The sequence below is a fragment of the Pseudovibrio denitrificans JCM 12308 genome, assembly GCF_001310815.1.
GTDB classification, from domain to species: domain Bacteria; phylum Pseudomonadota; class Alphaproteobacteria; order Rhizobiales; family Stappiaceae; genus Pseudovibrio; species Pseudovibrio denitrificans.
The window spans coordinates 171,281-219,938 of the sequence record NZ_BAZK01000011.1; the positions used below are offsets into that span (position 1 = coordinate 171,281).

A 48,658-nucleotide genomic window follows, 5' to 3' on the forward strand; every position below is an offset into this window, starting at 1 on the left:
GGCGTAACCCACACATTCGGCCCGAATTACCTCATCCCATCTCCGTTCGATAACCGCCTGATCCTACGTATTGCACCAGCTGTTGCAAAAGCTGCCATGGACACTGGCGTCGCAACCCGTCCGATCGAAGATCTCGACGCCTACATGGACAAGCTGAACCGCTTCGTGTTCCGCTCCGGTATGGTGATGAAGCCAATCATCGCGCAGGCGAAAGCTGACAAACAGCGCGTTATCTACGCGGACGGTGAAGACGAGCGCGTACTCCGCGCCGCTCAGGTGGTGATCGAAGAAGGTCTGGCAACCCCGATCCTGATCGGTCGTCCTCAGGTTCTGGAAAACCGCTGTGAGCGCTTCGGCCTCCGCATCCGTCCGGGAACAGATTTTGAGTTCGTAAACCCGGAAGACGATCCACGCTACCGTTCCTACGTTGATACACTGGTGCAACTGGTTGGCCGTAAAGGCGTAACTCCTGAAGCAGCCAGAACCATCGTGCGTACCAACACCACCGTGATTGGTGCATTGGCGTTGCATAGGGAAGAAGCAGACGCGCTCATCACCGGTCTTGAAGGCCGCTTCGATAAGCACCTGCGCGACATCAACAACATCATCGGATGTTCTGATGGCATCAGAGATTTCTCCACGCTCTCCCTGCTGATCAACACCAGCGGTGCATACTTCCTGGCAGACACCTACGTTACAGAATGCCCATCTGCTGAAGAGATCGCTGAGATCACTCATCTGGCATCCGAGCAGATCAAGCGCTTTGGTATCACCCCACGCGTTGCGCTGCTCTCACACTCCAACTTCGGCTCCCGTCCGTCTGAGACTTCCAACAAAATGCGGGAAGCCCTGCAGATGGTCTGGAAGCAAATGCCTGATCTGGAAGCAGAAGGCGAGATGCACGGTGATGCCGCGCTGAAGCCGGAAATCCTGAAACGCTACATGCCAGATGCGCATATCTCTGGTCCTGCTAACCTGCTGGTGTTCCCAACATTGGACGCTTCAAACATTGCACTGAACCTGATCAAGGCAATGACAGACGCACTCCATGTTGGTCCGATTTTGCTGGGCGCTAAGAAAACAGCGCACATCATAACACCATCCGTGACATCACGCGGCATCGTGAATATGACAGCGCTTTCAGCAGTTGATGCGCAATGTCGTAAGGAAAATGCTGGGGTTTGCCTGGCACCGCATAGCTAAAACAACTCCTTCGGCGGGCAGTGGTTAATATGCCCGCCGAAGTTTTGTCAGCTTGATAATACCTTCCCTATACGGCATGCTATCTGCATTGATGCTGCTTGATATTACGGGGAGGGTAATATGAGCTTTTCAGAAGCGACTGGGCGTCGCATTGATCGCCTCTTGGGCGAGTATGGCGAAAGCCACCAAAATCATAAAAACAAAGCAATTCACTGGATCTGTGTGCCGATCATTTTCTGGACGGTCACAGCATTGTTGTGGTCTGTCCCGACACCAATCGGATTTTCAAACATCTCACCATGGCTGAACTGGTGCACGATCGGCTTGGGGCTGTCGATTATCTACTACCTGTCATTGTCCATCACACTGGCCATCGGAATGGCTGTGTTCTCAGCGTTGATGGTCTGGATCAACATGACCTATCAGCAGTTTGGGCTTGGGATCCCACTCTGGCAGACGGCATTGGCAGTGTTTGTGATTGCTTGGATCGGCCAGTTTATCGGCCACCATATTGAGGGGAAAAAGCCATCCTTCTTCAAGGACTTGCAGTTCCTGCTGGTCGGACCTGCCTGGCTAATGCATTTCATTTATAAAAAAGTTGGCATCCCATACTGAGGGACAAAATAAAAAACGCTGCTTTTAAGGCAGCGTTTTTTCTGGATTGATGTAAACATCACCAATTTCGCGGGTATCCATCCGCTGAAGAGCAGGGTGTGCAAGCGGATCAGCACAGTATGGTTTGGAGCCAGCTGAGGCTTTGGATTTACGCTGGGACTTTCCGCGCAACAGATCTTTTAAAAGATTTTTCATTGTCATTTCCTTTGTGACTTTATGGAGCGACAATGCGTCAATTGCGTTGCAAGTGCTATCTGGAATAACTAAACCCCGGTTTAGATTTACTGCTCGGAACTGTTCTCGATGAAAAATCTCAATCAGGTCAGCCTCACCGGCCTCCGTGTCGTGGAAGCCGTTGGACGCCTGGGATCCCTTAAAAATGCTGCAGAAGAGCTGGGTATCACGTCCGGTGCTGTCAGCCAGCAACTGCACAAAACCGAGCACCAGCTAGGCCGTCCGCTGTTTACACGAGAGCCTGGCGGTCTGAAGCTCACCAGCCTTGGTACAGAAATCTGCCGCGAACTCACATTAGCCTGAAGCAGATCTCAGAGGCAGTCGCTCTGGCAGACCGGGATAGGGAAGAAAGCCTGTTCCTGTCAGTTGCACCGCTTCTCGCCGAAAAATGGCTTGTCTGGCGCCTGAGCAGTTTCATGAAGGCTAATCCGGACATCAATCTTCGGCTGGATGCCAACGATCAGCTCGTCAATCTCAACCATTCCGACGTTGATGCCTGCGTCCGCGTTCATAAACGCGCACCAGATGATGTCTATTCCGAACGCCTCTGCGAACACTTTATCTATCCAGTCTGCTCTCCTGAGGTCGCTGAGCGTCTCAAAGAGCCCAAAGACTTACTGAATGAAGTGATCATTCGCGACTACAACTCCTATTATCGCTGGAGCGATTGGCTCGCCCCCTTCGGCCTGAAGGAAAGCCAACTGCCCAAAGGCCATGGTTTCTCTAACGCCTCCTTGTGCATGGACGCTGCCATCGCCGGTCACGGTGTCTTCTTGGGTTGGGATACTCTGGTCGCCAATGCCGTGAAGCAAGGCCAGCTCAGGATCCCGTTCGACCACCGCTGCTCTACCGGCAGATCCTACTGGTTCATTTGCAGGGAAGGGGCGCTTCGCAGCCCAAGCGTTCGGAAACTGCGGGACTGGCTTAAAGAAGAGATCGCGCAAACGGCCGTTGAGTACGATAAAGCCGTCAAAACATAGCCCACAAAAAAGCCCGGTAACTCAACTGAGTTCCGGGCTTTTGAATGTCTTATGAAGTATGCTTAGCCAGCGATCTTAGAGAAATCTGCAACCTGATGAACGGCGGCACGGATCTCTGAAAGGATCTTCAGGCGGTTTTCACGAACCTCTTGCTTCTCAGCATTCACGTGGATGTTGTCGAAGAAGCCGTCAACTGGACCACGCAGCTTGGCAAGAGCCGCCATTGCGCCGGAGAAGTCAGCTGCATCGAGCAGAGGCTTAATCTCAACCAGAACGCTATCCAGTGCTGCAGCAAGGTCTTTTTCTGCCTGCTCTTCCAGCAGAGCAGCGTCAGGCTTGCCTTCAAAGGTCTTGCCGTCTTTCTTCTCTTCCGCACGCAGAATGTTAGCCGCACGCTTGTAACCAGCCAGAAGGTTCGCACCATCTTCGCTGCCCAGCAGCCCAGCCAGAGCTTCAGCCTGCTTCACAATCAATGCAATATCGTCTTGACCACCACGTGCCAGCACAGCGTCGATCAGATCGTGACGCACACCCTTGTCCTTCAGAACCACTTTCATGCGATCCGCGAAGAAGCCAAGCAGATCATCAATCAGGCCGGTTTCCAGAGAAGTCTCAGGGATCTTGTCGGAAACGTTCGCCAACACAACATCAGCAGCTTTGGAAACCATGGAGAAGATGTCTTTGACAACGCCTTCACCGGTTTTGCCTTTGCCGATAAATGGAAGATCGGAAAGCGCGCTCTCACCACGAGCAGCAGCAATATCAGCCAGATTACGACGCAGGCTCTGAACCAGCACATCACGCAGTGGCAGACGAAGATCGTTTTCCAGCACAAGGCGGATAACACCCAGAGCAGCACGACGCAGGGCAAACGGATCCTTGGAGCCTGTTGGCTTCTCATCGATCGCCCAGAAACCAGCCAGAATGTCCAGCTTGTCAGCCAGTGCAACAGCGATGGAAACTGGTGATGTTGGGACATCATCAGAAGCGCCTGCTGGCTTGTAGTGGTCTTCAATCGCCTGTGCAACAGCAGCATCTTCGCCCTGTGCTTCAGCGTAATAACGGCCCATCAGACCCTGCAGTTCAGGGAACTCGAAGACCATCGCGGAAACAAGGTCAGCCTTTGCAAGACGTGCGGCACGCTTGGTCTGCTCAATGTCAGCACCAACCAGCGGAGCGATCTCAGCAGCAAGGCGCTCAAGACGATCAACGCGAGCTGCAACACTACCCAGCTTCTCGTGGAACACGATGTCCTGAAGCTTGGAAACGTTGCTTTCCAGCTTGGTCTTCAGATCTGTTTCCCAGAAGAACTTAGCATCAGACAAACGAGCGGAAACAACCTTCTCGTTACCCGCAATGATCTTGGTACCACCGTCTTTCGCAACAATGTTTGCAGTCAGCGCAAACTTGTTGGAGAGATTGGAAGTTGCCGGATCACGCAGAACGAAGTTCTTCTGGTTCACCTTGATGGTGAGCTGGATCACTTCGTCAGGCAGCTGAAGGAAGCTCTCGTCGTAAGAGCCGATGAGAACAGTTGGCCACTCGTTGAGGCCAGCCACTTCGTCAAGAAGGCCAGCATCTTCAACCAGTTCAAGGCCAAGTGCCATCGCAGCGTTTTTCGCGTCTGTATCGATGATGTCTTTACGGCGGTCCGCATCCAGCACAACTTTGGCGGCTTCCAGCTTGGACATATAGTCTTCCAGGCGGCGCACTTCGATTGCCTCAGGTGCCATAAAGCGGTGACCGTAAGTGGTCTGACTGGATTTAATGCCATCAACTTCAAACGGAATGACTTCCGGCTCTTCGGTCTCAGGACCAAAGGTGCAGACGATGGAATGCAGCGGACGCACCCAGCGCAAGTTGCCGGAGCCCCAACGCTGAGACTTAGGCCAAGGGAAGTTGCGAATGATGTCAGGCATCACGTCAGCAACAATGTCCTCGGTCTTGCGGCCAGGCTTTTCGATAACAGCGACGTAAAAATCACCCTTCTTAGGGTCATTGTGAACTTCAGCTTCTTCGATAGAAGTAAGACCTGCGCCGCGCAGGAAACCAGCCAGTGCTTTTTCAGGCGCGCCAACGCGCGGGCCTTTACGCTCTTCACGGGTTGCTTTGGAGCCAGCAGGCAAGCCGGCAATGTGCAGGGCCAGGCGGCGAGGAGTGGCATAAGCTTCGCGCTTCATAGGTCACACCTGCTTCAACAAGAGCATTGGTCAGGAGGGATTTCAAATCCTCAGCCGCACGACGCTGCATGCGGGCAGGAATTTCCTCGCTAAAGAGTTCGAGGAGAAGATCTGGCATTGGTGAACGACGCCTTTAACTGGTCAATCAATCGCAAATTTCTAGAGTGCGTAGTGCCTAGCAATACTAAAGGGCATTGTCACCCCCAATAGGCAGCGCACCACGGGAATTGAGCAAAAAACTGCAGAGGAGGACCACCCATCAACAGGGGTGTGTACAGCTCCCTGCTGCCAAAGGCGAGTTAAGTTGGAAAGAGCGTATGGGTATACGTTGAGTTTTCAATGAGTTGAAAACAGATAGTACTTATGTATGTGGAGTTAATAGTGGAATGATGCCGAAGAAAATAGGGATGCTTTGAAGGAAATTGCGTTGTAACCTTGATGAACTTTGAGAGAAAACTAATGGGTGTGGGTATGAGTGAAATGTTGATTAAGGAGATACGTTTCAGAAATAGTGAAGATCTGACTTGTCGAGTTCTCCCACCTGATGTGGTCAACGCAGAAGGAATGCTGTCACGAGAAGAGCGTAGTCTTCTCTACTTGTTAGCGCGAGATCACTATCGTGGAGATGGAGTACTGATTGACGGCGGGAGTTTTTTGGGCTCTTCAACAGTTTCACTGGCTCATGGTATTCGGGACAATACACATTCTCAAAATGATATGAGCGTGTTCCGTTGCAAACCCATTCAAGCTTTCGAAATTGGTTTTCTTCCCCGTCTTAAGAACGGTAAGGAGAAGTTTAAAGAATGGGGCGCCTTCAAGTATCGGTTTGGCGACTCTTTCATACCAAGGCTCGAGCAAAACATCGAAAACTACTCAGATCTAATTGATCTTCATGTTGGTGACCTGGTTGACTTCAAGTTCCCTGCAACTCCCATTGAAATCTGCTTCATTGACGTTGGTAAGTCGGTGAAACTAGATGACTATGTGAATAAGAATTTCTTGGCTAATCTAATTCCAAGTAAGTCAATTTTAGTCAATCAGGATTTTTATTTCGACCGGTTGCCTTGGATAAAAGTAACGATGGGGTATCTGAAAGATTACTTTGAGTGGATCGGGCAGGTTAGAACGTCTGTAGTCTATAAGAATACAAAAAAAATACCACAAGAAGTACTGTCATATAATCCCTTCCGTGATGGTACACTAGATGAGTGTATAGCGTATCATGACAGCCATGTGTTTCCCGATGATCAAAGCCCTATAACCTTGTCGCGTTTAGCTTTATCTAGAGCACTTCTGATTGCGTTGAAATCTACAAAAGAGTTGGCTCTTGCAGACCTCAAGGATTTTGAGAGGATACATGCAAATGTGCTCTCAGACGGGAAGCATGGAGACGACGCAAGAATGCGCTATGAAAGAACTGTACGGCAGATCTCCAATGGAATGATCCTCAAACAGTGGGGGTATTATCCGTCTTCAGAGTTCCAACCCGCTTAGTAACCAAGGCCTATTCAACTAGTTCAGCAACTTCATCAAGTTCGCCAAACAATTTCAGTTCTTGTCTCAGGCTATTGGGGTCCTGACTAGAGCCACCCACAATCACGTCATAAAGGATGCGCTCAACCACCATCTGGTTCCGGTCACCATCAAAGATAGCCAGCTCCTCAATGGGGACTGTGATCGTCACGCGTCGGCTCTCACCCGCTGGAATAGGAACCCGCTGAAACCCTTTCAGTTCCTGCTTGGCTCGTTCCACCGCTGAGCCCTTGGGCGCAATGTAGACCTGCACAACCTCCTCAGCATTCACCTGACCGATATTGGCAACAGAGACCTGCACCTGAATGTTTCCGCCCATAAGCTCTTCAGGCCGGGAGACCTCAAGCTCAGAATAGTGGAACTGGGAGTAGCTCAAACCAAAACCAAATGGATACGCCGGTGTTACATCATCCTTGTCCAGCTTTCTGTAGCCATGCCAGAGATCATAGATCACCTTGCGCGCATTGCGGTCAAAGTCGGGGAGGTCGCTTTCGCGGCGCGGGACCACAAAGGGCACACGTCCGCTCGGTGAGATTTCGCCGGACAGAATGCGAGCAAGAGCGGTTCCCCCCTCCATGCCGGGATACCAATGCAACAGGATGGCAGCAGGTTTGTCTTCCCATTCATTCATCAAAATCGTGCCGCCGCCCATAACAACAACAACGCAGTTTGGATTGACGGCGCACACCTGTTTGATCAGCTCTACATCATGCGGTGGCAAGCGTAAGCTGGAGCGGTCACCGGCGCCGTAACCGTCCTTAACCCCATTGGAACCCTCAGATTTCCCAGTTGATCCTCCACCACCGAACGATCTGAGAAACTGCGAGGCTACCTGCGCTTCTTCGCGATTACGTGGCTGCGGCAAAACCCCATGGAACTGAGCGGCAAGACCCGCTGAAACCCATTCTCCCTCACTGCTGTGATCGTTGCCGACAACCAGCACCACTGCATCAGCACGCTTGGCAATTTGCAAAGCACGATTGATGTTCTGGCCCCGGTCCTGCCAGATGTCTACTTTGTGTTTGTAATAGGCCCGCAGACCGGCGAGTGGGGTGATGACATGTGTCGGTTGTGTATCACTGGTCCCTTTGTCTCCTGTGTTCGCCACACTTGCCAAACGGCCAATAACACCAATGCTTTCAATGTCTTTCAAAGGCAGGAAGCCGCCTTCATTTTTCAATAGAACAATCGACTTTTCTGCCGCCTCTTGAGCAACAGCCCGGAACTCAGCACATCCAACGCGCTTCTTCTCGTAGTTCCCTTTTCGCAATACGCGCAGCTGCTGCAAGATGAGCCGATAGCAGGCATCATCCAGCGTGGCTTCACTCACCTCGCCAGTCTCAATCAACTCTGGCAGGCTCTGGTGGTAATGAAGCTGGAAGGGCATCTCCAGATCAATACCAGCGTTTGCTGCTTCTTTGGCACTGCGAATACCGAAGATGAAGTCACTCAGCACAAAACCTTTAAAACCCCAGTCGGATTTCAAGAGCTGTATCAGCAGCTCCTTGTTATGGCCGCACAGTTCGCCATTGATAGAACTGTAAGAGGTCATCATGGCCGCTGCGCCAGCCTCTACAGCCTTTCGGAAATGAGGAAGGTACATTTCATAGAGGGCACGCTGCCCAATTGTCACGTTCAGTGAAAGTTTGGACTGCTCCATGGAGGCCAAGGCAAAGTTCTTCACGCATGCCATGCCATGCTGCTGAACACCGCGGACAAGCGCCGTTCCCATCGCCCCAATAAGGAAGCTGTCTTCTCCATAAGACTCCTGTGCACGCCCCCAAGCCGGATGGCGCATCAGGTTCAGAGGGACACCACCAAACAACGTTCCACCAAATGCGCGCATCTCATAGCCAATGACTGCACCAATCCGCTGCTCCAGCTCAGGATCAAAGGTTGCCGCGCGGGCGATCGCTGCTGGAAAGGTGGTTGCTCCTTTCATGACAATCCCGCGTGAACCCTCCGTGTAATGGATACCTGGTAAATGATGCTCTGGCAGAACACCTGCAGCCCACGGACCAGATTGAGAACCGCTCTTCATCATCTCGCGAATGCCTGGCCAGAAAGCTTTGTCGCCATCACGCATAGCCAGTTTATCGTTTCTGCTCAGCCGAGACACGATTGCTCTGGCAATCTGCTCATCAGAAAGGTTCTGCGTAGAAGACGGTTGCTCTACCGGCTTGAGGGGAGATTGAGAGGGAACAGCAGTGTCGCCGTCTTGAAGCACCTCGGTACTTTCAACAGTCATGGAAGTCAGAACTCCGCGAATGCACCCCATTTTAGGTCAGCGGCTAAAGATACGCGGTGAAACAAAAATCGAGCAGCTTGATACGTCAGAACTTTAACGAGCAACTCTGGAACTCAGGCCTCTGGCAACAGGGGAGTCGATTTGCAAATCAAACAGGATATCATTTTGAAAATATCCAATTGGCAGCCATTCTGAAAACCTACCGATTTTCAGCAGTCATCTTTCAAGGAGTCATAGGTGAAAGAGGGCTGACAACGAAAAATGCCGAGGCATTTCTGCCCCGGCATTTGAAAATTCATCAGGTTGACTAGGATCAGCCTGTGTAGCCAACACCGCCAGCTTCGGTCTGCAGGAACGCAGCACCACACGCTTTGGAAAGCTCACGAACACGTAGAATGTAGCTCTGACGCTCGGTCACGGAAATCACACCGCGTGCGTCAAGCAGGTTGAACACGTGAGAGCACTTGAGAGCTTGGTCATAAGCAGGCAGAACAACCTTCTGCAGGCCATCGCCAGCTTTCTCCATGGCTTCAGCACTTGCTGCCAGCAGACGCTTACATTCGCGCTCATGGTCCGCAAAGTGACGAAACAGCATTTCAGTGTCGGAATGCTCAAAGTTGTGACGGGAATATTCTTGCTCAGCCTGAAGGAACACGTCGCCGTAAGTGACTTTCTCGTCGCCTTCCAGACCGTTGAAGTTCAGGTCATAAACGTTGTCGACGCCCTGAACGTACATTGCGATACGCTCTAGACCGTAGGTCAGCTCACCGGAAACCGGCTTACACTCAAAACCTGCAACCTGCTGGAAGTAAGTGAACTGAGAAACTTCCATGCCGTCACACCAGCATTCCCAACCAAGGCCCCATGCGCCCAGTGTTGGGTTTTCCCAGTCGTCCTCAACAAAGCGAACATCATGGATGTCTGTGTCGATGCCGATCGCACGCAAGGAAGCCAGATACAGTTCCTGAAGGTTTTCAGGAGATGGCTTCAGTAGAACCTGAAACTGGTAGTAGTGCTGCAGACGGTTTGGGTTTTCACCATAACGACCATCGGTAGGACGGCGGGATGGCTGAACATAAGCAGCTTTCCATGGACGTGGACCAAGAGAACGCAGTGTCGTCGCTGGGTGAGAAGTACCCGCGCCAACTTCCATGTCGTAAGGCTGCAAGATAACGCAGCCCTGATCGGCCCAGAATCTCTGGAGGGTCATCAAAAGACCCTGAAAGGACTTGGTTGGCTGCATATGTGCCGGAACGGCTTCACTAGACATGGGAGTGTTTCCTGAAAATCCAAAATGTACTGCGCTAAAACCACGCAAAATCCAAGTTGGGGCACAGGTGCCACGTCGAACAGGGAAGGTCAAGCATTCCAGAGGGATGTTTCTCTGTTTACCGCGTATTTAACAGGCTGAACGCCAGTTGTGCCCAATGATGTCGCAGCAGCGACAAATCTCGCGGTGGCAGCGCTAAGAGAAAGGGGAGTGGTCGAGAACGACCGCTAGCCCGCAGACCAGATGTCATGCGGGCGCAAGGGGTGCAACTACAGAGCTGGTGCTCTTAGTAGTTGCTTGTAGGGCGGTATTTGCCTGTGACCGGATCCTGAACCAGACGTGTGTAAGCTGGGTCAACCGGACGCTTGCGAGCAGTTGCATAGGCAGGCTGTTTCTTGAATGCCATGTTGGAAATTTCCTTCTTTACGGCTTTGTAAAGAGCATATCCACCTGCAATCAAAGCAACAGTTCCCAATACCTCAGTCATCTGCATTTTCCTTCCATCACTTATGTGAAGCATTGTTATTTATGGCAATTTTGGCAATCCTATGGAGATTGCTCAAAGACCAAACTTTGCCCAAAGGCTTTTTTCTTCCAGGGTAGCAAGTGCGGCGGCTGGTAGCGTACCTGCTGCTTCATTCAAACCACCCTTAAGGCTTGCGCCCGGGATAAAGCGGCCAAGAAAACGCTTCTTGGTGCCAACAACTTTCACTTTCGTTTCCTTGCCGTACCGCTCATGGATTGTGGAGTGAAGATCACCCAGCCCATCTACCAGGCCAAGGTCTCGTGCCTTCGCTCCAGTCCAGAACAGACCGGAAAACAGGTTGTCATCATCGCTCAATACGTCACCGCGGCGGCTTTTCACCATGTCGATGAACATCTCGTGGATCTCGTGCTGCAAGGTCTTGAGGTGCTCAATGTCCTCTTTGACCTCTGGTGCAAACGGATCCAACGTCACTTTCTTCTCGCCGCTGGTGTAAACGCGGCGCTGAACGCCAGCTTTTTCCAGAAGCTCGGTGAAACCGAAACCGGCGGAAACAACGCCGATTGAGCCGATGATAGAGGCTGGATCAACGATGATATCATCACCAGCCAAAGCAATCATATAGCCACCAGAGGCGGCAACATCTTCAACGAATACAAGAACCTGCTTGTTGTTCTCATCCGCCAGCTGGCGAATGCGCTTGAAGATGAGGTGTGACTGTACAGGAGAACCACCAGGTGAGTTGATGGACAAAGCAACAGCCGGAGCTTCTTTAAAGCTAAAGGCCGTTTCCAGCGCGTCTTCGACACTGCTCAGGTTCAAACCTGATTTCAATGGAGACGCAGCTCCGATTGCACCACTCATACGGACGACAGGAACAACAGGTCTTACTTTTCCCCACTTGCCCGGAAGGTAGCTGCGCAGCTTCTTCAACAACTCAAAATTCTCCTTTGCGTCGATAACTTGTCTGTCGCTGGGTGACCCAACTCCATCCAATATAGGCAGCAATCGTCAGGAGAGAAGAGCAATAGCCAAAAGAAATGGCAATTTACGCAATAAAACGCAACTGTGTGATCTCTATAACAAAACTACACCTCAAGAACTCAGAGAGTTCATGTGCAGCAGTGGGGATTATTCGGTTGTTTCAAGCTCAGCACGAATCTGAAGCATGTCCCGCCATGCATAGCGTTTTTCCGCTGGGCTGCGCAGCAAATAGGCAGGATGGTAGGTCGCAATAGCCTTCCGCTGAGTACCTTCACCGTTATAAGTCAGCCACTTACCGCGCAACTTGCGAATACCATCACGGGCACCGCTTAGCGTCTTGGCAGAGGCAGCTCCAAGGAACACCACGACCTCAGGATCAACTAGTTCAATCTGTCGCTGAATGAATGGGCGGCAGATCTCGGTTTCATGCGGAGTAGGGGTGCGGTTCCCCGGAGGGCGCCATGGAACAACGTTGGCAATGTAAACGTTGGAACGATCAAGCCCGACAGCCTTAAGCATACGGTCCAGCAGATGGCCGGAACGCCCAACAAACGGAACGCCTTGAATATCCTCTTCACGCCCCGGTGCTTCGCCAACAAACATGACACGGGCTTTGGAACTGCCGTCACCAAACACGAGGTTCTTGGCGGTCAGGCGCAGATTGCAGCCCTCAAAATCGGCAAGGATCTTGCGAAGTTCATCCAGAGACTGAGCTGAGCTGGCTGCACTTCTGGCAGAGCCAACAGTTTCAGCATTGGGTACAACAGCATTGTCAGCAGCGTTTGGCATGACAGTCTGTACGGCAGACTCTTTGGCCGCCCGCTGGCGTTCTAAAATCTGCCTCGCTTTCATCTTGTCATCAGCCGAAACGCCATTCTCACGCAGATTGCGCGCCATCTCAGCAGGAGAAACGCTAAGGTTCTTCGGCTGGGATTGTGTTGGCTCCGGTGAAGCAAAGGAGTTGGCTGGTGCAAAGTTCTGCTGAGGAGTAGGGCGTGCCTGTGCCTGTTTCTCCATCTGAGCCTGCGTTTGTGCAAAGCGATCAATCGGAGCATCTTCCATCGCACAGTCGATACCGACAGCACTCAAGAACTCCAGATAAGCCTCCAGCTCGGCGGCATTTGCGAAAGGAACTTCAGACATAGCCATTTTCTAGTTGTGGCACACAGATGGGTGCAGACGAAAGGGAGTAACTCTTTTGCAATGCACCATAGTTGGGCAGCAGCCCGTTTAGCCCTATATTCTATATGAGAGCGCACGTGTCCAATAGAAAAACGTAAATGCGCTAACTCAATTGGGAACAGTGTAAAGTCATGCACGTAGATTTGGGGAAATCACAATAAATCCTTGCGGTGTAGGAAGCTTTTTTTATTGGGGTACGCCACGTAATGCACCTTAAAACGCATTGCGCTATAGTATCCGCTCAATTACACAGAGATTAAATAAAGTTTTGGCACTTGAGGTGCGTGGAATTAATGCGCTGCCACATCATTTGACGCGAAATGAAGTGGATAAAGTGTAGAGGGAGAATAATATGTCTGAAGGGGAAACTCTGGCAGAACGCGAATCCATGGAGTTCGACGTTGTAATTGTGGGTGGCGGTCCTGCAGGTCTGTCAGCAGCAATTCGGATCAAACAGCAGGCTGCGGAAAAGGGAGAGGACGTCTCCGTTGTTGTGCTGGAAAAGGGATCTGAGATTGGTGCGCACATCCTGTCTGGTGCTGTGATCGATCCAATCGGTATTGATCGCCTGATCCCGGATTGGCGCGAAGACGACAGCGCTCCAATCAAGACGCCGGTAACCGCAGACCACTTCAACCTGCTTGGCCCTGCTGGTTCCCTTCGCCTGCCAAACTTCCTGATGCCAAAGCTCATGAACAACCATGGCAACTACATTGTGTCTCTGGGCAATGTATGTCGCTGGTTGGCAGAAAAAGCAGAAGCGCTCGGCGTGGAAATCTATCCAGGCTTCGCAGCAGCTGAAGTGCTTTACGATGATGCGGGCAAGGTGATCGGTGTTGCAACGGGTGATATGGGCGTTGCTCGTGATGGCTCTCACAAAGATGGCTATATGCGTGGCATGGCGCTGCTCGGCAAGTACACGCTGATCTCTGAAGGTGTTCGTGGCTCTCTGGCAAAGACCCTGATTGACAAGTTCGATCTGGACCGCGACAGCGATCATCCGAAATACGGTATTGGTATCAAGGAACTGTGGGAAGTTGACCCGGCCAAGCACAAAGCTGGTCTGGTGCAGCACTCCATGGGCTGGCCGTTGGATGGCAAAACCCAGGGCGGTTCTTTCCTTTACCATCTGGAAGACAATCAGGTAGCCGTTGGGTTCGTTGTGAACCTCAACTACCAGAACCCGTACATGTCTCCGTTTGACGAGTTCCAGCGCTTCAAAACCCACCCTGCAGTGAAGGACGTTTTTGAAGGCGGCAAGCGCATCTCATACGGCGCACGTGCGATCTCCGAAGGGGGATATCAGTCCGTACCGAAGCTGTCCTTCCCGGGCGGTCTCATCCTCGGATGTTCCGCTGGCTTCGTGAACGTGCCACGCATCAAAGGCTCTCACAACGCAGTGCTCTCCGGCATTCTGGCTGCTGACATCGTCGTGGAATCTCTGGGCCGTGGTGAAGCAAACGAAGAGCTGGACCAGTACGATATCGCATGGCGCAATTCCGAAATCGGTAAGGATCTCTGGAAGGTACGCAATGTTAAGCCGCTGCAGACCAAGTTCGGCAGCTTGATGGGCATGGTCTTCGGTGGTCTGGATATGTGGACCAACGAGCTGTTCGGTTTCTCCTTCTTCGGCACCGTAAAACACGGCAAGACCGACGCTGCGAGCCTGAAGCCAGCCAAAGACTGCAAGAAGATCAACTACCCGAAACCAGACGGGAAGATCTCCTTCGACAAGCTGTCTTCTGTCTTCCTCTCCAACACCAACCACGAGGAAGATCAACCGATCCATCTGAAGCTGCGCGACGAAACCTTGCAGAAGCTTTCAGAGCACGATGTTTATGATGGACCGTCGAACCGTTATTGTCCCGCTGGTGTGTATGAGTGGGTGGAAGAAAACGGTGAGCCACCACGCTTCCAGATCAACGCGCAGAACTGCGTGCATTGTAAGACCTGTGACATCAAAGACCCGAACGGCAACATCACCTGGACCGTTCCGGAAGGCACAGGCGGACCGAACTATCCAAACATGTAAGCTGTTGGATAACATCAGAACAAGAAAAAGGCCCGGTCATCAGATCGGGCCTTTTCAATTCAACTTATCAAACGCTCTGGCGCTCTAACCAATCTCGATATCGAGACCCAGATCCAAAATTGGCGCAGAGTGCGTAATCCAGCCGGAAGAGATGATATCAACACCAGCCTCGGCGATCTCCTGAACGGTAGAAAGCGTAACTGTTCCAGAGGCTTCCAGCACAGCCTGACCATTGTTGATCCCAACGGCCTGTTTCAGCAGGTCAGGGCCCATATTGTCCAGCATCACCACATCTGGCTTGGCGGTCAGGGCCTCTTTCAGCTGGTCCAGCGTGTCCACCTCGACCTCGATGCGCACAAGGTGGCCAGCAAAGGCACGTGCGCTCTCAATTGCGGGAATAACACCGCCGGCAACAGCGATGTGGTTGTCCTTGATCAGGATCGCGTCATCCAGACCGAAACGGTGGTTCATACCGCCGCCACACCGCACCGCATACTTCTCGAAACTACGCAGACCCGGAGTGGTTTTTCGGGTGCACACAATCGTTGCGTTGGTATGTGAAATTTTGCGTTGAAATGCGTTTGTGGCCGTTGCTATGCCGGAAAGGTGGCTCAAAAAGTTCAGCGCCACACGCTCCGCAGTCAAAAGCGCACGAGCAGGACCATGAATGCGGGCGATGATGGTGCCTGGTGCCAACTTATCCCCGTCCTGCGCCAACACAGTAACATTGAGGTTCGGGTCCACCTGACGAAATGCGGAAAGAGCCAGATCAATGCCAGCCAGCACGCCGTCCTTGCGAGCCGCAATAACGCCCGTCGCCATTGCCTCAGCTGGAATGGTTGCCTGCGAGGTGATGTCACCTGCGCGGCCAAAATCTTCCAGCAAGGCGGCCTTAACAGCGTCATCGACCATGATCAGCGAGAGTTCAGGTAGGGAAGAAACACTCATAGCATGTCTTCCTCTGCAACGGCCTTCTTGCCAAGGTCGCTGGCCACAGCATCAGCGGCAAGCTTCTCGATCTGAGCAAGCTTCACATAAGAGCGCTTGGCAGCCTCTGCCTTCTGCGGGAAGTCGGAACGAAAGTGACCGCCACGGCTTTCTTCGCGAAGCAGAGCAGAACCGGTGATCAGCTTGGCCGCAATCACCATGTTGAGGATGGAGTCACGACGACACAGCTTCTCAGCATTGTGCAGGCGGGCTAGCGTCGTGGTCAGGCCTTCCGCATCACGCACAACACCAACATTGCGGGACATGAGAGAGCGAACCAGAGACACCACTGCACGCTCCTGAGGATTGCGCTTGGAAGCCTGATCTTCGCTGTCATCAATCTCCGCCCAGGCATGGACGCGGTGATGTGGCATGAGCGCCTGAATATCTTCTGCAATGCGCGCCGCAAATACAACAGCTTCCAGCAGAGAGTTGGAGGCAAGACGGTTTGCACCATGCGCGCCTGTTGCAGCTACTTCACCGGCAGCCCACAGGTTGTCGACGGAGGTACGGCCAGACGCATCAGTGAGCACGCCGCCCATATGATAGTGCGCAGCCGGAGCAACTGGGATCAGACCGTTGATCGGATCAATGCCTGCTTTTTGACAAGCTGCATAAACACGGGTGAAATGCTCAGGGAAGCTCGCGCCAATAGCTTCGCGGCAATCAAGGAACGCACCGCGACCAGCAGCAATCTCTGTGTGGATCGCACGAGCCACAATATCACGTGGTGCCAGTTCCAGATCCGGATGAAGGCCTTCCATAAAGCGGCGGCCGTCGTTGTTGACGAGGATCGCGCCATCACCGCGGATTGCCTCACTGGCAAGCGGGGCAGGGTCCAGATCAACATCCAGAGCGGTTGGGTGGAACTGAACAAACTCAGCGTCAGAAACCAGCGCACCGGCACGGGCCGCCATGGCAAGACCATGACCGTTTGCTTCACCCGGGTTGGTGGTGGTGGAATAAAGATGGCCAACACCGCCGGATGCCAGGACAACAGCCTTTGCCGGAATGGTGATGCGCTGTGTACCGCCACGACGACGCGCGGTGATGCCGGTTACATAACGGCCTTCGGTGATCAGCTGACAGCCAATGTAACCTTCAATGATGCGGATTGACGGTGTCTTATAAGCCGCATCAACAAGCGCCTGCATGATCGCTTCACCAGCCATGTCGCCGCGTACACGTACAACGCGGTGGCTGGAGTGAGCTGCTTCACGGGAAAGCGCCAGCTTGCCTGCAAGGTCTTTGTCAAACGGAACGCCATAATCCAGCAGATCGTGAATACGGTCAGACGCTTCACGGGTCATGCCTTCAACAACAGCTTCTTCGCAGATGCCGTCACCGGCAGTCAGCGTGTCCTGTGTGTGGGCAGAGTGGTGGTCACCCTCAGCCACAGCAGCAGCAATGCCACCTTGTGCCCACGCAGAAGATGTGCCGCCGCCGATTGGGGCGTTGGTCACAATGGTCACTGGCCGCGGCGCAAGTTTAAGCGCACAAAACAGGCCAGCAAGGCCGCCACCTAAGATAACAACATCATCCACGCCGTTCAGAGCAACAGCAGGGGCGAGAGAAGAACCGAACTGAGACATTTCAGAGATTATTCCAGACTATGGGGACCTGATCTAAAAGGCCCGCTGCCTTTTTTGCAGGCAGCAGGGTGCACTGAAGACTTTTCAATAAGCCAGCTACACGAAAGCCTCTAGTTCTTCAAGTTGATCATGCGTTCTACGGAGGCGCGGGCGCGATCGGCCACACTTTCATCAACAATCACCTCACCGGACATGTCGAGCAGACAATCCAGAATCTTGGTCAGGGTGATGCGCTTCATGTGAGGGCACAGGTTACACGGACGGATGTAGTTTACGCCCGGAGTAGAGGCCGCAACATTGTCTGCCATAGAGCACTCGGTTATCATCATCACCTTCTCAGGGCTGTTGTCCTTCACCCAGTCGATCATGTGAGAGGTAGAGCCAGCAAAATCAGCCTCTGCCACCACTTCCGGCGGACATTCTGGGTGTGCGATAATCTTCACATCAGGGTCAATCGCGCGGTAATCGCGCAGCTCTTCAGCTGTAAAGCGCTCATGTACCTCGCAGGACCCTGCATAGGTCAGCACGTCCACATCAGTCTGATTGTTCACGTTCGCAGCAAGGTACTGATCCGGGATCAGCAGAACCTTGTCAGTGCCCATGGCCTCAACAACCTGAACAGCGTTGGAGGAGGTGCAGCAGATATCGCACTCAGCTTTCACATCAGCAGATGTGTTCACATAGGTGATGATCGGAACACCCGGATTGGCTTCGCGCAGCTTGCGCACATCTTCACCAGTGATGGATTCAGCAAGAGAACAACCGGCATCCATATCCGGGATCAAAACGGTTTTCTCAGGGGAGAGGATCTTGGATGTCTCTGCCATGAAGTGCACGCCGCACTGTACGATGACCTGAGCTTCTGTCTTCGCAGCTTCTTTCGCCAGCTGCAGGCTGTCGCCAACAATGTCAGCCACACCGTGGAAGATGTCCGGTGTCATGTAGTTGTGCGCCAGAATGACAGCGTTGCGCTCTTTCTTCACCTTGTTGATCGCAAAGATCAGCGGTGCAAGCGCAGCCCATTCAATGGCTGGAATAAAGTCCTTCACCTTCTCATAGGCTTCAGCGGTCGCTTCAGCCACTTCAGGTGTGTAGGCAAGGTCTGGTCGCTCCAGAGGCGCATAGCGCTCGTTTGCTGGCACGCCAGCCTGAACAGCAGCACCATCAATGCCGGCAGCAATGTCTTTGACAGCCGGGCTGTCTGTTTCAGCGAATGTAGTCGTGGCGGACATGCGCTATCCCTTGTTCTGCCGGTCTTTAGCCGGATTATACTCAGTGTGAGTATAAGGGGTCTATAAAAAAACACGGCTAGAAAGCCGATGCCAACCCTTATGCTCATTTTGAGTTTTTATAGACCTCTTACCCGCCAACGACAACCTATTCTTTTGCCGAATGCATATAACCCCTGCGTTTAAGCTGGAAATAAGCTTACAAAATAGCCACTTAATTTGTTAAATTTGCAGGGTACAAACAACAAAAGCCCGGTGGTTCTGCTCTTTTGCAAGAACCGCCGGGCTTTAAAACGCATGTCAGAGCAGGGGAATGCTCTTACTTGGCAGGGACATAGCTGGATGGATTGCCATCAGCGCCCTGATTGACCATGTAGTACTGGTTTTCGCCGGTGTCGAACACGAGGAAACCATCCTGATCAGCAGGCTTGGTCTGAGTGCCCCATGGAGACTGAATGGTCACTTCAGCAGCTGGCTCATAACCAATCGCGGACATACGAACCATCTCAACAGGAACAGTCTTCAGCGCACCGGTCAGGCCAGCGTCTTTTGCGTTAAACAGCGCCAGCACTTCCGGAGCCATGTCCAGACGCTTCACAAGGCGGGTGTTCTTCGCAGCAACTTCTTCCAGACCTACCATCTCATACTTGGAATCGAAGGTCTCTTTGCCGATCACGTAAAAATCAGGGCCGGTCTTGCTCATCTGCAGCGCAACAACAGAGCCAACATTCTTCGCGATGTAAGCATCGTCGTAGCTGGTGGAATCAACAGAGCCCAAAGGGCCGCGGATCGCTTCTGGCAGGTCAGCCAGCTTGTCACCAGTGATCTTCCAGCCAAGGATCGGACGGTCCTTGATGTAAAGCTCTTTGGATGGTGCGTGCTTTTCAACGCGTGCGGTCAGCTCTTCCTGGCTCTGGACATCGTCCTGAGCAGATGCAGCCAGAGGTGCGCTTACAGCAAAAGCAAGCAGGCCCGCTGCGAGTGTTTTTCCGAAAGAAAATGAGTAGGTCATGGTCGGCCCCTAAATGTAGATGGGGGAATTAGGTCAGGAGCCAAATCAAAGTCAAGCGTCTCTGCGCGTTTCGCTAGGAAATTGAAATATATTAGTATTCTCACATATGCGCTAATTTACACCTGTGGTTGAAACTCGCTAAAATACCTTAGGGTCAAAAACTCATTCCAATTACTGATGGATGACCTAAGTAATTTCAATTATTGCAGAGTGTGATTTTGGATTACACCTGATTACTCCCCCGCTGCTCAGCGAAAAATACCGACCTCATTGATCCGGCAACCAGTCGTACACCCGTCTGGAGGCAGGAAAGGAAGCTGCAATGTCCCAAGCGACCCAAGCTGGCACCAACGCCTCTGTCCGGCGTGGACCAAACGTCCCGCTTATCATCATCAGTGGATGTATCATCGGGATTCTGTCCTTCGGACCACGCGCGACATTGGGTCTGTTTCTGACACCCATGTCCTCTGAGTTCGGCTGGGGCAGGGATGTCTTCGCCTTTGCTTTGGCGCTTCAAAACCTGATTTGGGGAGCAGCGCAGCCTTTCGCTGGTATGATGGCAGACAAGTTCGGCACTGGCAGAACACTGGTGCTCGGCGCGATCATTTACGCCATTGGCCTCTACCTCATGAGTCTGTCAGACACACCGCTGCTGCTGCAGGTGTCAGCCGGTGTCCTTATCGGCCTTGGCGTTGCCTTCACCTCATTCTCTCTGGTGCTGGCAGCCTTTGCCCGCTCTGTTCAGCCCAAATACCATGGCATCGCCTTTGGCATGGGTACAGCAGCAAGCTCCTTTGGTCAGTTCCTCTTTGCGCCACTTGGCCTTGGCCTGATTGAAAACTTCGGATGGTCAAGTGCGCTGGTCTACATGGCAGCTCTCATCGCCATTGTGCCGCTCTTTGCCTACATCCTGCGCGGACGCTCCGCAGCTCCTGCTGCTGGCAGCTCTGCAAACCCGCAGGACAACCTGACCCTGTCTCAGACATTGGGTCTGGCCTTCAAAACCAGAGACTACATCCTGCTGGTCTTCGGCTTCTTTGTCTGTGGCTTCCACGTGGCCTTCATCACCGTGCATATGCCGACCTTCATCGTGGATCAGGGCTTTGATGTTTCTGTCGGCGCATGGGCGCTGGCACTGATCGGCCTGTTCAACATCGTTGGCTCCATGTCCTCAGGCATTCTGGGTGCACGCTTCCCGAAGCAATATCTGCTCTCCTTCATCTATCTGGCCCGTGCCATCGCCATCACGCTCTACATCACCCTGCCGATCTCGGAGATGTCGACGCTGATCTTCGCGGCCACCATGGGCATCCTGTGGCTCTCCACCGTGCCACCAACATCCGGCCTTGTTGCGGTGATGTTTGGCCCACGCTACATGGCAACCCTGTTCGGCATCGTGTTCTTCTCCCACCAGATCGGTTCCTTCCTGGGCGTCTATCTGGGCGGCGTGCTCTATGAGCAAAGCGGCAACTACGATGCCATCTGGTGGCTGGGAATTGCGCTGGGCATTTTCGCAGCAATCGTGCACTGGCCAATCCGCGAACAATCCGCCACCGCAGGACGTTTGGTCGCCAAGCCTGCGTAAGGCCCCTATTAGTGGAAGTAGCTAGGTTTCTCAGCGTGTTACACCGCAATATTGCCTAGCGTTATTTTCTTGCCTTATGGCCCTCCTTCTGCCAGCTTTCATGCAACATGATTTGGCGAGAAGGATTGGCCATGAGCGAGTTTGATGCCCTCTGGATTGAAGCAGACGAAAGCGGTCGTAAACCGCTGCCTGCCAAGTGGAACAAGGTCACCGTTGACCAGCTCTCTGAAGGCGACGTGACAGTCAAAGTCACGCACACCACCATCAACTACAAGGATGGGCTGGCATTGGCAGGCGCACCGGGCATCACCCGCAAGTTCCCGATGGTGCCAGGCATCGATGTGGTTGGCGAAGTGCTCACCAGCGAAAGCGACCGCTTCAAACCGGGCGATCAGGTCATCCTCAATGGCTATGGCGTTGGCGAAGTCCACACTGGTGCCTATGCGCAGGTCGCCCGTCTGAAGTCTGAATGGCTGCTCCATCGTCCGGAAGAACTCTCTGCTGCCCGTGCAGCTGCAATTGGCACCGCTGGTTACACAGCCATGCTCTGCGTGATGGCGCTGGAGAAGTACGGCCTCACGCCTGAACACGGCCCTATTGCCGTCTCTGGTGCATCCGGCGGCGTTGGCTCTGTTGCCATCAGCCTGCTGTCCAAGCTCGGCTTTGAAACCATCGCCTTCACCGGCCGCACAGAAGAAGCCGACTTCCTCAAAGGCCTCGGCGCAACAGAAGTGCTCGACCGTGCAGAACTGGTGGAGAAGGGCAAGCCATTCGGCAAAGAACGCTGGGCAGGCGCTGTTGATGTAGCAGGCAGCCACACACTGGCAAACCTGCTCGCGCAGACCAATTACGGCGGCGCTGTTGCAGCCTGCGGACTGGCACAAGGCATGGACCTGCCAGCATCCGTAATGCCATTCATCCTGCGCGGTGTCGCGCTGCTGGGCGTGGATTCAGTGATGGCGCCAATGGCTCTGCGTGAGCAAGCTTACCGCCGCCTGGTGCAGGATCTCGACCTGACCAAGCTGGACACCCTCTCTGAGACAATCAAGCTGGCAGACGTTGAAGAACGTGCCGCCAAGCTGCTCAAAGGGCAAGTCCGCGGTCGCACCATTGTGGAAGTCGAATAGCGTTCAACCGCTGCGTATCGCCGAAAAGTGGGAACAGGTTTTCGGATAAAGATACGCAAATACAATAGCTCTATACAAAGAGAAACCCCGCTTCAGTGGTCACTGAGGCGGGGTTCTTTATTGGAGCGGTCAGGCTACCAAACTTATCCAGACCAGGAGGAGGGGATTAGCTCCACCCGCCTTTGTAGGTCTTGTAGAAGATGTGCTTACCGATGCGCTTTTTACGCTGCATAGTTGGGGCCCAGTTCGGACGAACATAAGTCGCATGATAGTGAGTGGAAGCGTCCACGGCTGGGATGCTCACTTCACCATTCACGATCTGCTGTGCGATCTTTTTCGCTTTTGCCCATGGGCCAGCTTCCGTCACGCGCTCAGGAATGCCATCACAGGCAAAGGAGAACTGACAAGCGTTCTTCATGCTCTTGTTCTGATAAACCACACCACAAACCGTGTTCGGGTAAGCAGGGTTCTTCAGACGGTTGAGAACAACCTGTGCCACCGCAATCTGGCCGTCACGCGGCTCACTGCGGGCTTCAAAGTAAATCGCTTCCGCCAGGCAGCGCATTTCGGTCTTGGAGTTCTTCACCGAGCTTGGCAGCTGGCGCATGTACCACCAGTGCGGATTGGTCTCGGAGTAAGATGCCAGCTCTTTGTCTGAAAGCTGCGGCTTGCCGGAAGGCGTAATGGACACCTGCGGCTTGTTCAGCAGCGCATCAAACGGAGCTTTGTCTGTCTGTGGTGTTGCTGGCGCATAAGCGGTTGCCAGCGCAATTTCATTTTGCTTGGCAATGGAAAGCGTCTCAGGCTGCTTTGGAGCGGCCTTGGCCATCGCAATCTGCTTGCGCGCTGCCAGAGCAGCTCGGCGCGCGGCTTTGCCAAGTGGAGAGTTGTCGGTCTGATCCTGTTCAGGAAGACCAGCCAGCGCATCCCCACCGTAATGCCCGTTGAAGGCCATCTGAGGAAGCTGGGAAACAAATCGATCCGTGCTCTTTGGTTTGCCTGCGTTCTGGATGAAGGCAACAACGCGGCTCGGCAGGTTGGTGATTTGCATATCACCCTTGCCGGTGCGGTTCACCGCATAACGTTGTGGTGCTTTCTCCTCAGCAGGCACAAAGTACTTCGCGAACTTCTGGCTGTCTCCTGCAGAAACAGACTGAAGCCACCGCGGTGTATCTTCGTCGAGGGTTCCGGTGAGTGCCGGAATATCCTGCAACGCAACTGGAGATGCAGCAAAGGTTCCAACTGCAAGCCCTGCAGCTAGAATAGGGTACTTAAAGTACATGAGGACAGCACGGCGTCCTTCATTCTTCTTCATCCCATGGCCCGACATACGCAATCTACTCCAAATCAACGCCCAAAACTCAGCGCTTCTCAGTCCCTAAAAAGGGAACCCCTAACTCTGAGATCGACAGGATGAAGAAGCCCGATAAAATCACTCCCACCCGTCAATTTTCCGGATGAGCGTATTTTTCGCTTTTAACCTTGATATAAAGTTAAGCCCGCCAAAACCCCAGTTATTCTGCCACAGTTCACGCCGCTGACAGTCAGCATATGGTTAATATGCAGGGGCAGTACTCACCAAAAAACTAGGGCTATTTCATGTCTGGGTGGATTTTTCAGCGGGCCAAAAATCATAGGAAATAAAAGGCGTCATGCAGAAAATGACACCTGTGATATCTTGGAGTGCCTGTAGGATATCAACACAATCAAAATCTTAACAAGATTAACCATAAGGCCTCTCGTTGAATCCACAACTCCGTTTTTCCTATGAAATTCTGCCGAGAAAAAATTCAAAAAAATTGTAGATAACGTAACGTCATTTAAGGCGAAAATGTGAATCAGAGCAGGCTGACCCGCAAACCCGGAGCAGGGCGCTCCTTCAAAATGTCTCGCCGGAACCGGTAAAGCGCTGCTGGACGCCCGCCCGTAGCAGTTGAAGTTCCCCCAGTTTGCTCAACCAGTTGTCCTGTTTCGACAAGACGGCGGAAGTTCTGTTTATGCAAATGCCGACCGGAAATCGCCTCCACGGTCTGCTGCAAATCAGTCAGTGTGAACTCCGGTGGCATCAGTTCGAAAACAACCGGCCGATACTTCAGCTTCGCACGCAAACGGGAAAGGGCCGTTGCCAGAATGCGCCGATGGTCATGAGCAAGGCCTTCGCCAAGGTCGGGCAGGGTGCCACGCTCAAGGGCTGTCGGTTGCTTGTCACGCAGGGCTTCATAGATCAGCCCGGAGCCATAAAGCAGCTCATAGCGATCCAGAACACGCTCCTCATCCCATTTCAGCGAACCAACGCCAAACGCCAGCTGATAGCGATCTTTCCGGCTGAGTTCCTGATAGGTGCGGGCATCATCATCCGGCCTCTTGCTGAAGGCTCCATGCTGGGGTGGATGATCTCCTCCAGCATCTTCGGCTGCCCACCGCGCCAGTCCTCCCATGGAAAGAAATCATACCATGGCCGCCATCGCGCGCCTTGTTTGGCCAGAAGCTTCTCTGACTCAGGCGTCTGGCGCGTCAAAGCCAGATAGCAACGGAGACCATATGTGGCTCACCCGCTTTCGCCAGCGAGTAACGCCCCCGGTCCCCAAATGTATAAAGCTGCTCCACGTGACCAATATGAAGAGCCGTCTGCTCCTCAACAAAAGCCCGCAGGCCCAATTCAAAGGTGCGGTGAACACGCGGATCAAACGGGCCCGATGGCAAACCGGAACGTTCGTCCTGCACTTTCTGCGGCACCGTCAAAACAAACGGCACTTTGTCTTTCACGGAAACGATGACAGCATTCAGACCAATGCCGAGCTGAACAGGCTCCATGCCAGCACCTGGGCGGGCTGCATCTCCTGTTTCCATCGCATTGCTCATCAAAGTCTGCTCCGTGTTCATTAGGCAAGTTCAGCAAGGGCAGCAGGTTCAAGGGAGAACTGGTTGCCCTCAAAGGTCTCCGCTCCGCGGCCAATCTCTTTGATAGATTGTATCATGCGCCCATTTCGCTGCAAAAGAGTGTCTGCCAAAGAGATAAGCAGCGGATTTGGTGTCGCTACAGGAGAAACCTTGCGCAAATGCTGCGCCAATGCGCGTTCATCAGCCTCCGGCAAAGCTGCACAGGTGATGATGTAAGCGGCAGCTGTCGACCGGCTCACCCCAGCCCAGCAATGCACCAGTAAGGAACCGTTTGCTTGAGCCTGCTCTGCAAAGGCCAGCAAGCGCTCCACATGCTCCACCTGAGGAGCAATCAGCCCGTCACGTTCCTCTGCAATGTCATTGAACTCCAAAACCAGATGATGTGCTGGCTTTGGCTCAACCGGCAAAACCACATCTGTGCCCGGGGAAACGAGAGAAAGCACATGGGTCGGTGCTGCAACATGCAATGTGTCTTCCAGCTTGGAAAGGGGACACACATGCAGCATCAGCGACCTCCGACAGCTTTGCGAGCTTCATTCAGCTCAGTAAACCGTGCAAGGAAAGCTTCCTGCGCATCCTTGGTCGGCAAAGGTGTGATGCTCTCCGCCAGGGCGTCCAGCTGCGCGGCACTCACTTTGGCAGGCTTTCCGAAAATCTTGTCAGCCTCTTCTTGGCTGAAACCAGCCAGATGGATCGCCTCCAGATAAGCACTGATGATATCAGCCTTCTTGGCGAGTTTGGCAATGCTGGCTGGTAGATCAGCAGGCAAATCAAAGGCCTGGTGAATGGCATGATGCAGGCGTTCTTCAACGGCCTTATAGGTGCCACCCATCACGTTCTTGAAGGGCGAGATCATATCGCCGATCACATACTCCGGCGCATCATGCAGCAGGATCGCCATGCGCCACTGAATGTCCAGATCAGGCTTCAGCATTAGTGCAATCTCTTCCACCACCACACAGTGCTGTGCAACGGAGAAGGCATGGTCGCCGATCGTCTGTCCATTCCACCGCGCCACACGCGCGAGCCCATGAGCGATGTCAGAGAGTTCCACATCCAGCGGAGAAGGATCGAGGAGATTCAGTCTCCGGCCAGAAAGCATCCGTTGCCAGGCACGAGGAGAAGATGAGGAAAGCTCTGCACACATATGTCAATCAAGCCAGTCGTCGGAGGTATCTAGGTTTCTAGCAATATCTCTTAGTCAGATGAAGGCCAGTTGAAGGTTGCCCACGCCTGAATGGAAGTGGAAAGCGTAACGCCCTCACACATCAGCGGCACACCCGCGTCCACCGCTGCCTTCGCACGGTCCAGACGCAACATCGCCAGCCCAGCACCGCCTGCGGAAGATCCTAAAGCACCAACGCTCTTTTCGCCTGCCAGAACATCACTACCAGCAGCCGGAAGATCACTATCGGCGGAAACCTTGATGATGCGCTTACGGGCAGTGCCGCGGTGCTTCATGCGGGAAACAACTTCCTGCCCGATAAAACAGCCCTTGGAGAAGGCGATACCATTCAGGCTGTCCATGTCCGTATCATGCGGGAACACATCAGCAGCTGGAAATCCTGCCCACTTTGTGGAACGCCAAAACCAATCCGATGCGCATGATAATCAGCCTCAGATGCAGTCTCTTCGACTGCACCAGTCGCGATATAACGCAGGCCCATCTCTGCAAGGCGTGGATCCTGCGGCTTGTCTGCTGATAGGTCATCGCCCCACTCAGCAACCACATGAACCGCTTCATCAGCTGGCTCAACAGTCACTTTGGCGCGCAGCTTGTAGAAGGCGAGGCGCTTGGCAAACGCATCCAGCTCTTCAGCACTCACGTCAATCAGAAAACCATCCGTGCTCTCATCCGCAAATACAAAGAAGTCCCAGAGGATCTTGCCTTGCGGTGTCAGCAAAGCACCAAATGCGCTGGAGGTCGCGCTGAGTTCGCTCACATCACAGCTGACGAGATTTTGGAGGAACTCCTTGGCATCATCGCCAAAAACCTTCACGAGCCGACGCGAAGTGAGAATGGTGCGTTCAGATGCCATGGGCCTGTCCTTCCAACGAATAAAACAACAAGAGTGTTTCATAACCCATCCGCCAGCCTCACACCACGGAAAAAGAATTGTTTCTGTGGGTGAATCTGCTCCTGAAGTGACCACTCTTCCACGTGCGTTTGCAGCGATGTTTTCTGAAAAGATGAGGCTGGTAAAGAGAAAACCAAGGGCCTTGAGATGTTTATCCGAACAATCCAGTAATCCCATGTTTCTGGCAGTTTTCTGCAAATATCTGTGATGTTTTGACGTCGCAAAACTGTCGTCTGCGTGAACTAACTCTTGCTGCACATTGATTTCAGTTCTTGATTCTGGAGATGCACGTGACATCAACTATCAGGCAGTCAAAGAAACGTTTGGATCGTGCAGTACATCGCTCAAAGCTGATCTCCATGGAAGGCGTGCTGGAACGCCTGTTCACTTTTGCTTTTAAAGGACTGGTCTACCCGCAAATCTGGGAGGATCCGGAGGTGGACATGCAGGCCCTGCAGTTAAAGCCCGACTCCAGAATGGTCACCATCGCCTCGGGTGGCTGCAACGTCATGTCCTATCTCACTGCCAACCCGCAGCAGATCACCGCAGTCGACCTTAACCGCGCCCATGTCGCCCTCAATCGCCTGAAGCTCACCGCTCTTCAGGAGTTTCCCGACTATGCCACCTTCTACCGCTTCTTCGGCGAAGCAGATGAGAAGACAAACATCGCGGCCTATGAGAAGTACCTCAAACCCGCCATCGATCCCGAAACCATGGCCTACTGGGAGGGCAGAGACATGACCGCGTGGGGCCGCAAGCGGATTACCCTCTTTTCGCGGGATCTCTACCACCACGGCATGCTCGGCTACTTCATCGGCCTCGGCCATCTCATTGCGAAGGTCTATGGCGTCGATCTGACCAAGATGGCAGAGACGCAGAATGTAAAAGAGCAGCGGACGTATTTTGACAAAACGCTGGCGCCGCTCTTCGACAAGCGCCTGATCCGCTGGGCAACCTCCAAAAAGATGTCGCTCTACGGCCTCGGCATCCCACCTGCACAGTACGAAAGCCTTGCAGCAGAGGGCGGAGGGAACATGGCTGGAGTGCTCAAGCAGCGTCTGGAAAAGCTGGCCTGCGACTTTCCCATGGAAGAGAATTACTTCGCCTGGCAAGCCTTCACCCGCGGCTACGCCCCGTCAGAAAGCAGGGGTGGAACCGGTCCATCAGGTCCTCTGCCGCCCTATCTGAAGCCGCAGCACTTCCCGGAAATCCGTAAAAGAGCCTCCCGCGTGCGCGTTGTTAATCGGTCTTTCACAGAGCATCTGGATAATCAGTATGCAAACAGCCTTGATGCCTACGTCCTGCTGGATGCGCAGGACTGGATGACAGACAGGCAGCTGAACGATCTATGGGCAGGAATATCCCGAACGGCAAGAACAGGCGCACGCGTCATCTTCAGGACAGCTGGCGAGCCAAGCATTCTGCCGGGCCGGGTGCAAGACGGAATACTGGGGCAGTGGACCTATGAGGCAGCGGAAAGCGCACGCCTCAACAAGCTGGATCGCTCCTCCATCTACGGTGGTTTCCACCTCTACATCTATAACTGACAAGAATAAGCATGTGAGGGAAGTGAAATGGCGAATGAAAAGTCCTCAGCCTCACTGATGGATAAAATCTATAAGAACCAACGGCATTTTTATGATCTGACCAGAAAGCATTACCTTCTTGGCCGCGATCATCTCATCAAACACCTCTCAGCGCCGCGGGGTAGCACGGTGTTGGAGCTGGGCTGTGGCACTGGTCGCAACCTCATTGAAGCCGCACGGGCCTATCCAACCTGCCAGTTCTTCGGCGTCGACATCTCCTCGCAAATGCTGAAGACGGCAGAGGCAAACATTCACAAAGCTGACCTGTCCCACCGCATCCACTTGGCTCAAGGGGATGCAACCAGCTTTGATCCCTTTGAGAAGTTCGGCATCGACACGTTCGACCGCGTGTTCCTCTCCTATTGCGTCTCCATGATCCCGCCATGGGAAGACGCCCTGCGCAACGGCACCAAGCTTCTTGCAAAAGGCGGTCAGCTCTCAGTGGTGGACTTCGGTCAGCAGGAACGTCTGCCTAGCCTGTTCAAATTGATGCTGGAGAAGTGGCTCGGCAAGTTCCACGTGCTGCCGCGCGAAAACCTGCAGGATGTGCTGCACGATATCGCACAGGACCAACGCGCCAAGCTGCGCTTCCTGCCGCTCTATCGTGGATATGCCTACTATGCGGAACTCGACAGCAGCTTCTACACGCGCTTCATGGAAAAGCCGGAGCAGATGGACCTGTTGGAAGCAGAAAACGAAAGCCACCGCGAAATCCGCAAGGCCGGATAATCAACCGCGCAAGCAAAAAGCCCACCAGAACCTCTGATGGGCTTTCATCAAACAGTCATCGCAACAGCATTAGTCTCCGGCAATGAAGCTGCGGACGTCGCCATTCTTGGAGATGCCAAGGCGATAGAAGGTCCATGCGCCATAATCCAGCATCTCGTAGTAATCAGCTGCAGTAACGATTTGGTACATTTCAACCTTTTGAGAAGGGGTCAGGTCGTGCAAAGGATACCGGGCAAAATAGGGCCAGACATAGGTTTCTTCCTCTGTTCCCTCATTCAGCCGCAAGTATCCAGCGGTGACGATATCCAGAAGGATAGCAAGGATCTCGTGCCCCTCACCATCACCAGAGCTGTCCTTCAGAAAGCCGACCGGATCACGAACCGGTGTAAACGACAGTTCCGGCGGTTGCTCTTGCTTGGCAAACAGCGGTGCCAGCGCAGAAACGTCACCACTACGGGCGATCTCGATCAGCGCCGCGCGCGTCACCTTCACAGCTTCTGGCAATCCTGTATCATCATAAAAGACTTCCAGTTTTGGCAGAGGAGGTTCTTCAGCAAACTCGTTGTCCAACGCATCTTCAAGACTGGTATCTCTGTTGAAATCTTCGTCCAACAGCGGAAATTGCTCAGCCTTGGGGCGCTGAATGCGAATCGTTTCGGTTTTGATTGCCTGTGTTGCAGCCATAGCCGGGGCTGAGGCGCAAAGTAACCCTATGATGAGTAGGCGAAAATACATGAAGTGCTCCGAAACGGACGAGGGGCTTGTGTTTTGCCCCCTAGTTTAAGGGCTTGTAGGGAATCAAGGAAGAAACGACAGAATGCCTATGCACAAGCTAGAGGGCCTTTAGAGAATTTATAGGAAGATCTGACAGGTCTTCTGCGCAGTTTGGAAGTTTGGATTAAAGCGTTGAATATAGAACTCTTCATTACGGGTATGATCATCGGGCTCATCACGTCCGCGCCGATTGGGCCTGTAAACGTGCTGGCGATCAGAAGGGCAGTGCACTACGGCTTTCTGCCAGGCTTTATTGCTGGCTTTGGTGCCGTGCTTGCTGATGGCGTGTTCGCCACCGCTGCGGCCTTCGGTGTGACAGCCATTTCAGAGTTTGTCGAAAGACACGAGTTCTACATCCAGACCATTGGCGGCCTCTTGCTGATCATCTTCGGTGTTGTCGTGTTCCGCTCTCATCCGCACCTGAAAGGCGGCAGTGATGGCGGCCCAACAGTATGGCGCGGTATGATTGTCTCGTTTGCCATGACGGTCACCAATCCCGGCGCCATCCTCGGCTTCATTGCGATCTTTGGCTCATTGGGCGAACACGCCCCAGAGAAGGGCGACTACATCGGCGCGCTTGCGCTCGTCCTTGGTGTGCTGAGTGGTGCGCTCTTGTGGTGGGCGTGCCTGTCCGCTCTGGTCTCAAAGCTGCGCAACCGCATGAATGACAACTGGCTCTCCGCCATCAACCACGGCGCGGGCGTTGTTCTTCTCGTCTTCGCCGCGATCATTCTGGCAAAGGTCGGCTACGAGCTGTTCTGCTAAACGCAGTCCTTTGAGTCAAAAAAGCCCCGATCAATCGGGGCTCTTTGAAAATCAGCTAAGCTGGATTAGTGCAGTCGGCGCTCTAGAGAATAGTCACCGCGCTCAACGCGCTGTGGCAATTCCTGCGCGAATTTGGAAACGGCTTCTTCTCCGTAAAGAGAAACCAGATCCATCATGGCAGAGAACAGCGCTGCATGCGCAAGAGCTGTACTGTCGATGCCGTGAGATAGACCATCCTCCCAAGCTTCCTGAATGAAGCTCAGAGCCAGTCGGCGGATGTCTGCATCAGATGCATCGATCTCTTCTGTGAATTCGCCGGCGATAGCGTCGTCCTTGATCATGCTGGCTCTCATGTCCCTCTATGTGCTGCTTCTTGTTATTTGCCGTTACATGTAACGGGCAAACGAAAACAAATGAAGCGTCGCATGCCTTATCTGTTAAACGGACGTTAACACGCGAAACGGCAGGAACAACCGACTCACTGATGTTTTGGTAAACTCGTCCAGAGCTTCTGTAAGTTATGGTTAATATTTGTGGCAAAGCCGAGTTATCCAAAAAACGCGCAATAATTGTCTGTGGAAAATGGTTGCAACCGGCTTTTTTATCAATCGCGGCTGTACTTACCCGTGACTTCTTGGGTGATAATTACACCTTCGTCCGCGAATCTGCGAGAGGCCTCAATCGCCGCTGGAGTGCAGGTTTGATAGACCGAGGCGAATCCCCGATAGCTCTGGTTAAACCGCTCAACAAGCCGTCTGCGGCGCAGCTCGTTTTGCACCTCTGCACCCAGTAAAGAGTACATGCGCTGGCGCCATTCATCAGCTTCGTCATGGCCGCAAAGCGGGCGCAGATAATGAAGCGCACCCAGAATTTCTGAAAGGCGGATGAGCTGCTGCTCATAAGGTGGCTCTTTCAACTCTGGCTGAGCGGGCTTGCCCGGAGATTGTGGTGAACTTTGCGCAAACGCGCTGGGCGCAGCGGCAACACTTAAAAGCATCAGGCCAGCACAAACCCCACGGCGAAGAGACCGAGCAGGGGCCGCACAGGACCAAATCCAGGCTTTACGTTTTGCAAGTTCAGTCAAGCCACATCTCACAGCATGCTGGTTGCTTCAGATTCTGTAAGGATGGCGGTCTCCCCGCGCTCTGTCCACTATGGAACCTTGGGGATTTCCTGTTTTCCCTTGTTGCAACTAGCGCTGGTAGGAAGATGTGACAGCGTATTCCCGAAAAGTGGTTCCGGTTTTCGGACAAGAATACGCGCGAGCTCTAACTACATCTTAGAAGGTTTAGAATGTGCTGCTGCATTCCCGGAGCTAAAGGCAGGTTCATGGAATCTTCCCAAGTGTACCAGCCCAGCTCGGACGCATCAGAACTCGCCTTCTCTTCACCTTCCACCTGACTGCAGGTGAAAACATGAATGCGATACTGCACCTTGCTGTCTTCGGGAGAGGGGTAGGACACCGTCCATGTTTTCAGGTCAGTTGCAGCCAGAGAGGTCTCTTCTGTGAACTCGCGCTGTGCAGCCTCTTCGAGGCTTTCGCTGGCCATAACTTTGCCGCCTGGAAAGCTCCAGAGGCCTTTGGACGGGGATTGAGCTCGCTTAACGAGCAACACTTTATTGTTCTGGACACAGGCAACGCTGGTTGCCTCGATGTATTCCGGAGATATTTTCTTGCTCATGAAAACAGGGCGTCGACATCCGCTTGAGTGCTTTCCTCAGTGCTGATTGTCTCATCCGGCAAGTGGCCATGGATGATAGACCCTGCCTGCGAAAGCAGCGGTCTGATGACGGTAACGGCCTTATCCTGAACGATTTGCAGCAGTTCACCCGTGACTTCAGCTGAGCCAAGCATCTTTTGAAGTGAGATCACCTCCTGATCAATCTCGGCAATACACTTCTCAAGCGCGTTGCGCAGCCGTTCTTCAACAGCTCCATAAGCGCGAATAGCCAGTTCTTTCGCTGAGAACTTAGAGGCACTGAAATGTGTGATATAGTCTGCCGGTTCCCATGCCAGAACATCTTCTGCGCAATCGGGAATGTCAGGAAGCATTTCAAGAAGCATGACCACTTCGTTGAAATGGTTGAGATAGTCAGTTGCAAGGCCCGTGGATGGATTGATGTTTGCATGCGTCAAAAGCTCAGGAGAAAGATCTCCTATGCCAATTTTATCGCAGTACATATCCATTGCAGCCTCCCAGCTTCCTATCTGTCGCGCGGAACCTATCTCTCGATTGGTTGCAATTTTACTAAAATGTGAACAGAGTAATCTGCATGTGTGGTAGATATAGCCTGTCAGCGTCTCCGGAAGAAGTCAAAGCGTTGTTTGAATACATCGAACAGCCCAACTTTCCACCGAGATACAACATAGCACCGACTCAGCCAATTGCACTCGTAAAACACGAAAATGGTGGGCGCCACTTTGGGTTAGCGCGTTGGGGCCTCGTGCTTCATGGGTCAAAGACCCTGCAAGTTTCACGCTTTTACTCAACGCCAGAGCAGAGACTTTGGAAGAGAAACCCTCGTTTCGTGCCGCCGTTCGCCACCGCAGATGTCTGATCCCTGCAAACGGTTTTTACGAGTGGCAACGCAAAGGTGCGGCAAAGCAGCCCTATTGGATCGCGCCTGCAGATGGCCGCCTTTTAGCCTTCGCTGGCCTGTGGGAAACCTACTCCCACCCGGACGGCGGAGACATTGATACCGCTGCTGTAATCACGGTTGAGGCCAACAATACGGTAAAGCCAATCCATCATCGTATGCCTGCAATCATCCCTCAAGAGCACTTTAATGACTGGTTGAGTAACGGAACTGTGATGTCCAGAGACGCAGTTAAATTGCTGCAACCTGTGGATGAAGGTCTCCTGATTGCCACTCCGGTGTCCACGCGCGTCAACAGCGTGGCAAATGATGATCCGTCTTTGTGGGATCGTGAGGTCATCGCTGCCCCACCTCAGCCACCCAAACCAGCGGCAAAACCCAAACCTCGGAAAAAGGCTGCCGGTGGCTCTTCAGGAAACAGCGGTCAGTTAGATTTGTTTTAGGCTCTGCTCAACATACTCAGTCTCACATGAATGATCTGGAGGGACTGAGGATGCTCGCATCGCTAAAAGGTAAGTCTGTCATCGTCACCGGCGGTTCCAAAGGGATCGGCCTCGGCATCTCTCTGGCCTTCGCCCGCGCCGGTGCCTTTGTCACCATCGCCGCCCGCGGAGAGGAAGCCGGTGCCAATGCGGTGAAGGAACTCGCCTTAATCGGCGGAGCTGGGCAGTTTCTGCAATGTGATGTGACGGACTGGGATGCGGTCAAAAGCACCGTGGACGAAACAACCAAACAAGCTGGCTAGATATCATCTGCGCCAACGCTGGCATCTTCCCGAAGCAAAGCATAGAGGAAATGGAGCCCGATCAATGGGAGCTGGTGCAAAACACCAACCTGCGCTCCGCATTCTACTGCACCAAAGCAGCGCTTCCGTATATGAAGGAGACAGGGCAGGGACGCATCATCCTGACCTCATCCATCACCGGCCCCGTAACCGGTGATCCCGGCTGGTCTCATTATGCAGCATCAAAAGCAGGCCAACTCGGCTTCATGCGCACCGCCGCGTTGGAACTGGCACCGCACAACATCACCATCAACGCAGTGCTGCCCGGCAATGTGAAGACAGAAGCACTCGATGATCTGGGAGATGGCTATTTAAAGAAGATGGGCCAGATGGTCCCACTCGGACGACTGGGCGCCCCGCGCGAAGTGGCCAGCGCAGTTCTGTTCCTCGCCAGCGATGAAGCCTCTTACATCACTGGCCAGCAGATCGTCGTCGATGGAGGTCAGGTGCTCCCGGAAGGACTGGAAGCACCTGACTAATCTTGTTAGAGCACGCGCCCCGGATTGAACATGTTGGTTGGGTCAAGCGCCGCTTTAATAGAGCGCATCATGTTCATCTCAGTTTCGCTCTTCACTTCAGCCAGCAGATCCCGCTTCAAGATGCCGATGCCATGCTCCGCAGAGATGGAGCCGTTGTAGCTGGCGACAATGCCATGCACCACGCGGTTCACATCATCCCACTTGGCAAGGTACTCAGCCTTATCGGCACCCTTTGGCTGGGTGATGTTAAAGTGGATGTTGCCATCGCCCATATGCCCGAATGGTACAGGACGACATCCCGGCACGGCCTCTTTAACAGCCGCAATCGCTTCTTCCAGAAACTCCGGCACCTTCGCGACAGGAACGGAGACGTCATGCTTGATGGATCCGCCCTCAAACTTCTGCGCTTCTGACAGACCATGCCGCAGTCGCCAGAAGTCAGCCGCCTGCGCCTTGCTTTGCGCCAGCAGCCCATCCCGCAACAAGTCAGCTTCAAACGCTTCAGTGAAGATGGTCTCCGTCAGGCTGGCAATGTCGATGTCTTTGGTGCCCGCAGAGATCTCGATGAGTACATACCACGGATGCTGCTCCTCGAACGGATAGCGGGACTGCTCCATATGCTCACATACAAACTGCATGCCCGATTGCGGCATCAGTTCAAAGCCGGTGAGCATGTTCCCCGCGTGGCTTTTTGCCAATGAAAACAGGGAGAGGGCCTTCGCAGGCGAATCTAGCGCGACCAGAGCAACCTCGACTGACGCCGGGGCTGGGTATAATTTGAGGCTGGCACCCGTAATGATCCCCAAAGTGCCCTCTGAGCCGATAAATATTTGTTTCAAATCGTAACCAGTATTGTCTTTGCGAAGGGTCCGAAGTCCCTCCCAGACCTCACCATTTGCAAGCACAACTTCCAGCCCGAGAACAAGGTCACGGGTGTTCCCGTAAGACAGCACAGCGGTGCCACCGGCGTTGGTTGCAATGTTGCCGCCGATCTCACAGGAGCCCTGCGAAGCGAGCGTCAAAGGAAACAAACGATCATGTTTTTCAGCCGCATCATGGATGGCTTGTAATGTGATCCCTGCATCTACAACCATCGTATACCCTTCAGGGTCGATGTGGCGAATTTTATTTAATCTAGAAAGGGATAGCACGATTTCACTGCCATCTGGGTTGGGGATTTGGCCCCCTACCAAACCGGTATTTCCTCCCTGCGGAACCACCTTCAGGCCATGCTGTGCCGCAAGCTTCACACACTCTGCAACCTCGGCAGTGGAACCGGGCCGCAATACCATGGGTGTGGCCCCTTTGAACTTGTCTCTCCACTCAACGAGAAAAGGGGCTTTGTCGCTGTCGCTGACAAGCACATGTGCGGTCCCGATAATGCTCTCAAACGCGTTCACCAAATTTGGAATAGTCATTTTTCTGTCGCAGTGTTGGAAGTTGATCTGGCTTTCACTATCAGATAATGGGAGCGCAAGAACACGTCCATGTCTGATTGGACTTTTTTCGATGGCTTGAAGCCAAATGAACAGTGTGCCATAGCATTTTTAATCTGTTCGCCAGATAAAGTGATATTCACTCAGGAGAAAAACATGGCAGAAGCGCAAGGATTGATGGCCGGCAAACGTGGTCTCATCATGGGACTGGCCAACAATCGGTCCATCGCTTGGGGTATTGCGACAGCACTACACGATGCCGGAGCTGAAATCGCACTCACCTATCAGGGTGAAGCGCTGAAGAAGCGCGTTGAACCATTAGCAGAGAAGCTCGACGCACTTGTTGTAGGTGATTGCGACGTTACGAACGAAGCAAGCATTGATGCAGCATTTGAAGTTCTGGAGCAAAAATGGGGCAAGATTGACTTCGTCATTCATGCGATCGCTTTCTCTGACAAAGAAGAGCTGACTGGTCGTTATCTGGACACCAGCGCTGACAACTTTGCAAAGACAATGCAGATCTCCTGCTACTCGCTGGCATCCGTTGCCCGCCGTGCAGAGAAGTTGATGACCGAAGGCGGTTCCATTGTAACTCTCACCTACTACGGTGCTGAGAAGGTTATGCCAAACTACAACGTCATGGGCGTTGCAAAGGCTGCATTGGAAGCAAGCGTGAAGTACCTCGCAGTTGATCTTGGTCCAAAGAAGATCCGCGTCAACGCGATCTCTGCTGGCCCAATCAAAACACTGGCAGCAGCTGGTATCGGCGACTTCCGCTACATCCTCAAATGGAACGAGTACAACGCACCACTGCGTGAAACCGTCTCCATTGATGATGTCGGAAACTCTGCGCTCTACCTCACATCCGATCTGTCCCGCTCCGTCACTGGTGAAACCCACCACGTTGACAGCGGCTACCACGTGATCGGCATGAAGGCAGTTGACGCTCCGGACATCTCCGTCGTCTAAGCGATCAAAGCTTATCAGTTTGAGAAAAGGCGCTCTTCGGGGCGCCTTTTTTGCGTTTGAGGTGCCGGTAAAGCCACGTATGACTTAAATCAAGAATGTGTGCATAACTGTTGTCTCCCAATGAGGAATGACACATCTACCTCGTAAGAAGCCGTTACAAATCGGTTGCCGACTAAACTATTGCCAAAGGCCCATGGAATGACAGGTTCGTTGATGCCCCTCGCGAAGATCACACCAACTCCGCTGCTTTATGTGCGTCACGGACAAACCGACTGGAACCTGGAAGGGCGCATGCAGGGCGGTCAGGACATCCCGCTCAACGACACTGGCCGCAAACAGGCCCGTCGCAATGGCATGGTGATGAAAGACTTCCTCGTCGATCTCGGCAAAACCCCAGATGATTTCATCTTTGTCTGCTCCCCGATGATCCGCGCCCGCGAGACCATGGAGATCCTGCGCAAGGAAATGGGCTTGGATCCCAACGACTACAAAGTTGACGAGCGACTGCGTGAAATCACGTTTGGCAACGTAGAGGGAATGACAGTTCCTGAAATGATGGTTGAACGTCCCGAAGTCATCCGCATGCGCCGTGAAGACAAATGGGGTTACGTTCACCCGGAGGGGGAGAGCTACAAAATGGTCTCTGACCGCATCGCCGAGTGGATGTCCGAGCAGAAAGACCCCATGATCATCGTCGCCCACGGCGTGGTCATGCGCGTCCTGCGTGGTCTGCTCTGCGGTTACGCTCCAGCCGAAATCCCAGATCTGGACACCCCACAGGACCAGTTCCTGCTTTGGCGCGATGGATCAGAAGCTTGGATCTGAAGAACAAGCCCAAAATCTGCCTGTTCTTTTGGGAAATTGACGCAAGTGCTGCAAGGCTCTCAATTGACCTCTTGCGAGAACCCTCCTAAAACCACTTTAATTTCCAGAGTACGTTCCGTTCGATTGAAGAGAGTCGACGAATGTGGGCGTGCTCATGCTCTAAAAGTGAACCACTAGAACATGTCCCACAACACCTTTGGTCATCTGTTTCGCGTAACGACTTGGGGCGAGAGCCATGGACCAGCGCTTGGTTGCGTTGTCGATGGTTGTCCGCCTCTGCTACCAATTACAGCAGAAGAGATTCAGGTGTATCTGGACCAGCGCAAGCCGGGACAAAACAAGTTTACGACCCAGCGCCGTGAGCCGGATCAGGTGAAAATTCTCTCTGGTGTGATGGTGGATGAAGACGGCGTGCAGCGCACGACCGGCACGCCCATCTCCCTGATGATCGAAAACACCGACCAGCGTTCCAAAGATTACTCTGAGATCAAAGAACGCTACCGTCCGGGCCATGCTGATTATGCTTATGATGCAAAGTACGGCATCCGTGATTACCGCGGTGGTGGCCGTTCTTCCGCTCGCGAAACCGCAGCGCGCGTAGCTGCTGGTGGTCTGGCACGCAAAGTCATTCCAAACATTCTGATCCGCGGCGCTCTGGTGCAGATGGGTCCGCACAAGATCAATCGCGACAACTGGGATTGGAATGAGGTTCACAACAACCCGTTCTTCTGTCCGGATGCAGAAGCAGCAAAGTTCTTTGAAGAGTACCTCGATGGTATCCGCAAAGACGGCTCTTCCATTGGCGCGGTGATCGAAGTGGTCGCAGAACACGTTCCAGTCGGTCTGGGCGCACCACTTTACGGTAAACTCGATCAGGACTTGGCATCCGCCATGATGTCCATCAACGCTGTGAAGGGTGTTGAGATTGGCAACGGCTTTGAAGCGGCTTGCCTCACTGGCGAGGAAAACGCTGACGAAATGCGCATGGGCGAAGATGGCAAGCCGGAGTTCCTCTCCAATCAGGCTGGCGGCGTCCTCGGCGGCATCTCCTCTGGCGCGCCAGTGGTGGTTCGTTTTGCAGTGAAGCCAACTTCTTCTATCTTGACCCCACGCAAATCCATCACCCGCAGTGGGGAAGAGGTGGACGTCATGACCAAAGGCCGCCACGACCCATGTGTTGGCATTCGTGCAGTACCAGTTGGCGAAGCCATGATGGCGTGCGTTCTGGCAGATCACGTCCTGCGCGACCGAGGGCAGTGCGGCGAGCGTTAAGAAGATTCTCAACCTCTGATTTCATTCTGATTGAAAGGCGCTGGCACAACCGGCGCCTTTTTTGTTGCTCCCCGCGCTTATGTAAGATGGCCTTGAGACGTGGGCTGGTGAAAAAATCTTATCCCCTCCTCCAAAGATATGGTCATACTAATCCCATGCCCACGTGATGGGCAGCTGGCGGACCGTCCGTCAGCGTGTCGTGGGCTGGGTGGGGCTTTTGTGAGAGGTAACGCATCTTGCAGAGGTCCGGTGGCACCGATTTTCAGGCGTGACTGCATGGTCTGAGAGGAAGGGCCCAAGCCTGAAGGGCATCACGCAGTGGCATTTGCTGGTCAGAGCAGTACATGCCAAGGGCAGCGGACCTGCTTGCATACGGAAACTTATCTGAGCAAAGCCGTTGTCTTTCCGGGAAACCGGCTATCGTGTCTTTCAGGATAAGAGGCGATGTTGGCCATACCAAAATGCCCGGGCAAGGCGCGTAGCCAATGCCGAAGACTCTATTACTAACTCAATGCGCAGGTATTGCCTGCCGCCTTGCCTCTCCCGACCTTCGGGAAATCTGGTTCAACACTGCATGGGAGGCCATGTGGTGCTATTGGTGCTTGTGCGGTTGCATCAAGAGGCTAGCAGGGTGAGGGAGCCCAGCTCAGCGCAGATACACAAAGCTGCAAACCGTTTATTCACCTCAACAGAGCACTTGCATACGACCTAGGTAGAAAGCGGTAAGCTTTTTTCCATTTGCCCCTTGATTTCCGAGTTTAAAAGCGCGATTTCAGTATCACTGAAAATTGCAAGGCCAAGGGGCTAGGATTATGCGCTTGACTGAATGGCTGGAAGACAATGGTGAAAGCAGAAGTGCATTTGCACGTCGTGCTGGTTTGTCTCCTGCATCTGTAACCGCACTGTGCAACGACCCAAGCGCATGGATTTCTCGGGAGATGGCCCAGAAGATCGCTGAGGCGACGGGCCATCAGGTGACCCCTAACGATTTTCTCGGACTAAAAGAAAACAAGGAGTACGTCGTGTCTCAAACAAGAGTAGCCGAAGCCCTGCGCGCGTTCGAAAACGGCGAGATGGTTGTTGTGACCGACGATGACGATCGTGAAAACGAAGGCGATCTCATTGTAGCGGCCAACATGATCACCCCGGAACAGATGGCGTTCATCATTCGCCACACCTCTGGCATCGTCTGTGCTCCGATGACGCTGAAAGAAGCCAAGCGCCTGCACCTTGAGCCGATGGTCGCCAACAACGATGCCCCACTGGCAACCGCATTCACCGTTTCAGTTGATTACGCACCGGGCCTGACCACAGGCATTTCCGCAGAACAGCGCTGTGCCACCGTTCGCGGTCTTGCCAATCCAAATGCCGGTGCTGCGGACTTTGTCCGTCCGGGCCACATCTTCCCGCTGGTCGCCAAAGAAGGCGGCGTCCTCATGCGCTCCGGCCACACCGAAGCGGCTGTCGACCTGTGTAAGCTGACCGGCCTGCCAGAAGTTGGCGTGATCAGTGAGCTGGTCAACGACGACGGCACCGTAAAGCGTGGTGAGCAGGTAGAAGCTTTTGCAAAAGAGCATAACCTGAAGATGGTCTCTGTTGCAGACCTGATCGCATGGCGCCAGCGTCACGAGAACCTCGTCAGCCGCATCGATGAGTTCGACGTAGACACCACAGCGGGCAAGGCACGCGCCATCGTGTATTCTACTCCGTTCGACAATGTTGGCCACTTGGCGCTGGTTTACGGCGACATCCGTGATGGTCAGGATATTCCTGTCAGATTGCATCTGGAAAACGTTCTCGATGACGTTTTTGGGCAAACCAAACCTCTGGAAGCAATCATGGAAGACTTTGCGGAAAGAGGCCGAGGCATTATTGTTTACCTGCGTGAAGGTGCGGTAGGCGTTGCCAGCAAGTCCAACCGTCATCGCGATGGTCTGGAAGCGGCTGAAAATGAGCAGCATGAGTCTGCGCAGGGTCGCTCTGAAGACTGGCGCGAAGTTGGCCTTGGTGCGCAGATCCTGAAAGATCTGGGTGCAAACTCCATCCGCGTTATCGCTTCACGTGAGCGCCACTATGTTGGCCTTGAAGGCTTTGGCCTGAAAGTGGAAGCAACGGAAACCCCGGCGGACTAACAAGTTTAGCCCCCGGCGCAATATGGAGAGTGGCGGGGGCATGTCTCAGTTTGATCTTGACCCATGGCAGGAAGAGCAAAGCTCGGCTGAACCATTCACACTGGGATACAAAAAGGGCACAGGGGAACCTGTCGTCTATGGCAGCCTGCTCTTAGGCGCTGCCTTGCTGGGAACCGGCATCGTCAGCGGATCTCTCATCCCGGCACTGGCCTCACTTCCCGTCTTTCTGAGTGTTTACTGGCATTACCCGTTTATAGACAAATGTCCTCAAATGGCGGCCAATGACACCGGCCTGTACCTGGAACGGCTTGGCGTCGTGCGCTGGTCAGCTATCTCCGAGCTGTCCATCTACACGACTGCCGTTCGCACGATGGAATTCAACCAGTTGCGTATCCAGTTCAACCGCCCGCTAGAAGAGTGTTTCGTTCAAAAAGAGCCGCAATCCCTGACCCGATTGGCTATGCGAAAGAACTGGCGATTGAAGCAAGGCAAGTCGAATACGCCAGTACTTGAAGTGGATTTGCATTTGCTCGCATGTGACCCTGAGATCCTGCTGCAAAGAACTAGACAGTTCTGGCGAGGAGCATGATGTTTATCTGCAACACAGATCTATAAACAATCATTAGGCAGATTAAATACCTCATAAATCTTCGTTTAGCCGTAAATCCGCCTATCCTGTTACAAGACGTTAACACTCTTAACCTAACTTTTATTAGGAAGGACAGGACCCGGAAGGCAATGATCATGCAGCTAAATCGCACGGATATGGAGAGCAACACCTGCAGCTTTACTAGTCTGGACAAAGATTGGGGAGCTGATGATGATTACCTGTTCAACTTTGCCTGCACACCAGGCGGTAGCGTTTTGCAAATTGCCTGCGGCACTGGGGCGCTGTCCAACGCTCTCTCGCAGCAGGACGTAAACGTTGTTGGGGTCGACCGAAATCCGAAGAAAATCGCGCAAGCTGTGAAGCGTACAGATGCGGTGACGTGGTTAGAGGCAGATGCCCGAACGGTTCACCTCAATCAGAAGTTCGACCGCATCATTATCACCGGAAACGCTTTCCAGGCCTTCGCAACAAACACCGATCAGATCCTCGTCCTCCAGACCATCGCTTCTCACCTGAAACCAACTGGCAAATTCGCATTCGGCATGGAAAACCCGAAGTCGCGTCCTTGGGAGAAGTGGGGCCAAAAGAGCAAACCAACCATGGTTCGCTCGGTAGCAGGGCAACGCGTATCGCTGTGGCAGGATACGTCCGGACCAGACAAAAACGGCCTTGTCCATATGCAGACCCACTACGACAGTGATGGTCAACATTATTCAAAGAACAACATGCGCCGCTTCGTGCACCGCGACCATATCCGCCATCTGCTGGAAGCTGTCGGCTTGCATGCAACAGCCTCCTATGGCGATTGGTCTGCTCTGAACCTCAACGATGCTGCGCCTTACATCATCGTCAGCGGCGGCCTGAGCAACTAACTGGCATTACCGTTTAGATTAGATGCCATCAATAATGGTCAGACTGCACTTGGCCGCAGCATGACGGATCTTGGCAACAGGGGCGTACTCTGGGCTACTGAGAAAAGCCTGGGCTTTCTCCATGCTGGGAAACTCGACAATAACCAGCCGATGCGGCGTCCATAGGTCGCTCTCGACCACATCCATATCACCGCCACGGGCCCGGTAAACACCACCATAGCTCTCCGCAATCGGACGTGCTTGAGCCTTATAATCCTCGTAGGCGATAGGATCTTCAATTTTTGTATCAACAATGACGTAAGCTGGCATATACTTCTCCTGTAATTGGAAAAGAGCCTATCTGATTTGGTTGAGCTGTAAAATTATGCAGCAGACTTAGTGCCGTTATCTTTAGGTGAAGACTGTCCCTTGCCCAGACGCTTTTTGAAATAGCGCGGGCGCGTCCGTCTGATGATCTTCTTGAACCGACCACTGGACCGCACTTCAATCCAATGCAGAGCCTGATTGAGCCAGACGAAGTTTTTCCGGTGCCGTCGCACAAACTTCGCAAATCGGCGACTGCTGGCTATCAACAGCACGGCACCCAAGGCAAGCAGAGGCACACCCGTTGGAATAGGGGTCCAGACCGTCAGAAGGCCCAGCACAATGCAAATGATAGCTGCAAAAACCGAAAGGCCCTTGATCAATAGCTCGACCACCCGTTCACGTTACCAACGCGGCAAAGTATACGCGCAGGTCGTGAAGCTTCGGTAACACGTGCTGTCAAAGGGAGGGCAGATACTCAAAATTCAGGGAAGACGGCAAACTGCAGGTAACCCGCCGCCTTCACAAAAAAAGCGCTTAAGCGCTGCGCTCCAGCAGAGCAACCACTTCCACATGAGGGGAATAGAGGAACTGATCAATCGGCACCACGCGCTTGATCTCATAGCCACCGTCCAGCAACTCGCGCATGTCGCGGGCAAAGCTGGCTGGGCTACAGGAAACAGCCACGATCTTCTTTACCGGAGATTTGGCCAACTCCTGCGCCTGTGCAAGTGCACCAGCACGCGGAGGATCAAACACAACGCCGTCATAGCCCTTACCGAAGTTGTCCAGTTCCTTGGCAACGATAGGGCGGCGGAACAGGTCTCGACGCTCAGTGGTCACTTTTTTGAGGCCCTTGGCACGTCGCAGACCCAGATCAAGGGCTTTCAGAGAGGAAGCTTCCCCCTCTACCGCATGCACATTGGCAAACTGACCAATCTTGAACGTGAGCGTTCCAGCGCCGCAGAAAAGGTCCGCTACACGCTTACAGCCCTTAAGGCCTCCCGCCAGCAGATCACCCATGGTGTTTTCTGCACTAAGAGCCGCCTGAATAAAGCCACCCGCAGGGATTGGAACAGCTGCGCCGCTCATATCCAACAGAGGAGGGCGGATCTCGATAATTGTCTCGCCATCAACAGTCAGACGAGCAAGGTCATTCTCAACGGCTCCCTGAGAGAGCTGCAGGTAATGTTTGTCCTTGTTCTTACCAAGGCCAGTTATCGCCACATCAAGACCACTCTGCGTGGTGGTTACGGTGAACTTCAGCTCACCTTTGCGCGGCAGCACCTCTCCTGCAAGTCTGCGCAGGCCCGGCACGGCCTTCATGATTTCGGGTGCAATCACCGGACATTCTTCAATGTCCACGAGACGATTGGACTTTGCAGTGTGATAGCCAAACAGAACTTTGTGTCCTGCCTTAACCGCCGCAAAAACAGCACGGCGGCGACTGCCTTTATCGCAGACAACAACATCCTCAACCGCGCTCTCGATGCCGCGGGAGGCAAGGGCATCAACCACCTGCTGTCGTTTGAACTCCTTATAGGAAGCCTCATCCATATGCTGCAGCGAACAGCCACCACATGTGCCGTAATGCTTACACACTGGCGCAACACGATGCGCACTCGGCTCGATAACTTCTTTTAGTTCCGCACGTGGTCCCTGCACCTTGGCGCTCACAAGCTCGCCTTCAAGGGTATAGGGAATAAAGATCTGTCCGGCTTCGCTCTCAACAACGCCATCCCCTTTATGGGCAAGGCGGGCGATACGAAGGGTTTCTACAGTGGCTTCAGGCTTCTTAGACATGGCACTGCGTTTACAGCGCTGCAGGGACACATGCAATGCTTGATCTCATGAAGTTCAGCGATCCGCACCTGAGCCAGCGAGAGTCGATTCTATCTCTTGCATCTAATCTAGAGGAAACCTTGCTGTATGACGCAAGGGTAATGTGGAAAATCGACGTAGAGGCACCATGAAAAGCTATTTCTCTTCTGTTTTTCAGATGAATCTACTGATGCATTTAAAATGCTCTCAAAAATAAACTTTTTGTTTTCTTATTTGATCGATTTCCCAGCTGAATGCGAGTTGCATGCGTGAAGAAGTACAGTCTAGGGCTGCAAACTTCCCAATAAAAATATCGGCAATGTTCAGCAGGAGTTTTCGATGCCGTCTTTGAAATTAAAAGGGAAACTGACATTTTGGGTTGTTGTGATTGCGCTGGTATCGATGATTGCCTCGTCGGGCTCCGTCCTGTTCATCGGTGCTGGTGTGATTGAAGAGCAAGCGATTAAGCTCTCCAACGAAATTGCGAAGGAAAGCGCCGCAGCTGTTAAAGCTGAACTGGACCAATCCTTCGCAGTGGTCAGAAACACAGCAAACTCCCTTGATGCGCTCAGAAAGAGCGAGAGCGCAGACCGCGTTGCTTCTGCTGACATCCTGAAAAGCGTCCTTCAAAGCAACAGCCAGTTGATCGGCAGTTGGGCAGCCTGGGAGTCGGATGCGTTTGACGGCAAGGATCAGGACTTTGCAGGCAAGCCGTATCACGACAAAACCGGAAGGTTCATTCCTTACTGGTTCCGTTCCGGCGGCCAGATCAACCGCGAAGCACTCGTTGATTACGACAAGGATGGAGCAGGGGACTACTATCTGCTCGCTCAACGAAGCGGAACAGAAGTCATTCTGGAGCCGTACACCTACTCAGTCGGCGGCGTTGAAACCCTCATCACATCCCTTGTTGTGCCGGTGGATGGGTTTGGTGCCAGAGATGGTGTTGCCGGTGTAGACATCGCACTCTCTGCCATTCAGGAAAGACTGAACGAGATGCGCCCCTATGAAGAGGGATACCTCACCTTGGTCAGTTCCTCCGGCACCATCGTCTCCCACCCTGATAGTGAGCTTGTAACAAAATCTGCCAGCTCCGCAGGGTTCTCCGAAGCCGTTCTGGAGCCGCTAAGCTCAAAGCACACTAGCATTCTTCCAAACACCTTGGTTCGGGGTGTTGAGATGCTGCAGGTTGGCGTTCCGATCAGCATTGCAAAAACAGAAAAGCCTTGGCTGCTGGTCATTACCATCCCGCGCAGCAAGATCCTTGAAGCATCAAACCACATGTTCTCGCTGGTTTCTGTTCTGGGCGCAGTGCTTGCAGTGCTGGCAGCTCTGGGCGCATGGATCTTCGCCAACTCTCTGAGCAAGCCGATCTCCTCACTCACCCATGTCATGGGAGAACTGGCATCGGGCAATCTGGAAGCTGAAATTTTGGAACGCCGTCAGAAGGATGAGATCTCCGACATGATCACCGCCGTGCGTGTCTTCAAAGACAACGCCATCAAAGTCAAAGAGATGGAGGCGGATAAGAAGGAACAGGAAGCCAAACGCATCGCAGCTGAAAAGGCGACCCGAACAAAGATCGTTACCGACTTTGAAAAGAGTGTTGGCAGCGTTGTCGAAACAGTCTCCTCAGCAGCATCCGACATGAAGTCTCATGCAGATGTTTTGGAACCTGCTGCAAACAAGGCGCAGTCCCGTGCGCAAGCAGGCGCAAGTGCGGCTGAAGCAACATCCGTCAACGTGCAAACCGTGAGCTCTGCTGCAGAAGAACTGACGGCCTCCATCCGCGAGATTGGCGTTCAGGTTGATTTGGCCTCCAGAACTGTTGCTGTGGCGGTTTCTAAGTCAGAGCAAACCAACGTCACAGTTCGCGGTCTTTCTGAAGCTGTGCTCAAAATCGGTGAGGTGATCGACATCATCAACGCGATTGCTGATCAGACCAACCTTCTCGCACTCAACGCGACCATCGAGGCGGCCCGCGCTGGTGAATCTGGCAAAGGCTTTGCTGTTGTGGCTAACGAGGTGAAAGACCTTGCCAACCAGACAGGCCGGGCTACGCAGAGCATCGCGGAACAAATCAGCAGCGTTCAGGAAGCCACACAAGGTGCAGTTGATGAGATTGCCGGCATTTCAAAGACGATCAGCGAATTGGATGAAGTGGCATCCAACATTGCTGCCGCTGTTGAAGAGCAGGGTGTCGCCACAAGCGAGATTGCCCGCAGTGCGGAACTGGCATCCAACGGAACCAAGGAAGTCTTCGCCAACGTGAACGACATCGAAAAGGCAGCGGAAGACACCAGCACCTCGGCCTCAAGCGTGAAGAGGGCATCTGTCGATCTGACAGAACTAGCCGATGACCTCAAAGGCCGCGTCGAAGGGTTCGTATCCCAACTGCGGGCTTAAGCTAAAAGACAACAACAGCCTCTCTCGGACCATTCAGGTGTGAGAGAGGCCTTCAAAATGTGAGCTATGATTGCTTCCGGCAAGCCATCAGATACTCAACATTCCCGTCTCCACCTTTGATGGGGGAGGTGGTAATTCCCAGAACTGACCAACCGGATTGGTCATTCATCCACTCTTGCAACTCAACAGAGATTTCTTGTGCAATCTCTTCTGAAACAAGACCACCTTTACCAATCCGCTCACGCCCAGCTTCAAACTGCGGCTTAACAAGGAACACGCCAACAGCTCCATCAGCAGCCAGCTCCAATGCAGGAGGAAGGGCAAGCTTCAGCGAGATAAAACTCACGTCAGAAACCAGAAACTCCGGATGTTGTCCTTCAAGGTGCTCAAGGGTGAGCTCCCGCGCATTCAGTCCGTCTTTGCGGATGACGCGCCGATCATTGGAGATCTTTTCAGCCAGCTGATCATGGCCCACATCAATGGCATGCACCACCTGCGCACCGCGCTCCAACAGAACCTGAGTAAAGCCACCAGTTGAGGCCCCAATGTCCAGACAGATCTTATCAGCAGGATTGAGTGAAAAGTGCTCCAGCCTTTGATGAGCTTCAGAGCGGCGCGGGAAACATAAGCAGAGGCAGGATCATCAATGGAAATTTGCGGCGCACCAATAACCTTCTGAGATGGCTTCTTCGCAGGACTGCTGTCCACCATAACCGTATTGCGCAAGATCGCATCACGTGCCGGACACGGTGTTTCAAAATAACCATGTTCGACGAGGTATTGATCAAGCCGCATATATCACCTGACTGGGAAACTCAGACAGCTCAGCTTATAAGCCGAA

At 53.3% G+C, this 48,658-nt stretch carries 43 protein-coding genes and 5 pseudogenes (1 of these 48 only partly in view); 21 read left to right on the forward strand and 27 right to left on the reverse strand.

Translation table 11 applies throughout. The features are described from left to right. Positions 1–1,203: the 3' portion of an NADP-dependent malic enzyme gene (locus JCM12308_RS16425; protein WP_054784472.1), read on the forward strand. It extends 1,122 nt beyond the left edge of the window; only the last 1,203 of its 2,325 coding nucleotides appear in the window; the start codon falls outside the window, past its left edge; it ends in the stop codon at positions 1,201–1,203. A 120-nt stretch (positions 1,204–1,323) separates the two neighbouring features. Continuing rightward, positions 1,324–1,818: an Mpo1 family 2-hydroxy fatty acid dioxygenase gene (locus JCM12308_RS16430; protein WP_008549640.1), complete on the forward strand. Its 495-nt coding sequence runs from the start codon at positions 1,324–1,326 to the stop codon at positions 1,816–1,818. Between the two features lie 24 nt (positions 1,819–1,842). Here JCM12308_RS16430 and JCM12308_RS28365 read toward each other — a convergent pair whose 3' ends face one another. Further along, positions 1,843–2,013, reverse strand: coding sequence for a hypothetical protein (locus tag JCM12308_RS28365; protein WP_164845327.1), 171 nt, complete (start codon positions 2,011–2,013; stop codon positions 1,843–1,845). 108 nt (positions 2,014–2,121) lie between these two features. On the opposite strand from JCM12308_RS28365, the gene JCM12308_RS30180 reads away from it, so the two are divergent. Next, a complete protein-coding gene (locus JCM12308_RS30180; RefSeq protein ID WP_208978649.1) occupies positions 2,122–2,355 on the forward strand; it encodes a helix-turn-helix domain-containing protein in 234 nt (77 codons plus the stop codon). A gap of 101 nt (positions 2,356–2,456) precedes the next feature. Next, on the forward strand, positions 2,457–3,032 hold the full coding sequence (locus tag JCM12308_RS16435) for a LysR substrate-binding domain-containing protein (protein WP_244271928.1): 576 nt from the start codon (positions 2,457–2,459) through the stop codon (positions 3,030–3,032). Between the two features lie 62 nt (positions 3,033–3,094). On the opposite strand, the pseudogene glyS reads toward JCM12308_RS16435, so the two are convergent. Beyond that, positions 3,095–5,330: pseudogene (gene glyS, locus JCM12308_RS16440) on the reverse strand (glycine--tRNA ligase subunit beta). Between the two features lie 341 nt (positions 5,331–5,671). Between glyS and JCM12308_RS16445 the strand changes: the two are divergent. Next, positions 5,672–6,706, forward strand: a complete 1,035-nt coding sequence (locus JCM12308_RS16445) for a hypothetical protein (protein ID WP_128647428.1) — start codon at positions 5,672–5,674, stop codon at positions 6,704–6,706. A 10-nt stretch (positions 6,707–6,716) separates the two neighbouring features. Here the strand turns inward: JCM12308_RS16445 and JCM12308_RS16450 are convergent, their stop codons facing one another. Next, the gene (locus JCM12308_RS16450) at positions 6,717–8,993 is read right to left on the reverse strand and encodes a beta-glucosidase family protein (protein WP_054784474.1); all 2,277 of its coding nucleotides are present in this window, start codon (positions 8,991–8,993) and stop codon (positions 6,717–6,719) included. Between the two features lie 56 nt (positions 8,994–9,049). On the opposite strand from JCM12308_RS16450, the gene JCM12308_RS16455 reads away from it, so the two are divergent. Next, positions 9,050–9,304, forward strand: a complete 255-nt coding sequence (locus tag JCM12308_RS16455) for a hypothetical protein (protein WP_054784475.1) — start codon at positions 9,050–9,052, stop codon at positions 9,302–9,304. 2 nt (positions 9,305–9,306) lie between these two features. Here JCM12308_RS16455 and JCM12308_RS16460 read toward each other — a convergent pair whose 3' ends face one another. From JCM12308_RS16460 to JCM12308_RS16475, 4 genes are all read right to left on the reverse strand, one after another. Further along, on the reverse strand, positions 9,307–10,263 hold the full coding sequence (locus tag JCM12308_RS16460; RefSeq protein ID WP_008549653.1) for a glycine--tRNA ligase subunit alpha: 957 nt from the start codon (positions 10,261–10,263) through the stop codon (positions 9,307–9,309). Between the two features lie 286 nt (positions 10,264–10,549). Beyond that, positions 10,550–10,750: a hypothetical protein gene (locus JCM12308_RS16465; RefSeq protein ID WP_008549797.1), complete on the reverse strand. Its 201-nt coding sequence runs from the start codon at positions 10,748–10,750 to the stop codon at positions 10,550–10,552. Between the two features lie 72 nt (positions 10,751–10,822). Continuing rightward, entirely contained in the window at positions 10,823–11,683 is an 861-nt protein-coding gene (locus JCM12308_RS16470) for a S49 family peptidase (RefSeq protein WP_008549600.1), read from the reverse strand. Between the two features lie 195 nt (positions 11,684–11,878). After that, complete coding sequence (locus JCM12308_RS16475) at positions 11,879–12,874, reverse strand: uracil-DNA glycosylase (protein ID WP_244271925.1); 996 nt, start codon at positions 12,872–12,874, stop codon at positions 11,879–11,881. Between the two features lie 391 nt (positions 12,875–13,265). On the opposite strand from JCM12308_RS16475, the gene JCM12308_RS16480 reads away from it, so the two are divergent. Beyond that, complete coding sequence (locus tag JCM12308_RS16480; protein WP_054784477.1) at positions 13,266–14,945, forward strand: electron transfer flavoprotein-ubiquinone oxidoreductase; 1,680 nt, start codon at positions 13,266–13,268, stop codon at positions 14,943–14,945. Between the two features lie 84 nt (positions 14,946–15,029). Here the strand turns inward: JCM12308_RS16480 and nadC are convergent, their stop codons facing one another. From nadC to JCM12308_RS16500, 4 genes are all read right to left on the reverse strand, one after another. Further along, positions 15,030–15,893: a carboxylating nicotinate-nucleotide diphosphorylase gene (gene nadC / locus JCM12308_RS16485; RefSeq protein ID WP_054784478.1), complete on the reverse strand. Its 864-nt coding sequence runs from the start codon at positions 15,891–15,893 to the stop codon at positions 15,030–15,032. Then, positions 15,890–17,524, reverse strand: coding sequence for an L-aspartate oxidase (locus tag JCM12308_RS16490; protein ID WP_054784479.1), 1,635 nt, complete (start codon positions 17,522–17,524; stop codon positions 15,890–15,892). Before JCM12308_RS16490 ends, nadC begins: the two co-directional genes overlap by 4 nt. Before the next feature lie 110 nt (positions 17,525–17,634). After that, entirely contained in the window at positions 17,635–18,756 is a 1,122-nt protein-coding gene (nadA, locus tag JCM12308_RS16495) for a quinolinate synthase NadA (RefSeq protein ID WP_054784480.1), read from the reverse strand. Between the two features lie 316 nt (positions 18,757–19,072). After that, a complete protein-coding gene (locus JCM12308_RS16500; RefSeq protein ID WP_014284369.1) occupies positions 19,073–19,765 on the reverse strand; it encodes a hypothetical protein in 693 nt (230 codons plus the stop codon). 322 nt (positions 19,766–20,087) lie between these two features. On the opposite strand from JCM12308_RS16500, the gene JCM12308_RS16505 reads away from it, so the two are divergent. Next, positions 20,088–21,350: an MFS transporter gene (locus JCM12308_RS16505; RefSeq protein WP_054784481.1), complete on the forward strand. Its 1,263-nt coding sequence runs from the start codon at positions 20,088–20,090 to the stop codon at positions 21,348–21,350. Positions 21,351–21,457: 107 nt separating this feature from the next. Beyond that, the gene (acuI, locus tag JCM12308_RS16510) at positions 21,458–22,477 is read left to right on the forward strand and encodes an acrylyl-CoA reductase (NADPH) (RefSeq protein ID WP_054784482.1); all 1,020 of its coding nucleotides are present in this window, start codon (positions 21,458–21,460) and stop codon (positions 22,475–22,477) included. Between the two features lie 166 nt (positions 22,478–22,643). Here acuI and JCM12308_RS16515 read toward each other — a convergent pair whose 3' ends face one another. The 6 genes and pseudogenes from JCM12308_RS16515 to JCM12308_RS30190 all read right to left on the reverse strand — a co-directional run bounded on the left by JCM12308_RS16515 (position 22,644) and on the right by JCM12308_RS30190 (position 27,417). Then, the gene (locus tag JCM12308_RS16515; protein ID WP_008549839.1) at positions 22,644–23,807 is read right to left on the reverse strand and encodes a cell wall hydrolase; all 1,164 of its coding nucleotides are present in this window, start codon (positions 23,805–23,807) and stop codon (positions 22,644–22,646) included. A 508-nt stretch (positions 23,808–24,315) separates the two neighbouring features. Next, a pseudogene (locus tag JCM12308_RS16520) lies at positions 24,316–25,339 on the reverse strand (NUDIX hydrolase). 20 nt (positions 25,340–25,359) lie between these two features. Further along, positions 25,360–25,884 (reverse strand): tyrosine phosphatase family protein, encoded by a 525-nt coding sequence (locus JCM12308_RS16525; protein ID WP_054784483.1) that lies wholly within the window; start codon positions 25,882–25,884, stop codon positions 25,360–25,362. Continuing rightward, a complete protein-coding gene (locus JCM12308_RS16530; RefSeq protein ID WP_054784484.1) occupies positions 25,884–26,525 on the reverse strand; it encodes a YfbR-like 5'-deoxynucleotidase in 642 nt (213 codons plus the stop codon). Before JCM12308_RS16530 ends, JCM12308_RS16525 begins: the two co-directional genes overlap by 1 nt. A 50-nt stretch (positions 26,526–26,575) precedes the next feature. Next, a complete protein-coding gene (gene ygfZ, locus JCM12308_RS30185) occupies positions 26,576–26,905 on the reverse strand; it encodes a CAF17-like 4Fe-4S cluster assembly/insertion protein YgfZ (protein WP_208978650.1) in 330 nt (109 codons plus the stop codon). Further along, positions 26,893–27,417: a YgfZ/GcvT domain-containing protein gene (locus JCM12308_RS30190; protein ID WP_208978651.1), complete on the reverse strand. Its 525-nt coding sequence runs from the start codon at positions 27,415–27,417 to the stop codon at positions 26,893–26,895. Before JCM12308_RS30190 ends, ygfZ begins: the two co-directional genes overlap by 13 nt. Positions 27,418–27,740: 323 nt before the next feature. Here JCM12308_RS30190 and JCM12308_RS16540 point away from each other — a divergent pair, with 323 nt between their 5' ends. Together JCM12308_RS16540 and JCM12308_RS16545 are read left to right on the forward strand one after the other, a co-directional pair. Next, positions 27,741–29,003 (forward strand): BtaA family protein, encoded by a 1,263-nt coding sequence (locus JCM12308_RS16540; protein ID WP_054784503.1) that lies wholly within the window; start codon positions 27,741–27,743, stop codon positions 29,001–29,003. 27 nt (positions 29,004–29,030) lie between these two features. Beyond that, on the forward strand, positions 29,031–29,771 hold the full coding sequence (locus JCM12308_RS16545; protein ID WP_054784485.1) for a class I SAM-dependent methyltransferase: 741 nt from the start codon (positions 29,031–29,033) through the stop codon (positions 29,769–29,771). Positions 29,772–29,840: 69 nt separating this feature from the next. Here the strand turns inward: JCM12308_RS16545 and JCM12308_RS16550 are convergent, their stop codons facing one another. After that, positions 29,841–30,506: a hypothetical protein gene (locus tag JCM12308_RS16550; RefSeq protein ID WP_208609058.1), complete on the reverse strand. Its 666-nt coding sequence runs from the start codon at positions 30,504–30,506 to the stop codon at positions 29,841–29,843. A 171-nt stretch (positions 30,507–30,677) separates the two neighbouring features. Between JCM12308_RS16550 and JCM12308_RS16555 the strand changes: the two genes are divergently transcribed. Beyond that, entirely contained in the window at positions 30,678–31,310 is a 633-nt protein-coding gene (locus JCM12308_RS16555; RefSeq protein ID WP_208609062.1) for a LysE family translocator, read from the forward strand. 65 nt (positions 31,311–31,375) lie between these two features. On the opposite strand, the gene JCM12308_RS16560 is transcribed toward JCM12308_RS16555, so the two are convergent. The 4 genes from JCM12308_RS16560 to JCM12308_RS16575 form a co-directional block, all read right to left on the reverse strand. After that, on the reverse strand, positions 31,376–31,651 hold the full coding sequence (locus JCM12308_RS16560; protein WP_014284380.1) for a hypothetical protein: 276 nt from the start codon (positions 31,649–31,651) through the stop codon (positions 31,376–31,378). Between the two features lie 263 nt (positions 31,652–31,914). Next, positions 31,915–32,394, reverse strand: coding sequence for a TIGR02301 family protein (locus JCM12308_RS16565; RefSeq protein ID WP_054784488.1), 480 nt, complete (start codon positions 32,392–32,394; stop codon positions 31,915–31,917). A gap of 184 nt (positions 32,395–32,578) precedes the next feature. Then, complete coding sequence (locus JCM12308_RS16570; protein WP_054784489.1) at positions 32,579–32,992, reverse strand: NUDIX hydrolase; 414 nt, start codon at positions 32,990–32,992, stop codon at positions 32,579–32,581. Beyond that, a complete protein-coding gene (locus JCM12308_RS16575; protein WP_054784490.1) occupies positions 32,989–33,498 on the reverse strand; it encodes a hypothetical protein in 510 nt (169 codons plus the stop codon). The genes JCM12308_RS16570 and JCM12308_RS16575 overlap by 4 nt, the downstream gene beginning before the upstream one ends. A gap of 86 nt (positions 33,499–33,584) precedes the next feature. Here JCM12308_RS16575 and JCM12308_RS16580 point away from each other — a divergent pair. Beyond that, positions 33,585–34,351 (forward strand): annotated as a pseudogene (locus JCM12308_RS16580) (SOS response-associated peptidase). A gap of 50 nt (positions 34,352–34,401) precedes the next feature. After that, a pseudogene (gene fabG / locus JCM12308_RS16585) lies at positions 34,402–35,171 on the forward strand (3-oxoacyl-ACP reductase FabG). A 5-nt stretch (positions 35,172–35,176) separates the two neighbouring features. Here the strand turns inward: fabG and JCM12308_RS16590 are convergent. Beyond that, positions 35,177–36,589 carry an FAD-binding oxidoreductase gene (locus tag JCM12308_RS16590; RefSeq protein ID WP_054784491.1) on the reverse strand — a complete coding sequence of 471 codons (1,413 nt, stop codon included), beginning with the start codon at positions 36,587–36,589 and terminating at the stop codon, positions 35,177–35,179. 174 nt (positions 36,590–36,763) lie between these two features. On the opposite strand from JCM12308_RS16590, the gene fabI reads away from it, so the two are divergent. From fabI to JCM12308_RS16620, 6 genes are all read left to right on the forward strand, one after another. Further along, entirely contained in the window at positions 36,764–37,576 is an 813-nt protein-coding gene (gene fabI, locus JCM12308_RS16595) for an enoyl-ACP reductase FabI (protein ID WP_008549566.1), read from the forward strand. A 198-nt stretch (positions 37,577–37,774) separates the two neighbouring features. After that, a complete protein-coding gene (locus JCM12308_RS16600) occupies positions 37,775–38,401 on the forward strand; it encodes a histidine phosphatase family protein (protein ID WP_014284387.1) in 627 nt (208 codons plus the stop codon). 180 nt (positions 38,402–38,581) lie between these two features. Beyond that, a complete protein-coding gene (gene aroC / locus JCM12308_RS16605) occupies positions 38,582–39,673 on the forward strand; it encodes a chorismate synthase (RefSeq protein ID WP_008549804.1) in 1,092 nt (363 codons plus the stop codon). A gap of 812 nt (positions 39,674–40,485) precedes the next feature. Continuing rightward, positions 40,486–41,805, forward strand: coding sequence for a 3,4-dihydroxy-2-butanone-4-phosphate synthase (gene ribB / locus JCM12308_RS16610; protein ID WP_008549825.1), 1,320 nt, complete (start codon positions 40,486–40,488; stop codon positions 41,803–41,805). 40 nt (positions 41,806–41,845) lie between these two features. Beyond that, positions 41,846–42,394 (forward strand): hypothetical protein, encoded by a 549-nt coding sequence (locus JCM12308_RS16615; RefSeq protein WP_208609063.1) that lies wholly within the window; start codon positions 41,846–41,848, stop codon positions 42,392–42,394. A gap of 155 nt (positions 42,395–42,549) precedes the next feature. Further along, positions 42,550–43,287 (forward strand): class I SAM-dependent methyltransferase, encoded by a 738-nt coding sequence (locus JCM12308_RS16620; protein ID WP_008549847.1) that lies wholly within the window; start codon positions 42,550–42,552, stop codon positions 43,285–43,287. A gap of 18 nt (positions 43,288–43,305) precedes the next feature. On the opposite strand, the gene JCM12308_RS16625 is transcribed toward JCM12308_RS16620, so the two are convergent. The 3 genes from JCM12308_RS16625 to JCM12308_RS16635 form a co-directional block, all read right to left on the reverse strand. Continuing rightward, positions 43,306–43,596, reverse strand: coding sequence for a DUF1330 domain-containing protein (locus JCM12308_RS16625; protein WP_054784493.1), 291 nt, complete (start codon positions 43,594–43,596; stop codon positions 43,306–43,308). Between the two features lie 53 nt (positions 43,597–43,649). Beyond that, on the reverse strand, positions 43,650–43,931 hold the full coding sequence (locus JCM12308_RS16630; RefSeq protein WP_208978652.1) for a hypothetical protein: 282 nt from the start codon (positions 43,929–43,931) through the stop codon (positions 43,650–43,652). Between the two features lie 196 nt (positions 43,932–44,127). Beyond that, a complete protein-coding gene (locus JCM12308_RS16635; RefSeq protein ID WP_054784504.1) occupies positions 44,128–45,393 on the reverse strand; it encodes a class I SAM-dependent RNA methyltransferase in 1,266 nt (421 codons plus the stop codon). Between the two features lie 357 nt (positions 45,394–45,750). On the opposite strand from JCM12308_RS16635, the gene JCM12308_RS16640 reads away from it, so the two are divergent. Beyond that, positions 45,751–47,817 (forward strand): methyl-accepting chemotaxis protein, encoded by a 2,067-nt coding sequence (locus JCM12308_RS16640; RefSeq protein ID WP_054784495.1) that lies wholly within the window; start codon positions 45,751–45,753, stop codon positions 47,815–47,817. A 64-nt stretch (positions 47,818–47,881) separates the two neighbouring features. Here the strand turns inward: JCM12308_RS16640 and JCM12308_RS16645 are convergent. After that, positions 47,882–48,612: pseudogene (locus JCM12308_RS16645) on the reverse strand (TlyA family RNA methyltransferase). Positions 48,613–48,658 lie beyond the last annotated feature (46 nt).

Bases quoted from the DNA above. Each gene is read 5' to 3' on its own strand.
- JCM12308_RS16430 (WP_008549640.1), top strand. From the start codon at position 1,324: ATGAGCTTTTCAGAAGCGACTGGGCGTCGCATTGATCGCCTCTTGGGC.
- JCM12308_RS28365 (WP_164845327.1), bottom strand. From the start codon at position 2,013: ATGAAAAATCTTTTAAAAGATCTGTTGCGCGGAAAGTCCCAGCGTAAA.
- JCM12308_RS30180 (WP_208978649.1), top strand. From the start codon at position 2,122: ATGAAAAATCTCAATCAGGTCAGCCTCACCGGCCTCCGTGTCGTGGAA.
- JCM12308_RS16445 (WP_128647428.1), top strand. From the start codon at position 5,672: ATGGGTGTGGGTATGAGTGAAATGTTGATTAAGGAGATACGTTTCAGA.
- JCM12308_RS16450 (WP_054784474.1), bottom strand. From the start codon at position 8,993: ATGACTGTTGAAAGTACCGAGGTGCTTCAAGACGGCGACACTGCTGTT.
- JCM12308_RS16460 (WP_008549653.1), bottom strand. From the start codon at position 10,263: ATGTCTAGTGAAGCCGTTCCGGCACATATGCAGCCAACCAAGTCCTTT.
- JCM12308_RS16465 (WP_008549797.1), bottom strand. From the start codon at position 10,750: ATGACTGAGGTATTGGGAACTGTTGCTTTGATTGCAGGTGGATATGCT.
- JCM12308_RS16475 (WP_244271925.1), bottom strand. From the start codon at position 12,874: ATGTCTGAAGTTCCTTTCGCAAATGCCGCCGAGCTGGAGGCTTATCTG.
- JCM12308_RS16480 (WP_054784477.1), top strand. From the start codon at position 13,266: ATGTCTGAAGGGGAAACTCTGGCAGAACGCGAATCCATGGAGTTCGAC.
- nadC (WP_054784478.1), bottom strand. From the start codon at position 15,893: ATGAGTGTTTCTTCCCTACCTGAACTCTCGCTGATCATGGTCGATGAC.
- JCM12308_RS16490 (WP_054784479.1), bottom strand. From the start codon at position 17,524: ATGTCTCAGTTCGGTTCTTCTCTCGCCCCTGCTGTTGCTCTGAACGGC.
- nadA (WP_054784480.1), bottom strand. From the start codon at position 18,756: ATGTCCGCCACGACTACATTCGCTGAAACAGACAGCCCGGCTGTCAAA.
- JCM12308_RS16500 (WP_014284369.1), bottom strand. From the start codon at position 19,765: ATGACCTACTCATTTTCTTTCGGAAAAACACTCGCAGCGGGCCTGCTT.
- JCM12308_RS16505 (WP_054784481.1), top strand. From the start codon at position 20,088: ATGTCCCAAGCGACCCAAGCTGGCACCAACGCCTCTGTCCGGCGTGGA.
- acuI (WP_054784482.1), top strand. From the start codon at position 21,458: ATGATTTGGCGAGAAGGATTGGCCATGAGCGAGTTTGATGCCCTCTGG.
- JCM12308_RS16515 (WP_008549839.1), bottom strand. From the start codon at position 23,807: ATGTCGGGCCATGGGATGAAGAAGAATGAAGGACGCCGTGCTGTCCTC.
- JCM12308_RS16525 (WP_054784483.1), bottom strand. From the start codon at position 25,884: ATGCTGCATGTGTGTCCCCTTTCCAAGCTGGAAGACACATTGCATGTT.
- JCM12308_RS16530 (WP_054784484.1), bottom strand. From the start codon at position 26,525: ATGTGTGCAGAGCTTTCCTCATCTTCTCCTCGTGCCTGGCAACGGATG.
- ygfZ (WP_208978650.1), bottom strand. From the start codon at position 26,905: ATGGACAGCCTGAATGGTATCGCCTTCTCCAAGGGCTGTTTTATCGGG.
- JCM12308_RS30190 (WP_208978651.1), bottom strand. From the start codon at position 27,417: ATGGCATCTGAACGCACCATTCTCACTTCGCGTCGGCTCGTGAAGGTT.
- JCM12308_RS16540 (WP_054784503.1), top strand. From the start codon at position 27,741: ATGCACGTGACATCAACTATCAGGCAGTCAAAGAAACGTTTGGATCGT.
- JCM12308_RS16545 (WP_054784485.1), top strand. From the start codon at position 29,031: ATGGCGAATGAAAAGTCCTCAGCCTCACTGATGGATAAAATCTATAAG.
- JCM12308_RS16550 (WP_208609058.1), bottom strand. From the start codon at position 30,506: ATGTATTTTCGCCTACTCATCATAGGGTTACTTTGCGCCTCAGCCCCG.
- JCM12308_RS16560 (WP_014284380.1), bottom strand. From the start codon at position 31,651: ATGATCAAGGACGACGCTATCGCCGGCGAATTCACAGAAGAGATCGAT.
- JCM12308_RS16570 (WP_054784489.1), bottom strand. From the start codon at position 32,992: ATGAGCAAGAAAATATCTCCGGAATACATCGAGGCAACCAGCGTTGCC.
- JCM12308_RS16575 (WP_054784490.1), bottom strand. From the start codon at position 33,498: ATGGATATGTACTGCGATAAAATTGGCATAGGAGATCTTTCTCCTGAG.
- JCM12308_RS16590 (WP_054784491.1), bottom strand. From the start codon at position 36,589: ATGACTATTCCAAATTTGGTGAACGCGTTTGAGAGCATTATCGGGACC.
- fabI (WP_008549566.1), top strand. From the start codon at position 36,764: ATGGCAGAAGCGCAAGGATTGATGGCCGGCAAACGTGGTCTCATCATG.
- JCM12308_RS16600 (WP_014284387.1), top strand. From the start codon at position 37,775: ATGACAGGTTCGTTGATGCCCCTCGCGAAGATCACACCAACTCCGCTG.
- aroC (WP_008549804.1), top strand. From the start codon at position 38,582: ATGTCCCACAACACCTTTGGTCATCTGTTTCGCGTAACGACTTGGGGC.
- ribB (WP_008549825.1), top strand. From the start codon at position 40,486: ATGCGCTTGACTGAATGGCTGGAAGACAATGGTGAAAGCAGAAGTGCA.
- JCM12308_RS16615 (WP_208609063.1), top strand. From the start codon at position 41,846: ATGTCTCAGTTTGATCTTGACCCATGGCAGGAAGAGCAAAGCTCGGCT.
- JCM12308_RS16620 (WP_008549847.1), top strand. From the start codon at position 42,550: ATGCAGCTAAATCGCACGGATATGGAGAGCAACACCTGCAGCTTTACT.
- JCM12308_RS16625 (WP_054784493.1), bottom strand. From the start codon at position 43,596: ATGCCAGCTTACGTCATTGTTGATACAAAAATTGAAGATCCTATCGCC.
- JCM12308_RS16635 (WP_054784504.1), bottom strand. From the start codon at position 45,393: ATGTCTAAGAAGCCTGAAGCCACTGTAGAAACCCTTCGTATCGCCCGC.
- JCM12308_RS16640 (WP_054784495.1), top strand. From the start codon at position 45,751: ATGCCGTCTTTGAAATTAAAAGGGAAACTGACATTTTGGGTTGTTGTG.